This is a genomic window from Streptomyces sp. NPDC090445 (assembly GCF_044769385.1).
Taxonomy (GTDB): Bacteria; Actinomycetota; Actinomycetes; order Streptomycetales; family Streptomycetaceae; genus Streptomyces.
Map to the genome: position 1 here is coordinate 1 of NZ_JBIVXV010000019.1, position 56,450 is coordinate 56,450.

General features: G+C 70.2%; 49 protein-coding genes, 1 tRNA gene and 3 pseudogenes (1 of these 53 running past the window's edge). 26 read left to right on the plus strand and 27 right to left on the minus strand.

The features are described 5' to 3' along the window. Positions 1-81: 81 nt before the first annotated feature. A pseudogene (locus ACIQUT_RS28210) lies at positions 82-395 on the minus strand (IS110 family transposase); the annotation flags it as partial. A gap of 636 nt (positions 396-1,031) precedes the next feature. Between ACIQUT_RS28210 and ACIQUT_RS28215 the strand changes: the two are divergent. The 5 genes from ACIQUT_RS28215 to ACIQUT_RS28235 all read left to right on the plus strand — a co-directional run bounded on the left by ACIQUT_RS28215 (position 1,032) and on the right by ACIQUT_RS28235 (position 6,433). Then, entirely contained in the window at positions 1,032-1,187 is a 156-nt protein-coding gene (locus ACIQUT_RS28215) for a hypothetical protein (RefSeq protein ID WP_403566765.1), read from the plus strand. A gap of 345 nt (positions 1,188-1,532) precedes the next feature. Continuing rightward, positions 1,533-3,416, plus strand: a complete 1,884-nt coding sequence (locus ACIQUT_RS28220) for an alpha/beta fold hydrolase (protein WP_403566767.1) — start codon at positions 1,533-1,535, stop codon at positions 3,414-3,416. Next, a complete protein-coding gene (locus tag ACIQUT_RS28225; RefSeq protein WP_403566768.1) occupies positions 3,413-4,075 on the plus strand; it encodes a hypothetical protein in 663 nt (220 codons plus the stop codon). The genes ACIQUT_RS28220 and ACIQUT_RS28225 overlap by 4 nt, the downstream gene beginning before the upstream one ends. After that, positions 4,072-4,836 carry a class I SAM-dependent methyltransferase gene (locus tag ACIQUT_RS28230; RefSeq protein ID WP_403566770.1) on the plus strand — a complete coding sequence of 255 codons (765 nt, stop codon included), beginning with the start codon at positions 4,072-4,074 and terminating at the stop codon, positions 4,834-4,836. The genes ACIQUT_RS28225 and ACIQUT_RS28230 overlap by 4 nt, the downstream gene beginning before the upstream one ends. Positions 4,837-4,972: 136 nt before the next feature. Next, positions 4,973-6,433, plus strand: coding sequence for a phytoene desaturase family protein (locus tag ACIQUT_RS28235; protein WP_403566772.1), 1,461 nt, complete (start codon positions 4,973-4,975; stop codon positions 6,431-6,433). Positions 6,434-6,556: 123 nt separating this feature from the next. Here ACIQUT_RS28235 and hisG read toward each other — a convergent pair whose 3' ends face one another. The 7 genes from hisG to ACIQUT_RS28270 form a co-directional block, all read right to left on the minus strand. Further along, positions 6,557-7,456 (minus strand): ATP phosphoribosyltransferase, encoded by a 900-nt coding sequence (gene hisG, locus ACIQUT_RS28240; RefSeq protein ID WP_403566774.1) that lies wholly within the window; start codon positions 7,454-7,456, stop codon positions 6,557-6,559. Between the two features lie 9 nt (positions 7,457-7,465). Next, the gene (locus ACIQUT_RS28245; RefSeq protein ID WP_403566775.1) at positions 7,466-8,170 is read right to left on the minus strand and encodes an SDR family oxidoreductase; all 705 of its coding nucleotides are present in this window, start codon (positions 8,168-8,170) and stop codon (positions 7,466-7,468) included. Next, positions 8,157-8,900: a phosphoribosylaminoimidazolesuccinocarboxamide synthase gene (locus ACIQUT_RS28250; protein ID WP_403566776.1), complete on the minus strand. Its 744-nt coding sequence runs from the start codon at positions 8,898-8,900 to the stop codon at positions 8,157-8,159. The genes ACIQUT_RS28245 and ACIQUT_RS28250 overlap by 14 nt, the downstream gene beginning before the upstream one ends. Before the next feature lie 24 nt (positions 8,901-8,924). Further along, positions 8,925-10,079: an adenosylhomocysteinase gene (locus ACIQUT_RS28255; protein ID WP_403566777.1), complete on the minus strand. Its 1,155-nt coding sequence runs from the start codon at positions 10,077-10,079 to the stop codon at positions 8,925-8,927. Between the two features lie 77 nt (positions 10,080-10,156). Then, a complete protein-coding gene (locus tag ACIQUT_RS28260; RefSeq protein WP_403566779.1) occupies positions 10,157-11,362 on the minus strand; it encodes an MFS transporter in 1,206 nt (401 codons plus the stop codon). Beyond that, complete coding sequence (locus ACIQUT_RS28265; protein ID WP_403566780.1) at positions 11,359-12,435, minus strand: HD domain-containing protein; 1,077 nt, start codon at positions 12,433-12,435, stop codon at positions 11,359-11,361. Before ACIQUT_RS28265 ends, ACIQUT_RS28260 begins: the two co-directional genes overlap by 4 nt. After that, a complete protein-coding gene (locus ACIQUT_RS28270) occupies positions 12,429-13,583 on the minus strand; it encodes an NAD(P)-dependent oxidoreductase (protein ID WP_403566965.1) in 1,155 nt (384 codons plus the stop codon). Before ACIQUT_RS28270 ends, ACIQUT_RS28265 begins: the two co-directional genes overlap by 7 nt. A 266-nt stretch (positions 13,584-13,849) precedes the next feature. Between ACIQUT_RS28270 and ACIQUT_RS28275 the strand changes: the two genes are divergently transcribed. From ACIQUT_RS28275 to ACIQUT_RS28285, 3 genes and pseudogenes are all read left to right on the plus strand, one after another. Continuing rightward, entirely contained in the window at positions 13,850-14,929 is a 1,080-nt protein-coding gene (locus tag ACIQUT_RS28275) for a LacI family DNA-binding transcriptional regulator (RefSeq protein WP_403566782.1), read from the plus strand. A gap of 463 nt (positions 14,930-15,392) precedes the next feature. After that, positions 15,393-15,611: pseudogene (locus tag ACIQUT_RS28280) on the plus strand (IS110 family transposase); the annotation flags it as partial. Between the two features lie 22 nt (positions 15,612-15,633). Beyond that, positions 15,634-15,951: a ricin-type beta-trefoil lectin domain protein gene (locus ACIQUT_RS28285; protein ID WP_403566967.1), complete on the plus strand. Its 318-nt coding sequence runs from the start codon at positions 15,634-15,636 to the stop codon at positions 15,949-15,951. A gap of 637 nt (positions 15,952-16,588) precedes the next feature. Here the strand turns inward: ACIQUT_RS28285 and ACIQUT_RS28290 are convergent. Continuing rightward, the gene (locus tag ACIQUT_RS28290; RefSeq protein WP_403566783.1) at positions 16,589-16,912 is read right to left on the minus strand and encodes a helix-turn-helix domain-containing protein; all 324 of its coding nucleotides are present in this window, start codon (positions 16,910-16,912) and stop codon (positions 16,589-16,591) included. Positions 16,913-17,463: 551 nt separating this feature from the next. On the opposite strand from ACIQUT_RS28290, the gene ACIQUT_RS28295 reads away from it, so the two are divergent. The 5 genes from ACIQUT_RS28295 to ACIQUT_RS28315 all read left to right on the plus strand — a co-directional run bounded on the left by ACIQUT_RS28295 (position 17,464) and on the right by ACIQUT_RS28315 (position 21,845). Further along, positions 17,464-17,862 (plus strand): hypothetical protein, encoded by a 399-nt coding sequence (locus ACIQUT_RS28295; protein ID WP_403566785.1) that lies wholly within the window; start codon positions 17,464-17,466, stop codon positions 17,860-17,862. A 186-nt stretch (positions 17,863-18,048) separates the two neighbouring features. Further along, positions 18,049-18,807: a hypothetical protein gene (locus ACIQUT_RS28300; protein WP_403566786.1), complete on the plus strand. Its 759-nt coding sequence runs from the start codon at positions 18,049-18,051 to the stop codon at positions 18,805-18,807. A gap of 364 nt (positions 18,808-19,171) precedes the next feature. Next, entirely contained in the window at positions 19,172-20,110 is a 939-nt protein-coding gene (locus ACIQUT_RS28305) for a hypothetical protein (RefSeq protein WP_403566787.1), read from the plus strand. After that, a complete protein-coding gene (locus ACIQUT_RS28310) occupies positions 20,100-21,650 on the plus strand; it encodes a hypothetical protein (protein ID WP_403566789.1) in 1,551 nt (516 codons plus the stop codon). The genes ACIQUT_RS28305 and ACIQUT_RS28310 overlap by 11 nt, the downstream gene beginning before the upstream one ends. Positions 21,651-21,772: 122 nt before the next feature. Further along, positions 21,773-21,845 (plus strand) — tRNA-Arg (locus ACIQUT_RS28315). A gap of 95 nt (positions 21,846-21,940) precedes the next feature. On the opposite strand, the gene ACIQUT_RS28320 is transcribed toward ACIQUT_RS28315, so the two are convergent. The 5 genes from ACIQUT_RS28320 to ACIQUT_RS28340 form a co-directional block, all read right to left on the minus strand. After that, entirely contained in the window at positions 21,941-22,762 is an 822-nt protein-coding gene (locus ACIQUT_RS28320) for a hypothetical protein (protein ID WP_403566791.1), read from the minus strand. Between the two features lie 9 nt (positions 22,763-22,771). After that, positions 22,772-23,518 carry a hypothetical protein gene (locus tag ACIQUT_RS28325; protein ID WP_403566792.1) on the minus strand — a complete coding sequence of 249 codons (747 nt, stop codon included), beginning with the start codon at positions 23,516-23,518 and terminating at the stop codon, positions 22,772-22,774. A gap of 350 nt (positions 23,519-23,868) precedes the next feature. Continuing rightward, positions 23,869-24,060: a hypothetical protein gene (locus tag ACIQUT_RS28330; protein ID WP_403566794.1), complete on the minus strand. Its 192-nt coding sequence runs from the start codon at positions 24,058-24,060 to the stop codon at positions 23,869-23,871. Between the two features lie 136 nt (positions 24,061-24,196). Continuing rightward, positions 24,197-26,179 (minus strand): MFS transporter, encoded by a 1,983-nt coding sequence (locus ACIQUT_RS28335; protein WP_403566796.1) that lies wholly within the window; start codon positions 26,177-26,179, stop codon positions 24,197-24,199. A gap of 141 nt (positions 26,180-26,320) precedes the next feature. Next, positions 26,321-29,137 (minus strand): hypothetical protein, encoded by a 2,817-nt coding sequence (locus ACIQUT_RS28340; RefSeq protein ID WP_403566798.1) that lies wholly within the window; start codon positions 29,135-29,137, stop codon positions 26,321-26,323. Positions 29,138-29,373: 236 nt separating this feature from the next. Here ACIQUT_RS28340 and ACIQUT_RS28345 point away from each other — a divergent pair, with 236 nt between their 5' ends. From ACIQUT_RS28345 to ACIQUT_RS28355, 3 genes are all read left to right on the plus strand, one after another. Then, entirely contained in the window at positions 29,374-30,117 is a 744-nt protein-coding gene (locus ACIQUT_RS28345) for a GPP34 family phosphoprotein (RefSeq protein ID WP_403566800.1), read from the plus strand. 299 nt (positions 30,118-30,416) lie between these two features. Next, positions 30,417-31,301: a helix-turn-helix domain-containing protein gene (locus ACIQUT_RS28350; RefSeq protein WP_403566801.1), complete on the plus strand. Its 885-nt coding sequence runs from the start codon at positions 30,417-30,419 to the stop codon at positions 31,299-31,301. A gap of 219 nt (positions 31,302-31,520) precedes the next feature. After that, positions 31,521-31,733 carry a DUF397 domain-containing protein gene (locus ACIQUT_RS28355; protein WP_403566802.1) on the plus strand — a complete coding sequence of 71 codons (213 nt, stop codon included), beginning with the start codon at positions 31,521-31,523 and terminating at the stop codon, positions 31,731-31,733. Positions 31,734-31,928: 195 nt separating this feature from the next. Here the strand turns inward: ACIQUT_RS28355 and ACIQUT_RS28360 are convergent, their stop codons facing one another. Together ACIQUT_RS28360 and ACIQUT_RS28365 are read right to left on the minus strand one after the other, a co-directional pair. After that, positions 31,929-32,777: a hypothetical protein gene (locus tag ACIQUT_RS28360; RefSeq protein WP_403566804.1), complete on the minus strand. Its 849-nt coding sequence runs from the start codon at positions 32,775-32,777 to the stop codon at positions 31,929-31,931. Positions 32,778-32,871: 94 nt separating this feature from the next. Then, on the minus strand, positions 32,872-33,597 hold the full coding sequence (locus ACIQUT_RS28365) for a helix-turn-helix domain-containing protein (protein WP_403566805.1): 726 nt from the start codon (positions 33,595-33,597) through the stop codon (positions 32,872-32,874). A 227-nt stretch (positions 33,598-33,824) separates the two neighbouring features. Between ACIQUT_RS28365 and ACIQUT_RS28370 the strand changes: the two genes are divergently transcribed. Continuing rightward, positions 33,825-34,487: a DUF4097 family beta strand repeat-containing protein gene (locus ACIQUT_RS28370; RefSeq protein ID WP_403566807.1), complete on the plus strand. Its 663-nt coding sequence runs from the start codon at positions 33,825-33,827 to the stop codon at positions 34,485-34,487. 308 nt (positions 34,488-34,795) lie between these two features. On the opposite strand, the gene ACIQUT_RS28375 is transcribed toward ACIQUT_RS28370, so the two are convergent. Together ACIQUT_RS28375 and ACIQUT_RS28380 are read right to left on the minus strand one after the other, a co-directional pair. Next, complete coding sequence (locus tag ACIQUT_RS28375; RefSeq protein ID WP_403566808.1) at positions 34,796-35,437, minus strand: Uma2 family endonuclease; 642 nt, start codon at positions 35,435-35,437, stop codon at positions 34,796-34,798. Between the two features lie 49 nt (positions 35,438-35,486). Next, positions 35,487-36,143, minus strand: a complete 657-nt coding sequence (locus ACIQUT_RS28380; protein ID WP_403566810.1) for a helix-turn-helix domain-containing protein — start codon at positions 36,141-36,143, stop codon at positions 35,487-35,489. A 340-nt stretch (positions 36,144-36,483) separates the two neighbouring features. Here ACIQUT_RS28380 and ACIQUT_RS28385 point away from each other — a divergent pair, with 340 nt between their 5' ends. Continuing rightward, entirely contained in the window at positions 36,484-36,921 is a 438-nt protein-coding gene (locus ACIQUT_RS28385) for an NADAR family protein (RefSeq protein WP_403566812.1), read from the plus strand. Positions 36,922-36,929: 8 nt separating this feature from the next. Here the strand turns inward: ACIQUT_RS28385 and ACIQUT_RS28390 are convergent, their stop codons facing one another. Then, positions 36,930-37,313, minus strand: coding sequence for an ATP-binding protein (locus tag ACIQUT_RS28390; protein WP_403566813.1), 384 nt, complete (start codon positions 37,311-37,313; stop codon positions 36,930-36,932). Positions 37,314-37,469: 156 nt separating this feature from the next. Between ACIQUT_RS28390 and ACIQUT_RS28395 the strand changes: the two genes are divergently transcribed. Then, a complete protein-coding gene (locus tag ACIQUT_RS28395) occupies positions 37,470-38,327 on the plus strand; it encodes a helix-turn-helix transcriptional regulator (RefSeq protein ID WP_403566815.1) in 858 nt (285 codons plus the stop codon). Further along, positions 38,324-38,569 (plus strand): DUF397 domain-containing protein, encoded by a 246-nt coding sequence (locus ACIQUT_RS28400; RefSeq protein ID WP_403566817.1) that lies wholly within the window; start codon positions 38,324-38,326, stop codon positions 38,567-38,569. The genes ACIQUT_RS28395 and ACIQUT_RS28400 overlap by 4 nt, the downstream gene beginning before the upstream one ends. Before the next feature lie 326 nt (positions 38,570-38,895). On the opposite strand, the gene ACIQUT_RS28405 is transcribed toward ACIQUT_RS28400, so the two are convergent. The 3 genes and pseudogenes from ACIQUT_RS28405 to ACIQUT_RS28415 form a co-directional block, all read right to left on the minus strand. Further along, on the minus strand, positions 38,896-39,804 hold the full coding sequence (locus tag ACIQUT_RS28405; RefSeq protein WP_403566819.1) for a geranyl diphosphate 2-C-methyltransferase: 909 nt from the start codon (positions 39,802-39,804) through the stop codon (positions 38,896-38,898). 24 nt (positions 39,805-39,828) lie between these two features. Then, positions 39,829-41,122 (minus strand): annotated as a pseudogene (locus ACIQUT_RS28410) (family 2 encapsulin nanocompartment cargo protein terpene cyclase). Positions 41,123-41,501: 379 nt separating this feature from the next. Beyond that, entirely contained in the window at positions 41,502-42,914 is a 1,413-nt protein-coding gene (locus tag ACIQUT_RS28415) for a family 2B encapsulin nanocompartment shell protein (protein ID WP_403566821.1), read from the minus strand. A 459-nt stretch (positions 42,915-43,373) separates the two neighbouring features. Here ACIQUT_RS28415 and ACIQUT_RS28420 point away from each other — a divergent pair, with 459 nt between their 5' ends. The 5 genes from ACIQUT_RS28420 (at position 43,374) to ACIQUT_RS28440 (ending at position 49,750) form a co-directional block, all read left to right on the plus strand. After that, positions 43,374-44,156, plus strand: coding sequence for an SDR family oxidoreductase (locus ACIQUT_RS28420; RefSeq protein ID WP_403566823.1), 783 nt, complete (start codon positions 43,374-43,376; stop codon positions 44,154-44,156). A 49-nt stretch (positions 44,157-44,205) separates the two neighbouring features. Beyond that, complete coding sequence (locus ACIQUT_RS28425) at positions 44,206-46,782, plus strand: bifunctional FO biosynthesis protein CofGH (protein WP_403566826.1); 2,577 nt, start codon at positions 44,206-44,208, stop codon at positions 46,780-46,782. Between the two features lie 273 nt (positions 46,783-47,055). Further along, on the plus strand, positions 47,056-48,360 hold the full coding sequence (locus tag ACIQUT_RS28430) for an ADP-ribosylglycohydrolase family protein (RefSeq protein ID WP_403566828.1): 1,305 nt from the start codon (positions 47,056-47,058) through the stop codon (positions 48,358-48,360). Between the two features lie 80 nt (positions 48,361-48,440). Continuing rightward, positions 48,441-49,301, plus strand: coding sequence for an LLM class F420-dependent oxidoreductase (locus tag ACIQUT_RS28435; protein WP_403566830.1), 861 nt, complete (start codon positions 48,441-48,443; stop codon positions 49,299-49,301). Between the two features lie 50 nt (positions 49,302-49,351). Next, positions 49,352-49,750: a VOC family protein gene (locus tag ACIQUT_RS28440; RefSeq protein WP_403566832.1), complete on the plus strand. Its 399-nt coding sequence runs from the start codon at positions 49,352-49,354 to the stop codon at positions 49,748-49,750. A 67-nt stretch (positions 49,751-49,817) separates the two neighbouring features. On the opposite strand, the gene ACIQUT_RS28445 is transcribed toward ACIQUT_RS28440, so the two are convergent. From ACIQUT_RS28445 to ACIQUT_RS28460, 4 genes are all read right to left on the minus strand, one after another. Next, on the minus strand, positions 49,818-50,912 hold the full coding sequence (locus tag ACIQUT_RS28445) for an amidinotransferase (RefSeq protein ID WP_403566834.1): 1,095 nt from the start codon (positions 50,910-50,912) through the stop codon (positions 49,818-49,820). Between the two features lie 87 nt (positions 50,913-50,999). Continuing rightward, the gene (locus ACIQUT_RS28450; RefSeq protein ID WP_403566836.1) at positions 51,000-51,791 is read right to left on the minus strand and encodes a DUF4239 domain-containing protein; all 792 of its coding nucleotides are present in this window, start codon (positions 51,789-51,791) and stop codon (positions 51,000-51,002) included. 89 nt (positions 51,792-51,880) lie between these two features. Further along, positions 51,881-52,240 (minus strand): hypothetical protein, encoded by a 360-nt coding sequence (locus ACIQUT_RS28455; RefSeq protein ID WP_403566837.1) that lies wholly within the window; start codon positions 52,238-52,240, stop codon positions 51,881-51,883. A gap of 99 nt (positions 52,241-52,339) precedes the next feature. Then, positions 52,340-53,911, minus strand: coding sequence for an APC family permease (locus tag ACIQUT_RS28460; protein ID WP_403566838.1), 1,572 nt, complete (start codon positions 53,909-53,911; stop codon positions 52,340-52,342). Positions 53,912-54,222: 311 nt separating this feature from the next. Between ACIQUT_RS28460 and ACIQUT_RS28465 the strand changes: the two genes are divergently transcribed. Then, the gene (locus ACIQUT_RS28465; RefSeq protein ID WP_403566840.1) at positions 54,223-54,897 is read left to right on the plus strand and encodes a hypothetical protein; all 675 of its coding nucleotides are present in this window, start codon (positions 54,223-54,225) and stop codon (positions 54,895-54,897) included. Between the two features lie 95 nt (positions 54,898-54,992). Here ACIQUT_RS28465 and ACIQUT_RS28470 read toward each other — a convergent pair whose 3' ends face one another. Then, positions 54,993-56,450, minus strand: partial view of an aldehyde dehydrogenase family protein gene (locus tag ACIQUT_RS28470; protein ID WP_403566841.1) — the 3' portion only. It continues 102 nt past the right edge of the window; 1,458 of the gene's 1,560 nt are visible here — the last part of the coding sequence; the start codon falls outside the window, past its right edge; its stop codon occupies positions 54,993-54,995.

Sequence of the window (56,450 nt, forward strand, 5' to 3'; positions counted from 1 at the left end):
GAACACCCCGATCCCCAACGCGGAGATCACCTTTACCATCACCACAGCCACCGACCGAACACGACGATGGCGAACCTAAACTTCCCGGTATTGGGTCTTGCCCTCGCCGCGGTAGCCGTCGGAGGCCCGGTTCACGAGCCGGCCGGGCATGTAGAGGACTTCTTGGCCGTGGCCCACGAGCAGGGCCAGCAGCAGCGCGGGCTCCCCGCCGGTCATGTCGATGGCCCAGGTGACCTCGCGGCCGTCGGCCAGCTCCAGGACATCGCCGATCAGCTTCAGCAGCTCGGGCTCGTCGTTGGCTACCCGCCGCGACAGCAGCGCTTGCCCTCCGCGTCCAGGGCGAGGCCGTGATGGTGCCCCTTGCCGCTGTCGATCCCCGCCCATATCCGGCTCATCGCGCTCCTGACGTCCTTGTTCGTGATGCTCGTACCACGGACGACCTCGCCGGCATTGCTCTACGCAGCGACTTGTTCGCTCACTGAGGCCAAGCTCGCGGCCGAGGAAACATCGTGGCACCTGGGTCTGGCGCTGTGGGCCGGTGCAGCCGAAGGCGGCGACGGGCTGTCTTTCAGCGCTGGTCTTACTCCCCGGGTCCGTCGCCACCAGCACCTGCGCGGCGGCAGGTTCGAGCGCCGGATCCGCTGGGCCTGCACCCGCATCACCTCGCCACCGAGTTCCTCGCCCTCTCACCGAGGTCCCGGCCCGGCGGGGTGCGCAACCGGCCGGTCAGCAGCCACGATCCACAGCGCGGCACAGTCCTGGCTCTGACTGGCAGGGGTCAACAGCACTCCACGACCGTGCGCGTCGACAGCTGCGCAACAGTCGAACCACGGAGGTTCCGCCGCACCCCTCGATCCTCAACACGTCCTATGCAGGGGCGAATCGCACCGCCGGGCACGGACGGCGAGAATGGCTCGAAACGAATTGCCCAGCGGGGTGTTACGTATAACCATGATCCTCGGGCCGGTGCTGTCGACCGACGAACGGCAAAGCCGGCCATACATTTCATCCGACCATCCCGGAGGAAAAGCATGAACAACATCACCGCCTTCCTGAATGACGACCCGCGTCTCGACGAGATCTCGATCGAGCAGGCCGAGGGCACCGTGCTGGTGGAGCAGGGCGTCACCGTGCTGGCGACCCCGTGCCCGAACTCCTTCGGGTGGGTCACCATCTTCGGTGGCTGAAACGCCCCGACGCTCTAGCCTCCGTGAGGGGCGGCCCAGCGACTGATCTCAGCACGCAAGTGAGCAGGTCCGTCGCGTTGACGGAGATGTAGATCTTCGCCACGGAGAGCCGGATCCCCGCGAGCCCGACCCCGGTTCACGTGACTTGCTGCGCTACTAGGCGACATGTCGGTGTTCAGGCCGTGATCTGAACCTTCGAGGACGGCCAGAGCTGATCCAGGGGCGCTTCGGCGTCCGATGAAGCACAGAACTCTGCCGGGCCAGAGGCGATTTCTGGCCCGGCAGAGCGCCTAACCCCGTTCATGGAAGAAGACGTGCTCACCCGTGTGGGGTGGGGAGGCCCTCATGAAGCTGCCGAAGAAGATCCTATCCGCGCTGACCGGACCGATCCCTGTGACCCGGTCGCAGGCCATCGGGCTCTCGGAACGCGTGTCCGCCCTCACCTCACTGGCCTCTTCTCTGGAGTACCTGGCCCAGCGAAAGCAAACGCGGAGGGGCGGACTCCATCACTGGCCCACGTCCCGTGGTGTGCAGGGTCGGTCGACCCCCGTGACCCGCAAGTTCCTCGACGCCATCAGCGGAGAGACGACCACTGCTGCGCTGCACGTGGCCCGGATCGCGGTGAGCGGGGGAATGCTGCTGCCCGGCCAGGCGCGGTGGCGGGGGGTGGGCAACCTCTTTCTCGGTGTCACCGCCGCCGCTCTGTATCCGCGGCACCGATACGGCACCGACGGGTCCGACCAAGTGTCGATTCTGGTGCAGACGGCCACCGGCCTGGCACGTCTGTCCAGCCGCCCGCAGACCCAGGACGCCTTACTGTGGTACGTGGCACTGCAGGCCAATACCTCGTACCTCGTGTCAGGTTGGATGAAACTGCTGGGCAAGTCGTGGAGAGGCGCTACCGCACTCGGCGGCGTCATGCGGACCAGGACGTACGGCCACGAGCCCACCTTTGCGCTGACGAAGAAGTATCCGAAGGCCGCGAAGTACCTCACGTACGGTGTACTCGCCCTCGAGTGCCTCTTCCCGGTGGTCTACTTGGCCGACGGTCGGCTGGCCCGGCTCGTGATCACCAGTGCGGGGGTGTTCCATGTCGCAAACGGCCTGGTCATGGGGCTGGGTCGGTTCGTCACCGGATTCACTTCCATGCACCCGATGGTCGCCTACACCTCTACCCCCAGGACGTTTCCGTCCGCAGCCGGCCGTGACGACCGCATCCTGCTCGTCGGAGCGACGCTGCTGGCCGGGGCCGCATCGGTGGCCGGGGCAGTCGCGGTCCAGCGACGCATGCGCGCGCTCGAAGGCTGGTCGCACTCCGGCTACCTGACGTCTCGCCATGGAAGCGAACTTCAGTACGAGCAGAGTGAGGGTGACGACCCCACCCTCCCGGCCCTGGTCTTCGTCAACGGCATGGTCTCCACATCGGAGCACTTCGCGTGGATCACGGAGAAGATCGAGCAGGAGAGCGGATACGGCGTGGTCACCTATGCCCGTGCCGGCTATGCCGGCAGCAGGTACAGGAGCACCTCCCCCTATTGTCTGGCGGAGTCGGTCGACGACTTGGTGGACCTGGTCCGCGGCGTCGTCCCGGAAGCCCGCAAGGTCGCGCTGATCGGTCACTCGCTCGGCGGTGAACTGGCCCGCCGGGCTGCCGCGGAGCTAGGAGACCGACTGCAAGCCATCGTCTATCTGGACTCCTCTCACCCCGCCGAGCTGAACCGGTCGAGCCAGCAGAACAAGGCTGCCGAAAGCCTTGCCGTCCTGATGAACACGATGACACGGTCCCTCAATGCCGGCCTCGGCATTCTCATGGCGCGGCCGGCCTGGCTGGAAGCACTGCCCGCCAACTGCCGCAACCGGGCTTTCGCCCAGTACGCCGACGCGCGCATGTGGGAGGCCGGCCGCCGTGAGTGGGACGCCGTCGAGCGGGAGTTCCGCGCCTTCGCCGGGAATCTGCCCGTCATCGGGACGCATGCCCTGGTGATCTCGGCTCAGCACACCGTCGACCGCGACCCGGAGCAGTTGTTGATGCACAACGAAATCGCCGAGTCGCACCGGGGCGAGGGGCGCCGGGTGGAGAGCTGCGTGCTGAATGGCGCCGACCACGACTCGCTGCTGACCGGTGCCCGGTTTGCCACCGAGGCGAGCCGCCGGATCATCACATTCCTCGACGGGACCCTGGCGGCTGACGCAGAGCAGGTGCGCGGCACGGAGGAGACGGGGCAGTGAAGCAGCTGACGAAGAAGGCCTTTACCGGCCCCGGTGCGGCCGCGCGGATCGTGGGCGCCGCCCTGCTGGTCGGCACGCTCGCCGCACAGCACCCAAACCCGACCTTCAACCGGCTTCAGCGTAAGGACACCTTCGCGCTGTTGCCGAACTGGCGGTTCTTCGCACCGGAACCGGCAGTACACGATTACCACTTCTTCTACCGCACACTGAACACTGCGGGTGAGACATCGTCTTGGCAGCCGGTCGACCTGATAGCCGGACGGAGGCTTCACCAGATCCTCTGGTTCCCCGGCCGACGAGCCGAGAAGGCCGTGTACGACATCTGCAGTGAGATACTGCAGATCCTCGACAAGGGCTTCTCCACGATCGTCCGCACTCCCGGATACAGGGTGATCACCGGGTTCCTACGGGAGTGGATAGACGCCGAAGCGTCGGGTGGTGACATCAAGGGGTTCCAGTTCGCTCTGGCACGGGCCACCGGATACGACACCTCCACCCCTCCGGAGATGATCTTCGTCTCGCCGTACACGCTCATGGACCCGGCCTCCACCCCCGTCCGGCTCCGAAGCCGCCAGCGGGGCGGCCGTGCCTCCTCACCCATGCCTCTTGGCGCCCCACGACTGGCCGACACGCCTACGAGGAAGCGACAGACCAGATGACACGCATCGACGACATCGGCTACGGCCGACAGTTCCACGGGTGGTACGACCGATTGTTTCCCAAGGACGGCATGGCCGACCTCACGGCGAAGAAGCTGGCGTCCCTGCACCCGGACCGCAGACTCGGCACCCTTGAGCTGGGAGCGGGAACCGGCCGCATCGCCATCCCGCTCTCCCGCGAGACCGGCCGGGTCGTAGGGGTGGACTCCTCGCTGGAGATGCTCTCGGCGCTGGAGAAAGACGCGGCGGCCACGAGCGCCGACGTCGCAGGGGTGCACGGTGACATCCGCACCTACACCGACGACCATCAGTACGGGCTGGTCTACTGCGTGTGCGGCACTCTGTCCATGCTGCTCGATCCCGCCGATCAGCAGCGGGCGGTCAGCCGGGCGGCTGACCGCCTCACGCCCGGAGGCATCCTGGTCGTCGAGACGCACAACAAGCCCGGCATCCTCGCTCTCCACGAAGGGCAGCGACGGACGACCTACTTCGTGCCCTACCCTGAGCCCGGCACGGGCCTGCAGACCCACTCGACGCTGATCCCCGAACGCGACCTGTGGCACTGCTCGCACATCTGGTTCGAGGCTGATGGCACCTCGCGGGTGGGCACGGAGATGAGCCGTCTCACCTCGCCGGAAGAGGTCGACGCCTACGCTGCTGCGGCCGGGCTCACACCTGAAGGCCGCTACGGCGACTGGAACTCAGCTCTCTACACACCGCAGGGTGCGATGTTCGTCAGTGTCTACCGCAAGGATGCTTGAACGGCACCCCATCGCACACCAGCCGAGGAAAGAGGCCAGTGGTGACAACGCGGCCCGCGGCACGGTTCGGCTTGCGCCATCGAGATCCAGCTCGGGCACGGTCCCTCTGGAAGAACGTCCACTCGGGAGGTACGGCATGACCGATGCCGCAGTCGTGGGCACTGGGCCGAATGGACTGGCCGCCGCCGTCACTCTCGCCCGGGCGGGGCTCAGGGTCTCATTGCACGAGAAGGCCGACACCGTCGGCGGCGGACTGCGCACCACGGCCCTGTTCGACAGCGAGATCCGGCACGACATGTGCTCTGCCGTCCACCCGATGGCCGCTGCCTCGGCGTTCTTCCGCCGCTTCGACCTGCCGGCCCGTGGGGTACAGCTCCTGCAGCCGGAGGTTCCCTACGCCCACCCCCTGCCGGGCGGCCGGGCCACGGCCGCCTGGCGAAGCATCGCCCACACCGCCGAGCATCTCGGAGTGGACGGGCCCCGGTGGGAACGCCTCATGCAGCCCCTGGTATCCCGCTCCACCGCCGTGGTCGACCTGGTCCTCGCAAGCCAGCGGGCCTTGCCCCGCGAGCCGGTCACCCCATTGGTGCTGGCCTCACGGGTGCTGGCCCACGCCACACGTCGCAGCCCGTTCACGACTCCGGAGGCCAGAGCCTTGCTGGCCGGCGTCGCCGCGCACGCTGTCGGCAAGCTCCCCTCCCTGGCCTCGGCGGTCGTGGCACTGCTACTGGCGCACACGGCGCACAGCACCGGCTGGCCGTTGCCCGAGGGCGGCAGCGATCGCATCGCCGAGGCGATGGTTGCAGACATCACCTCGCATGGCGGCACGGTGCACACCGGGCACCACGTCCGTGACCTGGCGGAGCTGGGGACCGTCCCGCTCGTCCTGCTGGACGTCGGCCCCAAGGAGTTCCTCGCCCTTGCCGGGGAACGGCTGCCCGCCCGCTACCGGCGAGCCTTGGGCCGCTACCGATACGGCCCCGGAGCAGCCAAGGCGGACTTCCTCGTCAGCAGCCCCATCCCCTGGGCCAACCCGCTCGTGGGACAGGCCGGAACCGTGCACCTCGGCGGTACCCGTGCGGACATCATCCGGCAAGAGACCGCGACCGCCGCCGGGGAGCGCGTCCCCGACCCCTTCATGCTCGTCGTCGACCCCGCCGTGACCGACCCGTCCCGGGCCGCGGCAGGCAAACGGCCCGTGTGGGCCTATGCCCATGTGCCCCACGGCGACACTCGTGACCCCGTTCGGCTGATCCGCGAACGGATCGAGGCTTACGCACCCGGGTTCACCGACACGGTCATCGCTGCCCAAGGCCGATCGGCCGCCCGGTTCGAGGAGTACAACCCAAACTACGTCGGAGGCGACATCGCCGCCGGCGCACTGTCCCTGCGCCAGTCTCTGGCTCGCCCGACGTTCCGCTGGGATTCGTATTCCACACCACTGCCCGGCGTGTACCTGTGCTCGGCCGCCACACCGCCCGGGCCGTCGGTCCACGGCATGTGCGGCCATCTCGCGGCCCTGTCCGCACTTCGCCGCCACCACGGCATCCGTACGGCACCGGACCTGTCTCCGCAACCCGGCCGCGCTCAGGGGTGACTGGTGCCGGTCCAGCCCTCCCCTGCGGGTCTCGGCAGGGTCGCGGGGCTTGCCGCATCACCGCCGCGCGCAACAAGGCCGGCCGAGCACCTGCACCGGCCCGGGTGCCCGGGTCCACGGCTCTCAGAACGATGTCGGCAGGAGCGCCGCCGTGGTCATTCCGCCGTCCGTCTGGGTGACATCGAGCGCACCTGCTTCCAGCAGGTGGTCGATGATGTCGGGCAGCCCGGCGCGCTGTGCCAGTCCTTGGACAACGACCAGGTCGGTGTCATGCAGGCCGACCCCGACGCGCCAGGAACGCTCGGGCATGGAGCGGGCTACCCGGTGCAGACAGTGCGCCGGCACGCGTACGGTCAGCAGCGCGTTGGCGGAACGTGCTTGAGCGGCGTCCAGCAGCCGGGCCATCCCCTGGATTCTTCGTTGCCGGTCGACGTCGCGCCACGCCTGAGGACTGGCAATGAGCCATGGGGTGCAGGTGCGGATCGTCGTGATGATCCGCAGCCCGTTGTGGTCGAGTGAGGAGCCCGTATCGACGACGTCCACGATGGCATCGGCCAGCTCTGGGATCTTCGCCTCGGTGGCGCCGTACGAATGGACCACATCCGCGCGGATTCCCGCGTCCTGAAGGAACCGACGGGTGATAGAGGGGTACTCGGTGGCGATGCGTGTGCCGTGGCCGAGATCCTGCACGGTCTGCGCCGCGTGTTGGTCCGGAACCGCTAGCACCACCCGCCAGGGGGCGTCCGTGGCCTTGGAGTAGGTGAAGGACACCACGCTCTCGACCTTGGCCCCGGTTTCCTCGATCCAGTCGGCGCCGGTCAGCCCGGCGTCGAACGTCCCGGCCGCAACGACCAGGGGGATTTCTCGCGGCTTGAAGAAGGCGATCCGTACGGGGCCGCCGTAGGCAATGGTGCCCCGATATGCGCCTTCGGACGGCCTGGTCACGTCCAGGCCGGCCGCCGCGAACAGGTCCAGGGTCCGCCGCTCGAGGGAAGACCCCTTGGGCAGGGCGAGGGAGAGCATGCGGTCCTCCTAGACGTGCAACAGCCGGTCAATTCCGGTGACAGGGGGTTCGGGTAGCGATGCCGGCCTGATCTCGATCTCACCCACCAGCATGTCCTTGGGGAAATCGTCGATAATCGAGGCGACGCCCTTGGCGACCGCGTGCGTCGTCATCTTGTGAGGATCCGCGTCCCCGTCCAGGTTGGCGATGGCGCCCGGCGAAATGAGACACGCGCGCACACCGTTGTTCCGTTCTTCCAACAGGAGTGTCTCCGCGAAGGCCGCCAGAGCGGCCTTTGCGGCGCTGTAGGTGGCACCGCCTTCGAAATACCGGGTGGCGGCGTGGCTTCCCATGAAGACGATCAGCCCGTGGCCGGATCGCAGTGCCGGCAGGATAGCCTGGGTCAGATGGAAGTTCGCGCTGAGATTCACCGCCAAGGACCTGTCCCAGTCCGCCTGGCGGATATCGGCTATCGGGTCCAGGACGCGGTCGACCGCGTTGGAAACGCAGACGTCGAGCCGGCCCGTCGCCGCAAGCACCCGGGCGACAGAGTCCCTGATCTGCTGGGGGTCCGCGAGGTCGCATCGCTCTTCATGGAGCCAGTCCTCGCCGACCAGCGTGCGATTGAGGGAGAAGATGCGGTATCCCCGCTTCCGCAGCTCCCAGGCGATGCTTCTTCCGCTGCCGCGGTTCGTGCCCGTGAGCAGTGCCACCGGGCGGTCAGCCGAGGTCATCGAACAGCCTCCGCCATTGCGAAGTGATCGCTGCCTGGGACGCTCCTGCTCGGAAGAGGTCCTTGTCCAACGGGGATCCGTCGGGATGGCGCAGGCGCATACAGTCCTGCGACACTTCGGATATCAGCACGGGCTCGCGGTCGTCCGTGAAGCCGAAGATCAGGCAGAAGTCCCACAGCTCGACGGGGTGGAGCCAATCGCGCAGCGTCGTGTTGACCGCCAGCGCCTGGCGGCGCAGTTCCTCGACCGGAAGGCCCAACGCGCGCAGGTAGTCCTCACCGATCGGCTGGTCTTCAGGGTCGACCCGGTAGTCGAATTTCACCACCGGCGCGGGCAGCGGCTGGTTCTCTTTGAACAGCCCCGGATACTTCACCAGTGTGGAGCCGACCGCACGGTTTTTGACGATGACCTCGAACGGCGGTGCCGGATGGTACTCAGCCACGTAACAAGTGGCTGAGAGGCGGTGGGAGAAGGCGGTGCGGATGCCCGCACCGGCCAGTTTCACGGCAGCCCGTTCATAGAAGTCCAGCCGCAACGGTCCGGTGTCCTGAACCAGTTCGTCTCGGTCGTAGGTGAAGCTGCGCAACGAGGGAATGATCTCGACTAGGCACAGGCCGTCGGGGAGCAGCCACAGTTTCTTGCTGCGGCCCTCAATGTCCGCAGGTCTTCCCCGCTTCCAGGCGAGAAGGTCCCCCACGGGGGAGTTGCCTGTCGCCACAGGGTGCTTCACTACTACTCCTATGTGCGGTAGGTATTACTGGGCCTTCTCGCCGACCAGGGCCACGTACGCCTGCGCCACTTGGGCGTCGATCTCAGGCGGGACCGGGACGACGCATTGGTCGGCAGGCACACGGCCGGACGCGATGGCTTCCAGGCAGCGGGCCTGCAGGGTGAATCCGAGGTCCATGGACTCGACGGAGTTCCCCAGGGGTCGGGGGCCGTTCAGATTCACCATGTGGCCCTCGGTGAGGATGTTGATGCGTTCGCCGCTGCGCAGCGTCAGGGTTTGCACTCCGTCTGCCGGCTTGGTGCACGTGAGGACGTCGGGGTGCGCGAGCAGTCCGGGTACGTCGATCTCCCACGGAAGGTGGCCCGCGTTGGCCAAGACCACATCGTCGGACAGGAGGGGGAGGTCATCCGCGGTGACGATTCCCGGGTTTCCCGTGGAGGTCACGATGATGTCGGCCGACGCGAGTGCCTCCGGCCGGCCGGGGACCGCGTATCCGTCGAGCATGGCCTCCAGGCGGCGGACGGGGTCGGCCTCCCACACGGCCACACGGGCGTGAGCGTTGGCGAAGTTCTTGGCGATGCCACGCCCACAGGCTCCATAGCCGACGACGGTGACCCGCCGTCCGTTGGTGGCTCGGTTGGTGATGCGCAGGAACGACTCCAGCACGCTCTGCCCAACCGCGTGGGTGTTCTCCGCGAACTGCTTGATCGGACTGTCGTTGATCACCAGTACCGGGCGCTGGAGCCGGTCACGAACCGGCACCAGCTGTGCCCGCCCCGAGGTGGTTTCCTCCGTTCCTCCCAGCAGCCCCGCGTAGGGGTCGTCGAGGTAGCGGAGGAACAGGTCGCCGCCGTTGTCCAGAAGCAGGTCGGGCCGGGTCGCCAGGATCCGGCGCACACACGCGTCCTGGGTCTGGGGGTCGCGCGTGCGATCGCCGATGACCGTGACTCCCTGCTCTCTCAGGAAGGTCACGGTGGAGCCCTGTGTGGTCCCGAGGTTTCCCGTCGCGACGACGTCCGCCCCACCCCGCGCCAGCACCAGGAGCAAGGTTGCCGTCTTGGGTTCGAGATGGATCGCCGCGCCGATCCTCAACCCGGCGAAGGGCCGGTCCCGCTCAAAATCGGCCGCTGTCGAGGCCAGCAGGCGACAGCTGCTGGCTACCCATTCCATGGTCGGCATCCGGACCATCCCCTATCACTGTCAACCTACTTCCGAGATCACGGTCGGGCGACCGTGGCTGCGGGCCACGGTTCAGGTCACACCGTGGAAACAGCCGACGCCCCGCCAGCCGCACGCTGGTCCGCGGCCAGCCGGGACTGCCCGGCCAGGAGGATGAGGACGCTGGAGGCGAGCCCCAGCACGCCGCACGCCGCTGCCCAGGTCGGACCGCTCTGCTCCAGAACCCACCCGGCGACGGCGGACCCCAGCGCCGAACCCGAAGTCATCAGCGTGACGAGCCAGGCGAACGCCTCGGTGACGGTGCCCGTCGGGGCGAGCTCTCCGACCATGACGAAGGAGACCGTCAGCACCGGTGCGAGGAACAGCCCGGTCAGCAGCATCAAACAGGACATCAACGGAGGCACGGGCAACAGGCACAGGAGTGCATAGCCGAGCGTCAGGCCGCCCGTCAGCAGCAGAGTCCGCCGCGCAGGTGGCACCGGCCAGCGCCGTACGGCACCGTAGACCAGTCCACCGACCAGGGCACCGAGGGCGTTCAGGGCCAGAAGCGTCGGGGCACCTCCGGGGAGCCGGTGTTCCTCCGCGTACGCCACGACGACGACGTTGAGAGTGCCGATGCCAACGCCCACGCCGGTGAGGCTGATCAGCAGGACGACGAGACCGTGGCTGCGCATCGGGCCGAGCCAGTCGGCCTGACGGGCCGGGGCCCGCCAGGCTCGGGTGGGAGCCGCAGTAGCAACGACGAGGACCCCCACGACCCCCAGCAACGCGGCGGCCCACAGGGCGCCCACGGGTGAGGCGAGGGCGACGCAGCCGGCAACGATCAACGGCCCGCCCACGAAGATCAGTTGTTGGGAGGCGGAATCCAGGGCGTAGGCCGACTCCAGTTTCCCGGCGTCGACGACCTCCGGCCACAGTGCCCGCAGGCAGGGCTCCAGCGGCGGGGTCGCCGCTCCTGCCAGGATCGCGCCGCCCACGACGGCAGCCTGTCGGTCGGGGGCCGCCGCGATCACGAGGAACCCGCAGCCCGCCAACACGGCTGTCCACAGCAGTACCAAGGGCTGACCGACACGATCCACGAGGCGGCCGAGCAGGGGCCCTGCCACGGCCGCGGCAATGGCGAACGCCCCCACGGCAAGCCCGACGAACCCGTACGATGCGCCGGCGTTGCGCAGTGCCAGGGGGATCGCGACGGCAGCCATCGCGCTCGGCAGCCGCCCGACGAGGGTGCCCACCAGCAGCCGGGTCGCGTAGCGACTTCGCAGCAGGCTCACATAGCTCATGGGGCGCCCTCGCCGCCGACGGAAACCGGGGCGTCCTCGATCAGGTGCAACTGCAGCGCGGCCAGTCGGCCGTCACGCAGCTGTACCTCGATGTCGCCGACGGCGGTGAGGCGACGGTGGACGGAGGCTTCGCGGATGCTGATCCATACGACATCGGCCTCCGCGTCCAGCAGCCACTCCCCTCCCTCGTGCGCGATCCATGTCCGTGGGCGCTGCGCCTGAGGTACACAGTGCGTGAGCGCCTCCGGCGCACCCGACAGGTCCACTTCCACAGGCTGCCCCTGATCGTCGAGGGCCACCGTGACGCGCGTCCGGAAGCCGATGCGCGTCATGGTGATGTCGTTGGGCCCTGGCTGTGCCACGCTCAGGAAGCGGGTGAGCGGGTCCCAGTGGACGCGGGTGCCACCGGGGTGGGAGAGGGTGTTCTCCTTCCCCCATTGTGAGCGGAACTCGGCGGCGAACCTGTGCAGTTGGAAGGTGCGCTCGGCGGCCAGGCGCTGGGCCGGATCCGTCAGCATGTCCTTCTCGAGCTGAACCAGCTTCTCGTACAGATGGGCCAGGACCGACGACGTCTCTCCTTCCTCGTACAGCTCCTTCAGCCGGGCGCCGGGGTCCCACAGCGGCTCCCCTAGCAATCCGCCGAACGCGAAGGCGCGTCCGATGCCGACGGCGCCCATCGCGTCGAGGTTGTCCGCGTCATGCACGGCGGCAGCGATCAGGTCCTCGCCGTCGAGGGCGTCGCCTCCGAAGCGGTAGCGCCCTGTCTGCTCGACCGCGTGCAGGATCGTTTCGTGCAGCTCCTGCGGGACCTCGCACCGTACGAGGACGTCCAGAATGGCGGTACGAGCCTCCTCGGGGCGGATAGGCCGCCGTCCCTGCCTGGCCTCCTCCACCCGGTGGTAGTCGTGGACGTACGCGGCTACTTGGGCGGTCAGCGGATCGGCGTTCAGACGTGCCGCGATGTCCCCAGCCAGGGTCGCGACCCGGTCGAGGTGATGGATGTCGTGTGCTGAGTCGGCCGAGGCGAAGTCCGCCAGGACATGGGCGCGGACCCGGTCGAGAAGTGTCACCATTGCCGCCCGTATTCCTCGCGCCATGCTTGGGCCAGTTCCTGCTGCACTCGGGGGTCGAGGCGGTGCATTCCCGGGCTCCAGGCTCGGCTGGCCAGCTCACGCGTGCACAGGTACAGCTCCGTGTAGACCAGGTCGAGTACGGAACCGAGGATGCTCTGCTCCAGGAAGTTCACCGGCTTGCCCTGGTTGAGCAAGTACACCGTGCGGTTGGCGACCTGCAGCTCCATGACTTCGTCCGCTTCGACGAGCGTGTCGGCGCTGCGGCATATTCCTTCGACATCGAACTCGACCTGCTTGGAGCTGCCGCTGGCCAGGACGACGCCGTCACGCAGCAGGGACAGGTCATCGACGGTGAGTGCGCGGTGTCCCGAAACGCCGATGATCGCCTCCGCCCAGCCCAGCAGGTCCTCCCGCGCCCCGACCCGGAAGCCGTGCACCACGGCGGCTGACATCCGCACCTCGTCGGGGTCGTAGACCGCGACCTGGGCACCGGTCCGTCGCAGGTGTTCGGCCAGGGCCGTACCGATGCCGCCGTAGCCGAGCACCAGTACCCGCCGCTCGCTGAGCAGCCGGTAGAAGCGTCGGCGCAGCAGTCGCTCAACACTGTAGGCCACCGAGCGCCCCACCTGGACGTCCTCCAGCGCCTTGAGCGGGCTGTCCGCGATGGTGAACACGGGCAGTGGTAGCGGCATGTTCCGCTCGTATCGCCACTGCCCCTGCTTGGTGTCCTCCACTATGCCCCGCACGTTGGGGTGCTGGGCGAGCTCGTCAACCGCGTCGGCACAGTATCCGCCCACCTCCTGCACGACCACGGGGAGCTTGCTCTCGCGGGCCGCACGCGCCGCGTCGCTCACGGCGATCGCTCCGACCTCCCCGATCGATTCGGGCAGGGTTACCGGAAGGTCATCGAGCAGGGCAAGTGCCTCGGGCTGCGCGCTGTAGGGGACGGGCACCACGCTCACCAGGTCCATGCTGCGTTCGAATAACCGCACAAAGGGCACAGCCGTGTCGAGGAGGTGCGTGACGAGTACGAGACGAGCGGGCGGCATGGGCCAGCGAGTCTGGGCGTCCTGCAGCACCGGCAGGTCACCGGCGCGCGCAGCATGGCCGGCGCCCGAGGGTGCAATGGGGACGGCGGGGCTGAGCATGTTCGTCACTAAACGCTCCTGTCAGTAGAAGGCGACAGATGAGGTACTGGCCGTGGTGCGAGCGACCGACATCAAGTTATACGTAACACTGTTATACGTAACACCCGCTGGGCAAGCCGTTTCTGGCCAACCTCGCCAGCGGCCACACCGCGCCTTGGATGACGCGCATCAGGCGGTAGCCTCTACTCGCGGCGTGCCCCGCACGTCCCCGACTACAGCAAGCCCTGCAGCAGGTGCGCAGCGGCTTCCCCCAGGGAAGGTGGTCCATGGTCTCCGGTTCCCGTCGCGAGGGCGCGTCCGACAGAGACCACCCGGACTCCGGGGCAGTCACACCGTCCGGTGCGGGCAGCGCATCAACACCCCGACGGCCCACCTCTCACGACGTCGCGCGCCTTGCGGGGGTCTCCCAAGCCAGCGTGTCCCTGGTGTTCTCGGGCAAGGGCAGCAAACGCATCTCCGCGGCGACGGAGAAACGGGTGCGGGACGCCGGTGAGCGGCTCGGCTACCGACCTCAGGCAGCAGCCCGGCAACTCCGCATGGGGCGTACGGGGTTAGTACTTCTGGCCGTTCCCAACATCCGCGGGCCCTTGTTCGCCCAGGTGCTGGCTGGCGCCCATGACGCAGCCGAGGCCCATGGCCTGACGGTCGTGGCAAGTTCCAGTTGGAACAGCCGGACACTGACACGTGTGCTCTCTGCGAACCAGTTCGACGGCTTGGTGATCTGCTCGCCGAACGACCGGCAGATCGACGAACTGCCGCCCTTCGTGCCCACCGTCCTCATCGACTCCGACCCGGCTCTGTCCGGGCAGAACCGACCGGTCGTCGATCTCGACGTCGCGGGTGGAATGCGCACGGCCGTCGGGCACCTGGTGGACCTCGGGCACCACTCGATCGGCCACCTGCGCTACCAGCGGGCCTCGTACAGTTTCCGGTCCCGGCAGGCTGGTTTCGAGGTCGCCACCCGGGATCTGCGGGTCACCGAGCTCTCCATACCTCTCGAAGAGACGCTCGACCCGGCACTGGAAGCGGCACTCAAACTGCTGAGCGATCGCACACCGCCCCGCGCGGTGGTGTGTGACGACGACGTTGCCGCCACCGCCGTCTACCGCGCCGCCGCAGCGCTCGGCATGCGGGTGCCCGATGACGTATCCGTCGTGGGCATCGACAACGCAAACATCGCGGGCTTATTGCTCCCTGGCTTGACGACGGTCGATCTGCACGGCGAGGAGCTGGGCAATCTAGGGGTCGACACCATGGCAGCGATGTTGCGCGAGGAAACCGTGGAGCCGTTGAAGCAGGTGCGCACGGACCTGGTGATACGGAAGTCCACCTGCCCCGCAAGATGAGGGTCGCCTGCACGCCGGACCGGGCGCTGTCGGTCCGGTTGGCGCGCCGAAGCCAGGAATTGCTTCGGTTTGTCGGGCATCCGAAACCTGGCCTCACGCCGGGGGAGGGATGTCCGTGATAGAGAGCATTCCCAAGGAAGGAGCCGCAGCCGCGGTGACAGTGCACGGCCGATTTCAAGGCCGAGGCCCTCCCCGGGCCGCGGCCCGCTGAGCGTGCAGATCCCCGACCCGCCCGGGATCGGAGGCACTCAGCCCTAGGCGATCACCACCGAGGTGAGGTCGTGCGAATGCTGCGCCACAGCCACCGCACACCACAACAGCCCTCAGCAGCCGACCACCACCGCCTCAGCTCCGAGCAGCGCCGCCGCTTCCGCCTAGCCGTCACCGCCTTCGTCGACGACCTGCGCGCCGGACAGTTCCGCGCCGTACTCCACCATTCAAGGGCGTCCGGTCCGCTCCCGGTGTCTACGAAGCACTCGGCAAGCAAATGCTCGCCCTCCTTGTTCAGCTGGAGGCCACCTGCATCGCCTCCGACAACCTTGCCAAGGCAGTGGAGGAGCCTTTCCCTGAGCATCCGGACGCCGAGATCCTGCTGAGCTTCCCCGGGCTGGGCATTCGGCTCGCCGCCCGGTCCTGTCTGAGATGGGGGACAACCGCACGCGCTCGACAACAGCGGAGGCACAGCCGACGGAAACCGCATCCAGATCTGGGACTGCAACGGCGGCGACCCCCAGAGGTTCGAGATTCGCGAGAACGGCGAGATCCGCATCCTTGGCAAGTGCGTGGACGCCGCCAACAACGGCACCCTGGTCCAGCTGTGGACCTGCGGCGGCACCGGCCCCCAGCAGTGGCTGCCGCAGGCCGACGGCAGCCTCTACAACCCGATGAACAACCGTTGCATGGACCTGCCCCAGGGCCGCACGGACAACGGCATCCAGCTCCAGCTGTGGCAGTGCAACGGCTCCAACGCCCAGTGCTGGCCCGCCGCCGGCCTCGCCTCACCCCTGGGCGCCACCGCCTGACCCAGCCCCTTCTCCACCGGCTCGCCTCCTCCGGCAACCCCGGGGAGGTGGGCCCTTGCGCGCCCCCCTCACCGCTTGCTGCTTCTGGACCACTGTCAGCACAGTGTGATCCAGCCGTCCGGGATCCAGCCGCTCACGTACCCGTCGAGGAAGACATCCAGGTCTGGGATACCTAAATCCCCTACGGATCTGGCGACTTGGGCGTACTCAACCCAGCACACCCTCTCCCCTCCCGCTCCGGGATACATGGCGGAGGCCGAGCCCAGATGCGCGGTGAAGACCCGAGTCGCCCTTCGGCGCCGGCATGCGGCCCTGGCGAACGGATCCGCTTCAACTCTGCCGGTCAGAGAGCCCCATCGGATCGAACCTGGCGGCGCGAGCGCGGCCGCGAGGCGCCGGGCCACCCTCGCATACGACTCAGCCTGACACCTTCGCATCCCCGGCAGAGTCCAGGTTCCGTGGACATTGCGAGGCTCGGGCCTGACCAGCGCCACGCGATGGAGCGGATCAAAGCACACCAGGAACACGTCACGCGGCACGGTCGGTGCATACATGCACATAATCGTGAGCCTAAAGTCACCGCGCGGCGCCTCGCACGCCCGGCGGGCCAAGCGGGGGTCTGCCTATCGGACGACGGTCACTCGGCGGAGCGCACAGCGGGCAGAGCGGCGAGGCCGGGCCAGATCTGGAATCCCAGCGCAACCTCCAGACGTGCCAGCGTTCCGACGTCGGGCAGCACCTTGCCGCCCAGGACCCGGCCGATCGTGGTGTGGTTGACGCCGGTGGCTTCGGCCAGGGTCCGCAGGCTCTGCCCGCTGGAATTCAGAGCGCGTTCGAGGTTGCGGGCCAGGGCCTGCGCGTAGTGGGCGCTGACCGGGGCGTCGGCGGAGAGAGCGGCGTATGGCCAGGTGCCGTCGGCGACATACGCGTACGGCACCTTGTCGTTACTGCTCCGGGGCATGCCGGGATCATCCCATGCACCCATCGACGCCCTCCTCTCCACCCTGCGATCCCGATCAGCGATCGGTGCATACATGCAGCAAGCAGTTACAGGTTCCCACGTCCCGACGCTCCACGCCGAGCAACGCGCAGGGGCAAGCGATTGACGTCTCGGCCCGAGACGCAGGGGCACGAACGAGTGCCGCCCCCCTTTTCGCTCCCGTGCGCCCCCGCCTTGCGTGGGCTTGCCGCACTGACTCTGGGTAGCTGAGGGCTTGAGAAGAATTCGCAGGCCAGAATGGGGGGCGCTTTTATGAAACATCGCAATCTAGCGAAGCCCAGGCCACAACTTCGAGGCCGCGTTCGATTAATTCCCGCACGGCCGACCGTGGCCTCACGTGAGGGAATTACACAGATTGCCTACCGCAGAGATGGGGCAGTCGATACGCTCGACGGAAATTCTGGCTGGGTGAGGGAATTTTGGGGAGGTGCTTCATGCGTACACGTCGGGCACAAGGGGTCCTTGACCAGCTGAGGCGCCTGGCCGCCGATGACGAATCCCGCCTCGCTGACGTGAAGGAGCGTCTGGCGCGGGCGGAGCAGGAGGTGGCGGCAGCCCGGTCGGCCTTCGAGTCGGTCAGTACGCGCGCCGAGGTCTCGCGGCGGGTGGCCCTTGCTGCCGAGAGCCTCCTGCCGCACAGCAGCGATCAGCGGGGGCAGACAGGCGCATCCGGCGCGCTGGCCTCGGAGGGCGAGGTCAGGACGCTCAGGGAGGAGCTTCTCACTCTCGCGCGCGCCCACCCTCGGATCACACGGACCGAGATCGTCGGGTATCTGGGCCGTGCACGGCCGGACATCAAGATCACTGGCCTGGGGCCCGAGCTCACCAAGCTGGTGAAAGCAGGGGTCCTGGTCCGCGTCGGCCATGCCACATACGCGCTCCCGACCGTTGCCCGGGAAGGTGATGCGTAGAGGAATGCGCGCGGATTCGAATAAGGCCATACATGCGCGAGTGCCGCCGAGGCGTCGGAACCTATCGGCGGCACGTGGACGCGCGTTCTTCTGGGCTCACGCATCGCCGCCATTCTAGGCGCGAATAACCGAGGAAGCGAGAGCCCTGCGTAAATTCGGCCCTGAGCGGCCGGGATAGGGCTCACCATGTCTATTTTTTCCCATGCCGATTCCAGTACGAGCTGGACCCCTCCTGGCGGGAAACCACATGCCGGCAAAGCCGGCGACGACTACCGAACGCCGCCACGGCGCACCCTGCCGAGCGGCCGGACGAGTCCCGCCCAGCAGATCCAGCTGCTCATCGCACTCGCCGAGCTGGGCGCGGACGGCAGGGAGGTCGGGCGGGCAGCGGTGGCGGCTCGCACCGGCAAGAGCAAGGACACGGTCAGCGAGTGCATGGGCTTCCTGGCCGAGGTCGGGCTCGCCGAGCCGGGCCGCGGCCGGTATGCGCTCACCGAACAGGGACGGGCATTCGCCGAAGCCTGGTTGCGGGACTCCGCCCGGGCCCGGCTGCTTTTGCGCCCGCTCATGCAGGCCCACTGGTCCGGCGCAGCCGTCGCCAGGCACCTTGCAGGCGGGCCGCTGCCTCAGGAGGAACTGGCCCGGCTCCTGCGCACCGGCCTGCGCGGTCTGGCCATGCGCGGCATCTACCTCGTCGAGTGGCTGGTGGTCGGCCTCGCCGTGGAGCGCGACGACCGCCTCTACATCCACCTTCCCGGCCAGATCCCCCGCACCAGCACGCCCCCTCCATCGCAGGCGGAACCCGAGACGGAGGAGGAACCCGACCCCGCGTTCCTGCTCGGCCTGACCCTGCGCGAGATCCAGGAGCTGCCCGACGCCCGCTACGTCGCCTTCCTCGAAGGCGTTCTGCAGACCCTGCGCGGCGCCCTCGCCCCCGCCGCCTGAACGGAGCGCCGGACCGGCACCAGGCCGGTCCGGCGCCGCCAGGGTGGCGGCTGGTGTCCGCGTCTGGACTCTGGACCCCTACGCGGAGGGTTCGATCCCCTCGCCATCCACCCCTTACCGACCAGCATGACATCTCGCCCACGAAAGGAACCAGTACGCATGCGCACCACGCCAGCCTGGCCAGCCGCCTGACCGCACATCAGCTCCTCAGCCGCACGGTCGAAGCAGTCACCCGTGCGCCTCCCTCCCGTTGCGGACCCGTCCGGCCTTCCACACGGTGGTGCATGTTCGCACCAATCGTGTGGAGGTCGCCCTGTGCCCGTCATCCCTCTTGCATGCCTCCCGGCCTCACCGACTGCGATCCATGGCCGGTGAGGTATCGCTCCACGACGGCCTCGCCCGCGTTCGGGACGCCTGGCAGCACCTGGTCTCTCTCGGCGAGATGTCGGAGCAGACCTTCCACCGGTTCAGTCAACTGCTCCAGCGGTTCGAGCGCTTCACCACTGCCCGAGGCGTCCTGGACTTCGACGCGATCGGTGAGGCCATGGCGGCCTCGTTCATCGACGCCCACGGCCGAACCCGGCACGGACACATCGCGCCGGCCGCGTCCGCCACCCGCTATCTACGGCGCAGCGTCCTGCGGATGTGCTTCACCACCGCCCGTGAGCTCCAGCTCGTCGACGCGGATCCGACCTGGGGCATCGCTCTGCCCCCAAGGGTCAAGGGATCCACCCGCCCCCTGAACGACGACGAGGTCATCGCCCTGCGCCGGGCGGCTGACTACGTCGAGCGCCCCACCCGCCACGCCGCCGCGGCCGCTCTCGCCCTGGCCGGCGGGTTCAGTGGCGAGATCGGCCATATCCGCACCTCCGACCTCGATCTCACCGGCCACCGCGTGTGGATGCACGGCTCGACCAAGACCACGCCGCGCTGGTGTCCCTTGGACACCTGGAGCCTGCGCGTACTGGGCACCCGCGCCGAGTACATCCAGAACGCGCCCGCCACAGCCGTGCGGACCCCGCTCGCGGTCTCTGCCCGGGCCGGCTCTGACGAGCAGGTGCAGGCGAGGGTGTGCGTCGCGCTGAGGGACCTCCTCAAGCGGATCGGGCTCGCTGCCGACCGGAGCGTGCGACCCGCCTCCGTCACCGCGTACGCAGGCTGGGAGACCTTCACCCGTACCGGGCGCATCGAAGCCGCCGCCCGCCACCTCGGCATGGGATCTCTGGACAGCACCGCCGCCCTCATCGGGCACCACTGGCAGACCTCGACCACGGAAAGGAAGGAGCGCCGCAATGCCCGATGACCTCTTCGGCGACCCCGTCCCGCGCACCATCCGCAAGAAGGCCGCACGCCGGGCCCTGGAATCCGACATCCGCACCGTATCCCGCCGGGTCAAGGACATCGCCTGGTTCGAGGACATCTACCGGCTCACCAGCGCCCTCGACAGCGCCGGAGGCCGTCGTGTGGGCCGCCCCGCCGCCTACCCGCCCTACGTCTACCTCCTCTTCCTCGCCCTGCGCGGCATCCACGGCTCTGCCCGCTACTGCGCCGCAGAGCTGCGCGACCAGGACGTCTGGGACGAGATCCGCAAAGGCATCGCCCACCACCTCGGCAAGGACGAAGCCCGCTCCCTGCCCGAGACCGGCCCCACTCGCCACCAGTGGCAGCACGCCCAGAGCACCCTCCTGATCCCCCAACTGGAAGAACTCGGCGAGACGTTCGCCGAGCTCGCCCTGGCGCAAGCCCTGCGTCAAGGGCTCCTCCCTCCCGAAGCACGCCGCTCCTGGAGCAATCCGGGCCGCCACCAGCTCATCGCCGGCGACGGCACGGTCGCCAAGTCCCCCACCCTCTCCACTGTCCCCTTCAGCGTCGATGAGGACGGAGTACGCCGCCGCCACCGCGTCGACCCGGCCTCCTCCTGGCAGAAGGAAGGCGGCGGGAACAGGGACGAGGGAGACGAAGACGACACAGCCGCCATGGCTGACGCCAAGGGACCGGCAACCACCAAGGACGCCGAAAAGATAGTGCTGGGCAGCAAGTTCGTCGTGTTCTCCACCCGACACCGCGGCTACTTCCGGCGCGTCTTCCTCCGCTACAGCCACGTCCCGCACGACCAGGAGGGCGGCGAAGCCGCAGTCGCCCTCAAACTCGCCTGCGCCATCCTCGACGCCGCAGAAGGATGCATGGGCGTCCTCTACGACGGAGCCTTCCGCGGCATGCACCGTGACGTCATCGCCCGCCGCGGCAAGCTCCTCATCAACAAGCAGCACAAGGGAGCCAAGCCCCGCTACCTGCGCACCCTCGACTACGGGCACTGCCGCCACGAACTGTGGTCCAAGAAAGGACGCGCCCACGAACGCGTCTTCCTCGACACCGGCACCACCGCTCTCCTGCCCCTACCCATCCGAAAGCTCGAACGCCGCACCAGCCCCAACACCCACCGCTGGTACCACCTCCTCGCCGTCCCGTGCGTACGCGGCGCCCACGAACACCGCGAGCCCGTCGGCATCACCACCACCCCCGGCGAACGCGACGACGGACAGAGCGATACCGAGACCGGCTTCCACCGCGCCGAGCACCTCCTCCAGATCCCCGACGCCACCGCCACACACCAGACCCTCTACGGCGGCCGCGAAGACACCGAAGCCGGCTTCTCCCAGCTCGACCGCTCTCTCTGGAACCGCCGCATGATCGCCTTCGGCGCCGATGCGCAGAGCCTGGTCATCCTCGGCTTCCTCCTCGCCCAGAACGCCACCAGCGCAGCCCGCTACCAGGAAGACCCCGCCTACACCGACGCGGACGCCGAAACCGCAGAAAGCAGCACCCGCTCCACCAAGAACTGAGGCGCAACGCCCCACCCTGATCCGCTACGCTGTCCTGGGCTGCCCTCGTGGCGGCCCAGGACCTTGCCGAACGCGGGCAGAATCTCACACAGAGTATTCAGCCACGTTGTACGCAAGGCCCCGCCTTCGTAGCTCAGGGGATAGAGCACCGCTCTCCTAAAGCGGGTGTCGCAGGTTCGAATCCTGCCGGGGGCACTGCCGAGACGGCCCCGGACTTCCCGTCCGGGGCCGTTCGCGTACTCCTCGTGCCGGAGCCTGCTCCCGCGAGTCGGGCGGCGGGCCGGACGGGCCTATCGGGAGCCGCCGAGGTGCTTCGTCGCGGCCTCGATGAAGGCTGCGGCCTCGATGTCGGCGATGCGGACGCAGTCGGTGCCACCGTGCTCGTGGCCGGAAGGCCTCAGCTGCGCGGTGGGCTCCCACCGCAGGTTGCGGGTGAAGGCCTCGTCGTACGTGCGGTCCTCGTCGGTGCGCCGCCGCAGGATGCCGCCCGGGTTCTCCCGGCTGTGCCCGTCGCCGGCCTCGGCGTAGTAGGCGGTCTCCCCCTCGGCGTCCATCGCGTCGAGGGTGGCGGGTGCGAGCGTCAGGAACGGCGCCGCGGCGGCGTTGCCCGCCACGTCTCCCAGCGGGATCATCGTCCCGTTGAGGTCGACGTACTCCTCCAGGTAGTACCCGCCGCCGCGCTCGTACATCAGCAGCAGCGGCTCGTACGGGTCCGGCAGGCCGCCGGCCGGCTCCTGCCCGGCGTCCCGTACGGCCGCCCAGCGCACGGCGGCGCGGCACGTGGTCCGCAGCGAGGCCGGGGCGAGCCCGTTCAGGAGGTCCTCCAGTTCCGCCGCGACGTCGGGCGGCGTCCGGGCCGCCCCCGCGTCGAGGTGCTCGGCGACGTCGAAGAACGGCCACGCCGCCTCGGCCCCGCAGGCCTGGGCCCACAGGGCGGAACGGCGCAGGTACTCGCGCATGAGGAGGGCGCGCGACGCCGCGTGCTCCCAGGCTGCCGCCCCGCCCGCCTCACCCGCCCCGCCCGTCTCGTCCTTCCAGTCGATGGCGCGCAGCCGCTCCAGCACGGCACGCGGCCCGTGGCCTGTCGCTTCCGCTCCCACGTCGGCTCGCACGCTGTCGGCCTACCGGCCCGCTGCGGCCAGAGTTGCCGCGATCAGGTCGGCCGCCTCCATCTCGTCCAGCCGGACGAGCCCGCTCTCCGCGGCTTGGTCCGGCGACGCCGGCAGCGGGGCCGCCGGCTCCCAGCGCAGGCTTTCCCGGCCGAACGCCTCGTCGTGCGTCTCGGCGCGGAGCACGCGCCTGCGCAGCAGGGGACCCTGGCGGTCGTCGGCCGCGGCGCAGCAGGCGTAGTAGGTGATGCGTCCGGCCGCGTCCACGGCATCGAGCACCGCACGGTCGAGGGAGCGCGGCGCCAGGGCGCCGACGTGACCCCGCAGGGTTCCGGGCCGCATCTGCACACCGGTCAGGTCGATGAAGCCGACGTTGTCCTCCAGGAACTCGCCGCCCCGCTCGCAGAAGAGGATCAACGGCTCGTAGAGGTCGGGCAGGTCCGCGAAGGCATCGGGATGCCGGGCCCGGTACTCCGCCAGCCGGACCGCACCGGCACAGATGCGCTTGACGGCATGGCTTCCGGTCATTCCGGCCAGGTGCTCCTGGAGCTCTGCGGCATTCTCCGGAGAGAGCCTGAACTCGGGGTCCGCGTATGCGATCGCGTCGAAGAAGGGCCACGCGCCCTCGGCCGAGCAGGCCTGCGCCCACAGGCCCGCCCGCCGCAGGTATTCGCGCATCAGCAGTCGGCGCGACATGACCCGCGCGAAGGCGTCGTCCCAGTCTCCGATCCAATCCACCGCCCGAAGGCGCTGCAGCATGGCGGACGCCGCCTGGTCGCGCTCAACCGCAGACCGCCACGCCATCCTCAGTCCCCCGCACGGCCGAACAGTTCGGGCCATCAATCCGCTTGCATGTACGCCTTCTTCTATCAACACGCGCCGCATCCGCAGTGCCCGGCACGGCAGTTGTGACTTACTCACGACAAACCGCCGGACGCCGGCGGCCCGGGCGGCACGGGCCACCATCCGCAATCGCCCGTTCACCGAATGTGCGCGGGCCGCCCGGACCGCCGCCCGGACCGTGTTCGGGCATGCGAAAGCCCTCCCGGCCCTGGGCCGGGAGGGCTGGTCGCGGCGGATCGCGGCGGATCGCGACAGATCTCGACGGGTCAGCTCAGGCCTTTGCTGCGTTCACCGATGCGGTCACCCTGGGGAGTGCCGGCCCGCTTGAGGCTGGCCTTCGTGTGCAGACCGCCCTTCACCTTGCTCCGCACCGGCCCTTCGAACCCGTGCCCCGTCGAATGCGGCGCCCGGCCCGGCTCCGGCGTCTCGAGAATCCGCTTCTGGCGCTCGTTGGTCATCCCGTCGTCAACTCCCTCGGGAAGCGTCCAATCGGTCTACTACAGATTATTGGGATCGTATGCACATATGCCGCGAGATGCATCCGGGGCGAGCGTCATCCGGCCCGCCCCGGCCCGCCCCGGCCCGCGCCCCCGGTCACGGGCGCGGCGGGACCGGCCGCTGCACCGGATCCGGCTCCGGCACCGGCTCCCGCTCCGGCACCGTCTGCAGGAGCTCCTCCGGGCAGGGCGTCCCCCGCGGCAGCTGGTATTTCGCCGCCACCCGGTATTCCCCCGGCGCCGGGGCCAGCAGCTCCGTCCACACGTCCCCGTCCGCGTCCGGGGACGGGGACGCCTCGGACAGGCACCCGGCGGTGTTCGCGTACTCCCTCGGCAGGGCTCCCGCGCCCGCGCCCGTACGCCCGCTCCCGGTGCCCCGCGCCCGCGACGCGGGCGTCTCCTGCGGCGGCGGCACCGCCTTGCCCGCGGAGTCCACCAGCCCCAGCCACGGCGAGTACGGGATCCGCACCAGCACCCGGCCGGGCGCCTTCACGTCCACGACCAGCTGGTCGGCCCCGGCCCGGACCACCGTGGCCGGCCCCGACACCAGGTCGGTCGGCCGGTCGACCTCGAACAGCTGCCAGTTCGGGTCGCCCCACACCAGCCGCAGGTACGGCAGCCCCTGGCGCAGCAGCTTCGCCTCCGCCTCGCCGCCCGAGTCGGGTTTGTCGGCGGGCAGCACCACGTAGTGCACGGCCCAGCGCTCCAGCCAGGCGCGGTAGCTCTCGGCGGTGAGGGTGTCGTCGTAGAAGAGCGGGTTCCGCTCCAGGTCGGCCTGCCGGTTCCAGCCGCGCGCGAGGTTCACGTACGCCGGGAAGGCCGAGGATTCGCGGTGGCTGCTGGCCGGCACCACCTCGACCCGGCCCCGGTCGGCGCCCGCCTTGCGCAGCTGGTCGACCAGCGGGGCCAGCTCCCGGTTCCAGGCGGCCACCGGGGTGGTGCGGACGATGTCGGTGATGCTGTTGCTGGTGATCCACATCGTGACCCCGGTGAACGCGGCCACCACCGCGTACCAGTGCCGCGAGCGCCGCGCCGAGTACGGCACCGCCGCCAGCAGCACGCCCCCGCCGAACAGCATGACCATCCGGGTGACGTTCGACCCGACCTGCGAGTCGATCACCCAGGTCAGGAACACGCCGAGGAGGTAGACCGCCGAGGCCAGCCGCACCGTCTTCCACCGCTTCGGCACGAGGAGCAGGATCGCCAGCGCGCTGAGGAACGGCGGCACGGCCGAGCCCAGCTTCATCGGCTGCGTCCCGGAGAACGGGAACAGCCAGGCCGACAGCCCCACCACCGCCACCGGGGCCAGCCCCAGGGCGTACGCCCCCGGCCGCCGCCCGCCCAGGAACAGCGCGGCCGCGACCACCCCGAGGAACAGGCCCGCGACGGGGCTGGCGGCGGTCGCGAGCCCGGCGAGCGGGACCGCCACCGCGGCCTTGGCCCAGCGCCGCCGGGCCCACTTGCGCGGCCAGCAGAACACGGCGGCGACGGCGCCGAGCGCGAACATCGCGCCGAGCCCGAAGGTGACCCGGCCGGAGAGGGCGTTGCAGAACAGCCCGTACACCCCGGCGAGGGCCGGCCACAGCGGCTCGCGCACGGCGCCGCGGCAGCGGGTCAGGATCAGCGCGAACAGGCCGGCCGAGACCGTGCCGGCGATCATCATCGTGGTCCGGACACCGAGCATGTACATCACATACGGCGAGACCACGCTGTACGAGACGGGGTGCATGCCCCCGAACCAGGCGAGGTTGTACGCCGAGTCCGGATGGCGGCCGACGAACTCGGCCCAGGCGTCCTGGGCGGCGAGGTCGCCGCCGCTGTTGGCGAAGCAGTAGAACCAGACGACGTGCAGGACGGCGGCGAGGACGGTGGCGACGGCCACCGGATGCCGCCGGGCCCAGTCGAGCGGACCGCCGGGCCCGACGAGGGCAACGGGAGCGGCGGACGAGACGGGAGCGACGGACCCGACGGGCGCGACGGACCCGGTGGACGCGACGACAGGGGCTTCGGGGCCTTCGGGCACGCCGATGGCCTCCAGTCCGTCCGGTCCGCTCCGGCCCTGCTGCTCAGCGGTGGTCACTGGTCTGCCCTGCTCCCCGCTCGGTGCCGTCCATTCGTTTCATTCCGTCCCGTCGCGGTTCCGGTTCCGGCTCCTAGACGCGCACCGGCGCCCCGGGGTTGCCCGGGGCGCCGGTTCTGGGTTCACCGGAGTCGGCGGTGATCAGCCGATACGGGTCAGCTTGCTGCCGATGCCCGGCGCGGCCAGGTCGCTCTTCAGCGCCACCGGCACCTTCACCTGGCTGGCCCCCTCGCCGACGGTCAGCATGCCGACCTCGGTGCCCGCCGTCGCGGTCTGCGGGAGCTTGCTGTCACCGCTGCCCATCTTGATCTTGACGGTGAGCGACGGCCAGCCGACCGCCTGCACGTCCGCCGTGGCCACGACCGGGGTCCGGCCGCCGAGCCCGTCGTCCACGTACCCGACGACGTCGCCCTTCTTCACCACGGCGGCGCTGGTCAGCGACTTCTGCGTGGCCACCATGAGGTTCTTGCTGTGGTTGATGGCGGTGCCGAGGATCGGCACGCCGTACTGGGCGAGAACCGCGCCGACGATCAGCTGGTTGGTGTTGCCGACCTTCTTCTCGGCGGCGAAGAGCAGGTTGCCGCCCGCCTTGGTGGTGGAGCCGGTCTTGATGCCGATCGCGCCGTTGCCCGGTGCGATGAGGTCGTTCCAGTTGCGCCACCACTTGCCGTACTGGTCCGTGTAGCCGTTCAGCTTGGTGATGGCGATGAGCTCCGGCATCTCGACCACCTTCAGGCCCAGCTTGACCTGGTCCTCGGCGGTGCTGACCGTGCTCGCCTCCAGACCCGAGGGGTCCGTGTACGTCGTGTTGGTCATGCCGAGTTCCTTGGCGGCGTCGTTCATCTTCTTGACGAACGCCTCCTGGTCGCCGCCGGCGTCCCAGCGGGCGAGCAGCCGCGCGACGTTGTTCGCCGACGGGATCATGAGCGCGGCGAGGGCGTCGTACTGCGAGATCTTGTCGCCCTCCTTCAGCGTGTTGACGGTCGACTCGCCTTCGGACTCCTTCTTGCCGTCCTCCACCGCGGCCTTGTCAATGTCGATCATCTGACCCTTCTCACCCTTCTTCATCGGGTGGTTCTTCAGGATCACGTAGGCCGTCATCGTCTTGGCGACGCTGCCGATGGGAACGGGCTTCTGCTCGCCGAAGCTGCCGAGGGTGCCGAGGCCGGACGCCGCCATGTACGCCTGGCCCTCCTTGGGCCAGGGCATGGCCGGGGCGGCACCGTCGAAGGTGAAGGTGCTCTTCGCGGTCATCGTGAGCTTCGGCTCGGGCAGCGGGCGCACCAGCTGCACGACGGCCAGGACGACCAGGAGCAGGATGGCGATCGGCGTGTAGATCTTCAGCCGCCGGACGGCCGTCCGCATCGGGCTCGGCGGCGGAGGCGGGTTGTTCGTGAGCTCCGCGAGCAGGTCGAGCGGCGGCCGCGGCGGCAGCGGCTGCTGCGTGGTCCGCTCGGTCCGCTCCGGAACGGCGGTCGAGGCGGCGCCCGCGGCCGAACCCGGGGGCCGGGGCGGGGTGGCGGTACGGGGCGGGGTGGCGGTACGGGCCTGAGCCGGCGCGGCGGGCGCGGCACCGGCCCCGGCGGGCTTCGGCGCCGACGCGGAACCGGAACCACCGCGCGTGGGCCCTTCGTCCGTGCGCAGCGGCACGAACGTGCTCGGCTTCCCCGCGCCGGCCGGCTTCGGCGGCGCGGGCCGGGAGGCGGTCGGCCTGTCGGCCGCAGGCTTGTCGGCGGCCGGCTTGTCGGCGGTCGGCTTGTCGGCGGTCGGCGGCTTCACGGCACGGAAGACGGTGGTGCGCTCGCTGTCCGAGTCCTCGGCCGACGGCTTGGCGGGAGCCGCCGGGCCGGAACCGGCGCCGAGCTTGGGCGCACGGAACACGGCGGTGCGCTCGCTGTCGGAGTCACCCGCGGCGGACGGCTTCGCCGCCCCTGCGTCACCGGACTTGGCCGGAGCCGAACCGGAACCGGAACCGGAACCAGCGCCCGGGGCGGAACCCGAGCCGGAGCCCGGCTTCACGGCACGGAAGACGGTGGTGCGCTCATTGTCGTCCGCCGCACCCGGCTTGTCCGCTTCGTCCGTCGACGGCTTGGCGGAGGCGGCGGCACCGGCACCGGTCTTGGCCCACGACGGCGCACGGTCGCCAGTCCGAGCCGGCGCCTTGGCGGCATCGGTCTTACGGGGGTCCGACTTGGCGGCATCCGCCTTGTCGGAATCCGCCTTGGCGGTGTCGGCCTTGGCGGTGTCGGCCTTGGCGGTGTCGGCCTTGGCGTCCGGCTTCACGGCACGGATGACGGCGGTGCGCTCGACGGTGAGTTCGCTGTCGAACTTCTCCGCCTCCGGCTCGGCCGACGCCTCGCCGGCAGCGGTCCGGCCCGAAGCGGAATCAGCCTCCGCGTCCGCGTCGGCGTCGGCGCCCTTGGCCTGGCCCTTGCCCGCATCCGAGTCGGAGCGGGACTCCGGCACCCGACCGGCGTCCTTGCCGGAGCCCGAGGCAGAGCCGGAACGGGACTCCGACGCCTGCTCGGCGTCCCCGTCGTCCGCCTTGGCGGGAGCCGCAGCGGCAGCCGAAGACGCGTCGTCACCCTCGGCGTCGTCAGCGGCGCCCTCGCCGTCGCCCGCGCCCTTGCTCTCGCCCTCGCCCCGCGCGGAAGCGGAAGCAGAATCCGCGTCCGAGTCCGAGTCCCCGTCCGCGTCCGCCTTGGGCGCGCGGAACACCGCCGTGCGCTCGTTGTCGACGGACGCGTCGGCCTCCGCCTCCGCAGAAGAGTCCGCAGCAGAGTCCGCGGCCCGGTCCTCGGAATCCCGCGGCCCCGCGTCCCGTACGCCGCTGCCGGAATCCCCGGCGCGAGTGGTGGAACCGTCGCCCGCGGCTTCGGCGTCCCCCTTGCCGGATTCGGGTTCCCGCGGACGGAACACCGACAGCCTCGGGTCACGTTCCGCGGAGGACCTCGCCACCCCCGGCGTTCCTTCATCAACCGACTTGTCGGGGGACTCGCCCGCCACCAGTTCCTCCTCGATCGCCGCCGCGTGCCCGGCCGTCCGAATGTCTAACAGTGTCCCGCGTCGGGGGCATCGCCCAGGTGCTAGACGAGAACGACATAGCGCTGGTTCCCCCACAAAGCGACCAGGCACTCTCGACAGATGAATGTGAGAGGCGTCACCCTGTCACTCATCCACGCGGGGAGGCATGGATGGGCAGGAGCCGCAGAACAATTCCGGAGGAGCTTCTGCTGCTCGCTTTGGACCCGACCACGGGTACCACGGCGCAGCCGCAGTCGCTCGACCTCGGCCTGGCCGGGGCACAGCTAGTGGAGCTGGCTCTGGCAGGACGGATAGCCCCTGACGGGGATCGTATCGCCGTGGTGATGCCACGGCCGACAGGAGATCCGACTCTGGACTCCGCACTGGAACTGCTGCGCAGGCGCGGCAGCCCGGTTCGGGCCGTCCACTGGATCGGCGGACCCCGGCTGGGGCTCCGCCAGGTGTACCTCGCTCACCTGGAGCGCTGCGGCATGGTCCATGCCGTCGCGGGCCAGATGTGCGGTGTGCTGCCGACGACTCGCTACCAGGCGACGGACACCGCCATCAGCCGGGAGATCCGTGCCCGGCTCGACAGTGCGATCCGCACCGGCGTTCCGCCGGACCCGCGGACCGCGGCGCTCGCCGCGCTGGCCCACGCGGTCGGTCTCGGCAAGCACCTGTACCCCGGCAACGAGGGGCGGTCGTCGAGGTCCCGGCTGCGGGACCTGATCCGGCACGACCCCATGGGCGGTCTCGTGGCGCACGCCGTCATGGACGTCCAGAACGGCGTGGCCGCACAGCCGCGCCGGGACCGCGCTTCGGCGACGCCGCCGCCGGCGGCCCGGGCCACGGCGAACGGCGTTCCGCTGCAGGCACGCCGCACGGGAGCGATGGCACGCGCCGCCGCGCACTGAAAGCCGCACCGCTCCACCACCGGCACGACGGCACCACCAGCGCCGACGGCACCACCAGCACCGCCGCCACCACCGGCACCATGCGCGCGCAGAAGATCCGCAGATCCACCACAGGTCCCACAGCTCCACCGCAACGCATCCACAACGCGGGGTGACGAGGCCGGTTCCGCCGGGCCCCGTCACCTCGCGCACCTGTGTTTCCGGGCCGTTTACCGGCGCCGCCCCGCCCTTCGGTGGCAGTCTGCTCACCAGTAGACACGCAGAGAGACGCGATCAAAGAAGGCGGAGGTGCCGTTCACGTGGCGTCCAATGTCAATCCCACCGTCCGACGCCGCCGACTGGGCATGGAGTTGCGCAAGCTCCGCGAGGACAAGGGCATGACGGCCGAGCAGGTCGCCGAGCGCCTGCTCGTATCCCAGTCGAAGATCAGCAGGCTGGAGAACGGCCGCCGGTCCATCAGCCAGCGCGATGTCCGCGACCTGTGCGACGTGTACGAGGTCGAGGACCGCAGACTCGTCGAGTCCCTCATGCAGATGGCCAAGGACTCCCGCCAGCAGGGCTGGTGGCACGCCTTCGGCGACATCCCGTACAGCGTCTACATCGGGCTGGAGACCGACGCCTCCAGCCTGCGCACGTACGAGCCCCAGATGGTGCCCGGCCTGCTGCAGACCCCGGAGTACGCGCACGCCCTCATCCGCGGCGCCGCGCCCGAAACCGGACCGGCGGACGTGGAGAAGCGGGTCCAGGTGCGGATGCACCGGCAGAAGCGGCTGTCGGAGACGGACAACAACAACCCCGAGATCGGGCCGCTGCGGCTGTGGGCGGTCATCGACGAGGCGGCGCTGCGCCGGCACGTGGGCGACGCCCAGATGATGATCGACCAGCTCGAGTACCTGATACAGCAGTCGGAGCAGCCGTACATCACGGTGCAGGTGATGCCGTTCTCGATGGGTGCCCACCCGGGCATGAACGGCCAGTACGCGATCCTGGAATTCCCGGACGCCACCGACTCCACGGTCGTCTACATCGAGGGCGTGACGAGCGACCTGTACCTGGAGAAGGCCAACGACGTTCAGAGGTACAGCGTGATGTACGAGCACCTGCGCGCGCAGGCCCTCAACGTGGACCAGACGCGGCAGTTCATTTCGGACATCATCGCCGAGTATGCGGGCAAGGGTAAGTAAAAGGGGAGCAAACCGGGCAGGTGGCGAGGGGGGCCGGTTACGGTACACCGTCACTCCCCAGCCACAGAAGTCCTGAATGGAATATGCCACCCGGTCGGGTGAATCACCTCATCGCCCGTCGGAAGGTGCCGGTAGCGTCGATCACGTCGGCCCGGGGAGATCCGGATGGCCGACAACCACCCCCACCCACCGGCACTTTCTGCTGCATCGGAGAGAAACATGGCTATTCGTCAGGGCGCCACGGACAACTGGACCAAGTCCTCCTACTCCGGCGGAAACGGCGCTTGCGTCGAGGTCAAGTCCCCCGTCATGGAGACCATCGCGGTCCGCGACTCCAAGGTGCAGGACGGCCCGTCCCTCGCCTTCGCCCCCGGCTCCTGGACCTCGTTCGTGACCGGCGTCACCGAGGGCCGACTGGGCCGCCTCGCCTGACCTCCGGCCGCAACGCCAACACCAACACCCCCATATCGCCCGCACACCCGTACTCCCGTGTGCGGGATCGCCTGAAGCCCTCTCGACTGGCCCGCCGTCCCGGCCGAGGGGGCTCGGTCGTGTCCGGGGGCGGTGCGCATGCCCCGGGGGGGCGGACCGCATGCCCGGGGGCGGTACGCCGCCAACCGGCGCCGCCTACCGCAGCTGGTCGACGTACCGATCGGTCCCGGGCACGGTCGGAACGAACGGCGCCACCAGCTCCACCCGCCCCACCCCCGCCTCCGCGACCTCGGTGTCGAGCCCCCGGAACAACCCGTCCCAGCAGGTCCGCGGATCGGCCTCCAGGAACCACAGCAGCGTCAGCCGGGTGTCGACCCCTTCGACCTGCTTGACGTACGTCATCCGGTCGCCGGGCAGCGGCGTCGGCCGGAACACCGTCACCATCGCCGCCGGTGATCCCGCCAGCCGCCGCGGCAGGGCCCGCGACCGCAGCCACTCCAGCAGCTCCGCCCGGCCGCCCGGCCGGTCGGCGTCGACGACCTCCAGGACGAGCCCGGCGTACGGGTGGTCGAGGGCGTGGAAGTCGCGCGGGCCGGCGGCGCCGTCGCGGTAGACGGTGGCCTCGTGGTCCTGGAAGGCCGTGAAGACGTGCGTCCGGTCCCGGTAGACCCGGGCGTCCCGGTTCAGCCGCTTGTTGATGCCGACGGTCCACTTCATGTGCTCGCCGTAGCGGCCCTCGGTCACCCAGTACGTCGACAGGTAGCAGCCGGCGGTGACCGGCTGGGCCACGGCCGACTTCTCCGGGTAGCGCAGCTCCTGGAGGTCCCGCGTGGCCACCCAGCGGCGGCCGGCGTACATCCAGGGCATGGCCATGGCGCCGGCGTAGTAGTGGTCGTCCTCGTACCAGCGGTTGTACGCGTACTCGTGGCCCGGGTGCGGCTCGACCATGGTGATCAGCGCATGGCCGGGCCGGACCCCGTACGGGCCCACGGCGGCAAGCGCGGCGTAATCGTCGACTCCCGGCTGCTGCTCTGCATTCGACATGCCCTGGGAAATACCTGACAACCCGTCAAACGGCCAGCCCCTGTGCACGCTCAACCACCGCAGAACCAGATGCCGACTACACCCTCCCGGTCAGTCAGGGGGCCTCCTCTTCGCGTTCGGTGTGGAGGACTTCGCGGGCCTGCTCGGCAGCGCGGAGGATGCTCTCGCCGATGAAGTCGAGGAAGCGCGCGATGTTCTCCAGCCGGGCGGCGGCAGCGGTGTCGCGGCCGAGGACGGCGACACCCTGGCGCGCCGTTTGCACGAGCTGCTCGTTGGCCCGGGCGGCGGCGATCGTCGACTGGTAGAAGAGTTCGTCGTCGACGATGTAGCGATCGCGGCGGCGTTCGTCGCGCTCTCGGCGGACGAGGCTCTGGCTCTCCAGGAAGGCGATCGCCTTGGAGATGGACGCCGGGCTGACCTGGAGCCGCCGGGCGAGCTCGGACGCGGTGACGCTGCCCGCATCCGTGGTGAACAGACAGGTCAGCACCCGGGCCGTCATCTTGGGCAGACCCTGACCCATGAGGACGGTGGTGAGCGTCTCCTCGTACTCGGCCACCGCCTCGGCGTCGCGCCCGTGCGGCAGGGGGGCCGCCTCCGGCCCGCGGGAGGCGGCGGGCTTGCGCCGGTGGGCGCGGCGTTCGGTGGCGCGCTGGGCCAGATCGGCACGGTAGCCGGTGGGGCCGCCGTTGCGCATCACCTCACGCGTGACCGTCGAGGTCGGACGGTCGAGGCGGCGGGCGATCTCGGCGTAGGGGAGACTGTCGGCCAGCCCCAGCGCGATCTGCTGGCGTTCCTGCTGAGTGAGCCTGCCTCCAGGCATTGCAATCCCCTCGCTGATCCTTGCACGGTGAGCCCATCATAGCGTTCACCCTCCATCCATTGCAATGATCCACCCCATCCGTTGCATTAAAAAGTCGCCGGTTGCAACGATTCACCTGCCTCCACCTGCGCAAACTCAAATCTGACGCAACGAGCTTGTTGCCACTCACTGGAAAGCAACGTAGCTTTTCCATCGTCAGAAACGGCAACCGAGCACCGGAGAGCATGATGCAGAAGTTCGACACCCCCGCCACGATCTCCGCCGTCCTGGAGTTCCCCGCGGGACGCGTCCAGTTCATCGCCGCCAACCGCACCGACACCACCGTCGAGGTACTGCCCGCCAACCCCTCCAAGAGCCGCGACGTCCAGGCCGCCGAGCAGACCACCGTCACCTACGCCGACGGCGTCCTGCGCATCCACGCCCCCGAGCCCAAGAACCGGCTCACCGGCTCCGGATCCCTTGAGGTCACCGTCCAACTGCCCGCCGGCTCGCACATCGAGGCCAAGACCGCCGCCTCCGAACTCCGCGCCGTCGGCCGCCTGGGCGACGTCGCCTTCGACGGCGCGTACCGCCAGATCAAGATCGACGAGGCCGCAAGCCTCCGCCTCACCGCGACCGACGGCGACGTCGAGGTCGGCCGTCTCAACGGGCCCGCCGAGATCAGCACCCAGCGGGGTGACATCCGGATCGCCGAGGCCGTGAGCGGCACGGTCGTGCTCCACACCCAGTCCGGCAACATCGCGATCGCCGCCGCCCCCGGGGCCTCGGCCACTCTGGACGCCGGCACCGGCTACGGCCGCATCGACAACGGCCTCAAGAACGACGGCTCCGCCGAACTCGCCATCCGCGCCACCACCACCCACGGCGACATCACCGCCCGCAGCCTCTGACGGGCGGCCGTACGCGAGTCACCGCCCCGCCGAGGGGGGTGCCGAAGAGGGGGCCAACGGACCGACGACGACCACACGTCGGTCCCCAGCCCTTCCTCCGGTGGAAATACGCTGCTGCTCGTCATTCACTGACGTCAGGCGATCGCCCGGCATCCGGCATCCGGCATCCGGCGTCCGGCATCTGGCGTCAACCGGCCGCCGTATGTGGCGGCCTGATGCGCAGGACTGACGGGCAGCCCCCGGTCACTCCTCTGACGCCGGGTGGGGGGATTCCGTCTCTTGGCTCCCGGCCGGCATGGAGCACCGCACTACTCGCTCCCGCCGCGCCGCTGCCTCGTACCCGCCCCCAACTCTCCGGGGTGGTCCGCGTAGCGGGGCAGGCCATCGGTGGAGACGGTCCACTCGGCGATGGTCACGTCCTCGCCGTAGACGAAGTCCTTGCGGGAGGCATAGCGGGGGCCGTCCGCGGTCACGTGGATGTCGGACATGACGGCACCCGTACCGTCGCGCGGATCGAAGATCACGTAGATGGGAATTCCCATGAGTGGGTAGTCACGCATCTTGCCGACCCAGTCGTTGTCGGGGTTCGAGCGGGAGACGACCTCGACGGCGGCGATGAGAGTGCGCGGGTCGAAGGAGCCCTCGCCTTCCATGTCGGCGAATGCGATCAACATGACATCGGGGTGCCGCATGATGCCCTCGGGCTCGTCCTCGACGTCCGGCTCCCCGGTATACGCCCAGATCCCCTCGGGCATCGCCTTCTCCAGGCGGCGGCTGACCAGCCCCGCGGTGACCTCGTGCGGACGCCCCGGCGACATCATGTCGTGGACGATCCCTTCCTTGGTGATCTCGAATTTTCCGGGGATGGTGTCGTCCAGCGAATGCAGGAGCCCGCGCATCGCCGTATACGGGGTCGAGCTCTGTCGCGACTCGTCCGGTGCGATGGTCATCGTGCTGGCTCCTCGTCTGTGCCCTGGGGCCCGAGTCATCACCAACATGCTAGGCAGCATCCTTCTCCTCGCGCTTGCACGGATTGCACAGGCCAGGCTCCGGGGCGCGGAAGGAAATGCTGTCGCAGCGCACGCACACCTGGAGGGGGTGGGGGCGGGGCCGGTCCCCGGGCAGGTCCGGGCGCGGGCCGGAAGCCGGGCCCCCGGGCGGGGTCGGGGCCGATTCCGGGACCGGGGCGGGCAGGAGCTCGCGGAGGCGGTACGCGACCAGGCCCGCGGGGTGGCGGAGGTCCCGCGGAATGTCGTCGGACAGGGCGAGGGTGATCGCGAAGGGGAGGACCCCGCGCGCCAGCCAGAGGGATACGGCCGGGGTCAGGATCTGGCCCGACGGCAGCCGTGCCCGTAAGCGGGCGAGGTAGCCGTGCTCCTCCAGCTCCCGCAGGGCCTTCGCGATGCGGTACTCGCCCTCGTTCAGCTGCCAGGCCAGCGCCTTGATGCTGATCGGCGCGCCTTCTGGAAGGGATTGGATGTAGACGGCCAGCCCGCGTGCCGTCAGCGACAGTTTGCGGTGCTGTGCGAGGTCATTGCCGACCACGACGAAGTGACTGTCGTGGGGGACGTTGACGTGGATGACACCGGATCGGGGGGACCCGGCCGGAATGCGCGACTGGGCGTGCCCGCCCGCGCTAGGGTGCTGGTAAGCCATCGGGAAGATCGATTCTCTTCCTCGTGGTCAGGCCCTCGTCGGGATGGCCGTCCCGGCGGGGGCTGACTTGTGTCTGGGGTTGTCGCGGCGAGCATATGCCTGCAACCGGTGCGCATTTCCAGCTCAGTCCGCACAGTTCACCCATGTGAGCGACGGACGCCCGGGGGTGGTGACGTGGCGGGTTGGTTGGTTGGTTGGTTGGTTCTTTTCCCCGTTTCTTTAGAAGGGTAGGCGTCCCCACGCACCGCGGCGCGTGCCGACCGTGTCGCGGTTACCGCGATGCGGTCGCCGGCAAATCCGTTGCGACGGCCAGGAGGCGGCTGGCAGCGTGCGGGCTGGGATGACGATCTACTTCTACGGCGCCGATGAGGTGCCCTACGGCTGCTTCTCCAACTTCTCCGCACACGGTGTCGAGCTTGACGGGCACTGGTGGCCGACGACCGAGCACTACTTCCAGGCGCAGAAGTTCCTCGGCACGCCCCATGTGCACGTGATCCGCCAGGCCTCCACTCCGCTGCGGGCGGCGGAACGGGGCCGCGACCGGTCCAAGCCGCTGCGGCGCGACTGGGAGCGGGTGAAGGACGACGTCATGCGTCGCGCCGTGGACGCCAAGTTCCGGACGCATGCGGACATCCGCGAGATCCTGCTGGCCACCGGGGACGAGGAGATCGTCGAGGACACGGCCTCCGACCACTACTGGGGGCGGGGAAGGACCGGCACGGGCAAGAACATGCTCGGCCGGATCCTGATGCGCACCCGCACCCGGCTGCGGGCTTGATCCTGCCGTCACCGACCGCCGGCGTCGAGTTCCGCCCAAACCGTCTTCCAGGGCGCCGGGCCGAGCTCGACTCCCCACCGGTCGGCCAGTTCTGCGACGACCGCCAGGCCCTTCCCGCCCGCCTGCGGATCGGGCAGCCGGTCCGCCCGGGTGTCGGTCAGCTCGATACGGAGCGTGCCGATGTCGTTGACGGACAGGCCGAGCCGGAAGTCCCGGCCGGGGATGCGACCGTGGGTGACGGCGTTGGCGATCAGCTCGGTCAGCACCTGCTCCGCCTTGTCGAACCTGACTCCCCAGGACCGGAGTTGCTCGACGGCGAGCAGTCGGCCGAGGCGGGCCCCGCGCGGGGTGGCGGAGAGCTGAAGAACGCATGCAGGAAGTTGTGGAATCACGTCACCCAGCGTGGCCGCACCTGCCTACGCTGAACAGCGACGACGCCTGTGCGTACCGCGACTGTCCGGCCGTTGTCCGGTCTTGTCCTGCCTGTCCGCGAGCGCTTTGGGGGTACGAGGCGTTGAGTACGTCGGGCACGTCGGAAGTGGGGGCGCATGAGCGTGGACAGCGACGCAACGGAAGAGCCGGGCTGGGAGGTCGACCCGGAGGACGAACAGGGCGCTGCAGTCGTCGCCGCCGTCGGCCGCCAACTGAAGGTCTGGCGCGAGACAGCTGGGTTGCGGGTCTCTGACTTTGCCACCCAGATGGGGTACGGGCAGGACCTGGTCCGCAAGGTCGAGTCCGGCACGCGCATTCCCCGCCCGGAGTACCTGGACAAGGCGGACGAGGTCCTGCGCGCCGAGGGCCGCATCGCGTCCATGAAGAAGGACATGGAGCAGGCCCGCTATCCCAAGCGAGTACGCGACCTGGCAAAGATGGAGGAACGGGCCGTCGAGATCGGCTCCTACAGCATCCACACCGTGCACGGCCTTCTTCAGACTGAGGAGCACGCCCGCGCACTCTTTGAGATGCGGCAACCGCCCTACTCTCACGCTGAGGTCGACAGGTACTTGTCGGCGCGCATGGCTCGGAAGTCGGTGTACAACCGCGATCCGGCCCCCTCCATCACCCTCGTCCAAGAAGAGGCCACCCTGCGGCGGCCCATCGGGGGCAAACTGGTATGGCGGCGGCAGCTTGAACACATCGCGGAGGTAGCCGAGATGCGCAACATCGCCTTTCAGATCATGCCGCTTGAGGTCGAGAGCCATGCTGGCATGCACGGCGGGATCGAGATCCTCAAGTTTCCTGACGGCTCGGCTGTCGGTAAGTCGGAGGGAGCGTTCGGCGGAAGGCCAGTCTCCAGCCCGCGCGACATCCGGATCTTGGAACTGCGGTATGGGATGATCCGGGCCCAGGCTCTCACGCCTCGGGAGTCGCTGGCCTTCATCGAGCACGCGCTGGGAGAGACATGATCCACGAACCCAAGTTGGAGTGGTTCAAGAGCAGCTACAGCAGCGGCCCCGAGGGAGACTCCTGCATCGAAGTCGCATGGGCGAAGAGCAGCTATAGCGATGGCAGCGAAGGAGACTCCTGCGTCGAAGTAGGGCGCACCCCCGCCGCCGTCCTGGTCCGGGACTCCAAGGACACCACCATCCCGCACCTCGCATTCTCCCCCACCGCCTGGGCCGGCCTCATCGCTCTGGCCCAGCAGTAGCAGGTCGCCGGAGCGAGGGCCGTAAGGGCGGGACGTGGCCGCATGTGAGTCCGTCCCCCCAGGCCGTCCCTCCCCCGGGGGCCGCCCGACAGTCCTTGTCGTTCCGGGTCGGGCGTCGGGGTCAAGGGTGGCCGGAGGCCATCGCGCAGCGACGCGACCGGAGGGAGCGCCCTTGACGCCGGCGGCCGACCCGGGATGACACTGGGACTGACGGGCAGCCCCCGGACACCTCACCGACCCCGCCCGAGCGGGCTCCCGCCCGCACACAGGGCCGGGCCCGCGGCGCAGCGCCACGGGCCCGGTTCAGCTACCCATCTCCAGCAACGTCAGACGCGGTCCGCCGCAATGAGCACGTACTGGAAAGAGCCGTCCTCGTAGGACTTGATGAACGCCTCCTCGATGCCCGTCACCAGGGAAGACGTGGCACGCAGCTTCCAGTACGGGAGGGTCTCCGGCGTCAGGTCGATGATCGCCTGGGGGACGAGGCGGTTGTCGGCCATGGCGCGGAGGTACTCCCTCCGGGAGTGGATGTTGCATTCGAAGTGGGCGTTGATCTGCGAGACCCACTTCGACGGCTGGCCGTAGCGCGGGTTCCAGCAGCCGGTGATGGTCACGTAGCGGCCGCCGACGGCGAGGATGCGGGAGTGCTCGGCCATGAGGTCGTGCAGGTCGACGTACATGCTGGACTCGTTGTTCCACGAGGCGGCGGCCTGGCCGGTCTCGAAGGGCATGTCGAGCATGTTGCAGACGCGGGCGTGGACGGAGTCCGCGATGCCCAGTTCGCGGGCGCGGTTGTTGCCGAAGTCGGCCTGCTTGGCCGACAGCGTCACGCCCTCGACCTTGCAGCCGAACCGCTGGTGGGCCATGACCATGGAGCCGCCGCGGCCGCAGCCGGCGTCGACGAGGAGGTCGTCGCGGCCGATGGCGCCGAGGTTGTCCAGGAGGATGTCGGTCTGGGCGGATTCCAGGCGGTGGAGTTCGGCGATCAGCTTCTTCTCGTACGCGCTGTCGGCCGGGTCCCCGAGGGACTCGTGGTCGATGGCGCCGATTCCGTAGTGGTGGTGGTAAAGGCCGTCGACGTCGCCGAGGCGCAGGTTCACGGGCCTGGCCTCTTCGTTCCAGTAGCGGGCGATGTCGCTCTGGTAGGGGGTCGCCGGGGCGGGGATGAACGCGGCGGCGGCGGTGGCGACGGCGGTGTCGGAGTCGGTACCGGCGGGGATGTCGATGCTCGTCATCGGTAAATCCATTCTGCTTACCAATTACCAAAAATCGGGCAGGGTGTAGCGGTAGGTGTTGGTCATGTGCCAGTAGTGGTTGCCGTCGACCCACACGGCCACGCCACGCAGGAAACGCACGACGCGCGGGTCGGGGCAGGCGGCGGCCAGTTCGGCGGAGGCGGCCTCGAACTCGTGCATGAGCTCGTTGTGGACCTCGACGGCCTTCAGGTAGGCGTCCTTGTCGGAGAGTCCCTCGCGTTCGGCGATCACCACCGGCAGGTTCAGGTGCTTGCCGCGGGCACTGAGTTCCTTGGTGTACGAGTACAGGTCGTTGGAGATGGTGGTGGCGTTCCCCGCGAGCGCGATCACCCGCTGCATGGCGGGCAGGGCGTGCAGGTCCGCGGGGAGTTCGTAGCCGCCGATCGTGTCGGTGATGGTGGGGCACGGCCGGAAGTTGTTGAACTGCCTCATCGCCAGGTACTCGGCGACCTCCGGGACGTAGTCCGTCTCGGCCCAGGCGGCCTCCGCCAGGTAGCCCATGTGGAGGCGGGCCATGTCGTGGCGGAACCGGTCGGCCTGGGACGGGGTGGCCGCCCCGACGAAGTACTCCATGGCGGAGCGGTAGGAGCGCCTCGGGGCGTCCGACAGGAGCGATTCCGCCCACGCCGGCGCGTACTCCTTGGTGGTGTGGACGGGGTCGAGGGCGGTGTGGGCGAGCAGGAGCCTGCCGCCGAGGCCGACCGGCGAGCCGCCGTGGTCCTCGCAGTAGATGTCGTCGACGACGTTCTCGGCGACCATCAGCCGTGTGGCGATCATCAGGTGGTCGACGGTCGGCGCGTCCGGGTGGCAGGCGACCATGTAGCGGCTCACGGAGAAGCCGTCGAACTGGTCCTCCCACTCCGGGGGGTACGCCTGGACCTCGTCCACCGCCCAGCGCTTGATCCGGTGGCTGACCTCCGCGACGCGGGCGGGGTCGGGCTCCGGGACGGGGTGGTAGTAGAGGCCCGGGATCGGCCGGCCCCCCTCCGCCGGGGCCGTCGGGTCCGGCAGGGCGGGCAGGCCCGGCCGTTCCGACAGCACGGCCAGTGCCAGCGGGAGGGACCGCGGGAGCGACATGGACGGGTTGGACGGGTTGGACGGCGCCGACGGGACGACCGGCTCGGACGGCACCGACAGGTGGGGCGGCCCCGGCTGCTCGGGCAGTGTCGGCAGCTCAGGCGGAGCGGCCAGGTCCGGCGGAGCGGCCAGGTCCGCCAGGCGCCCGACGTGGAGGCTCGCCGTGCCCAGGCCGCTGGGGCCGGACAGGACCCGCGCCAGCGCCGAGCTCGGCTCCGATACCGGGCCGGGCACCGGCACCACGTCCGGAACCGGCACCGCGTCTGGTGTCGGCATCGCGTCCGGCACCGTCGGCGTACGGCCGAATGGAAGCGAGGGCGGCCCGGAAGGCAGCCCGGTCCGGCCCGCGGCCGCGCCGCGGCCGAGGCCGTGGGCCGCGGCGGCGGGCGGGCTCGACTGCAGAGGGGAAGGCCCAGGGTCGGGCATCCGTGTCTCCTTGGTGGGGTAGTGGGACCGTCCCGGATCCCCGGCGGGCCCGGCCGCCGGCCCGGAAGGGTCCGGCCGACCGGTGCCGCCGAGGGCCGGTACGGGCACGGGCGCGGCCACGGGCGCGGGCGCAGGCCCGGCCACGGGCGCGGGCGCGGGCGCGGGCTGCGGCCCTAGCCCTGCCTGCGGGCGATCTGTACGTTCTCCAGCACGCCGAGGGCATCCGGCACCAGGACGGCGGCGGAGTAGTAGGCCGTGACCAGGTAGGAGATGATCGACTTCTCGTCGATGCCCATGAACCGCACCGACAGGCCCGGCTGGTACTCCTCCGGGAGGCCGGTCTGGTGGAGGCCGATGACGCCCTGGTTCTCCTCGCCGGTACGCATGGCGATGATGGAGCTGGTGTTCTCCTTGCTGATCGGGATCTTGTTGCAAGGGAGGATCGGGACGCCGCGCCAGGCCGGGACGGACTGGCCGCCCAGGTCGACGTGGTCCGGGTAGAGCCCGCGGGCGTTGAACTCGCGGCCGATCGCCGCGATCGTCTTCGGGTGGGCCAGGATGAGCTTGGTGCCGCGGCGGCGGCAGAGCAGCTCGTCGAGGTCGTCGGGGGTGGGCGGGCCGGAGTGGGTCTGGATCCGCTGCTTGAAGTCGGCGTTGTGGAGGAGGCCGAACTCGCGGTTGTTGATCAGCTCGTGCTCCTGGCGCTCGCGCAGCGCCTCGATGGTGAGCCTGAGCTGCTCCTCCGTCTGGTTCATCGGCCCGTTGTAGAGGTCGGCGACCCTCGTGTGGACGCGCAGCACGGTCTGCGCGATGGAGAGCTCGTACTCGCGCGGGTGGAGCTCGTAGTCGACGAAGGTGCCGGGCAGTTCGGGCTCGCCGGTGTGGCCGGACGACATCGCGATCTCGGCCTCGCCGTGGCGGTTCTGCCGCTGGTGCGGGAGCGCGGTGAACTGCTCGATGTGGCTGCGCAGGGCCGGCGCCGAGGACATGACGGCCTCGAAGTCGGAGCGGGAGAGGGTGAGCAGGGTGCCGGAGGTCTCGGCGGTGGCGGTGTAGTCCCAGGTGCCCTGGCCGTCGAGCAGGGTGTGCTCGCCGAACCGGTCGCCGTCGGCGAGGACGGAGACGGCGACCTCGTCGCCGTACTTGCCTTCGCCGGTCTGGCTGACGCGGCCGTGGGCGATCAGGTGGATGCCGCCGGCGGGGGTGCCGCGCTCCACCAGGACCTCGCCGGCGCGGAAGTCGCGCTGGACGCACCGGCCGGCAATCGCGTTCAGCACGTCCATGTCGTCGAAGCCGCGCAGCATGGCGAGCTCGTTGAGCTCTCGGGGGATCACCCGGACCGTGGCGCCGTCCTGGACGAACTCGATCTGCCCGTCTCCGACCGTGTAGCTGAGCCGGCGGTTCACCCGGTAGGCGCCGCCCTTGGTCTCGACCCAGGGGAGCGTCTTGAGCAGCCAGCGGGAGGTGATCTCCTGCATCTGCGGGGCGGACTTGGTGGTGGTGGCGAGGTTGCGGGCAGCTGCCGTGCCCAGGCTGGACTGCTGCGGGGGTTCCAGCTGAGTCTCGGGGCTGCTGTCAACGGTCATCGACGAGCTCTCCTTCGCAAGGGGCGGTGACCGGCGCGTACCCGCACGTCACCGGTGAAAGAGGAGGAAAGGGGGCGTATATCCGGGAATCCGGCCAGATCCGGGGGAACAGTAACGGGCCCCCATACCCGCTGAGCCCTTCGGCGTGGCAAGAGTCCCCCGATGCGGTGATCTTGACCGGCTCGACGTTTACCGATCGATGGCGATTCGGCCGCCGGGAGGCCTGATCACGCTCCTGCGGCGGTGGCCCTGAGGCCAGGCAGCGCGTGCGGGGCGGACGGTGCGCGAGGTGCGCGCTGGGTGCACGAGGTGCGCGAAGTCCGCGAAGTGCGCACCTCGTGCACGGCGTACGAGATGCCTGCCGCGCACAGGTCCCCCGCCCCTTCCCTCCGCGACGACCCGGCCCTAACCTGACGCCTCGTCAGTTACGGACGGCCCGGTGCCGGGAGGCGATCGCGCATGCTGCTGCAAGGGAAGACCGTCATCGTCTCCGGCGTCGGGGCCGGGCTCGGCCACCAGGTCGCCGCAGCCGTCGTACGGGACGGCGGGCAGGCCGTGCTCGGCGCGCGGACCGAGGCGAATCTGGCCAAATCCGCCGCCGAGATCGACCCCGACGGCACCCACACCGCCCACCGGGCCACCGACATCACCGACGAGCGCCAGTGCGAGGCCCTGGCCGCCCTCGCCGTCGAACGGTTCGGCGGCATCGACGCCGTCGTCCACGTCGCCGCCTGGGACTCGTACTTCGGCGGGCTCGCGGACGCCGACTTCGGCACCTGGGCCCGGGTCCTCGACGTCAACCTGCTCGGCACCCTCCGCATGACCCGCGCCTGCCTGCCCGCCCTCAAGCAGCGCGGCGGCTCCGTCGTCCTCATCGGCACGCAGTCCGCCGTCGCCGCACCCAACGAGGTGCAGCAGGCCGCGTACGCCGCCTCCAAGGGCGCCCTCACCTCCGCCATGTACTCCATGGCCCGCGAACTCGGCCCGCACCGCATCCGCGTCAACACCGTGCTGCCCGGCTGGATGTGGGGGCCGCCCGTGCAGGCCTTCGTCACCTTCACCGCGCACTCCGAGGGCGTCCCCGAAGCCGAGGTCCGCGCCCGGCTCGCCGCCCGCATGGCGCTGCCCGACCTCGCCACCGACGGGGACGTCGCGGACGCCGCCGTGTTCCTCGCCTCCGACCGGGCGCGGTCGATAACCGGCCAATCCCTGCTGGTCAACGCCGGTGAGCTGATGCGATGAGCGCCGGTCGGCGCCCCGCCGGAGGGCTGCCGGATCGTATGCTCACCGCATGACCCCTCCGAGTGACGCCCCGACCCAGAACGCGATGCGCCGCGCGCTCCGGCGCGCCCGTGACGGCGTCGCGCTCGACGCGACCGAGGCAGCCGTACTGCTCCAGGCGCGCGGCGAGGACCTGGAGGACCTCGCCGCCTCCGCCGCGCGGGTCCGCGACGCCGGGCTCGCGGCGGCCGGCCGCCCGGGCGTGATCACTTACTCGAAGAGCGTGTTCATCCCCCTCACGCGGCTCTGCCGCGACAAATGCCACTACTGCACCTTCGTCACCGTCCCCGGGAAGCTGCGCCGCGCCGGCCACGGGATGTACATGTCCCCGGACGAGGTCCTCGACATCGCCCGCCGCGGCGCCGCCCTCGGCTGCAAGGAAGCCCTCATCACCCTCGGCGACAAGCCCGAGGACCGCTGGCCCGAGGCCCGCGAATGGCTGGAAGCGCACGGCTACGACGACACCATCTCCTACGTCCGGGCCATCTCCATCCGGATCCTGGAGGAGACCGGCCTGCTCCCGCACCTCAACCCGGGCGTCATGAGCTGGGCGGACTTCCAGCGGCTCAAGCCGGTCGCCCCGTCCATGGGCATGATGCTGGAGACCACCGCGACCCGCCTGTGGTCCGAGCCCGGCGGCCCCCACCACGGTTCCCCCGACAAGGAGCCCGCCGTCCGGCTGCGGGTCCTGGAGGACGCCGGACGCTCCTCCGTCCCCTTCACCTCCGGCCTGCTGATCGGCATCGGGGAGACCTACGAGGAGCGCGCCGAGTCGCTGTTCGCGCTCCGGCGCACGGCCCGCGCGTACCACGGCATCCAGGAGCTGATCATCCAGAACTTCCGCGCCAAGCCGGACACGGCGATGCGCGGAATGCCCGACGCCGACCTCGACGACCTCGTCGCCACCATCGCCGTGGCCCGGCACATCATGGGCCCCTCGGCCTGCCTCCAGGCCCCGCCGAACCTCGTCGACGGAGAGTACGCCCGCATCGTCGGCGCCGGCATCGACGACTGGGGCGGGGTCTCCCCGCTGACCATCGACCACGTCAACCCCGAGCGGCCCTGGCCCCAGATCGAGCGGCTCGCCGAGCAGTCCGCGGCCGCCGGCTTCGAGCTGCGGGAACGGCTCTGCGTCTACCCGGAGTTCGTCCGCCGCGGCGAGCCGTGGCTCGACCCGCGCCTACTGCCGCACGTCCAGGCCCTCGCCGACCCGGAGACCGGCCTCGCCCGGCCCGACGCCGAGGTCGTCGGACGGCCCTGGCAGGAACCCGAGGAGGCGTTCACCGCCAGCGGGCGCACCGACCTGCACACCGCCATCGACACCGAGGGCCGCACCGGCGACCGCCGCGAGGACTTCGACCACGTCTACGGCGACTGGGAGGCCCTGCGCGAGGCCGCCGCACCCGGCATGGCCCCCGAGCGCATCGACACCGACGTACGGGCCGCCCTCGCGCAGGCCGCCGACGACCCCGAGAAGCTCACCGACGCCCAGGCGCTGGCCCTGCTGCACGCGGACGGGCCCGCGCTCGACGCGCTGTGCCGGATCGCGGACGAGCTGCGCAGGTCGGTGGTCGGCGAGGACGTCACGTACATCGTCACGCGCAACATCAACTTCACCAACGTCTGCTACACCGGCTGCCGTTTCTGCGCGTTCGCGCAGCGCCGCACCGACGCCGACGCGTACACGCTGTCGCTGGAGCAGGTCGCCGACCGGGCCGCGCAGGCCTGGGACGTGGGCGCGGTCGAGGTGTGCATGCAGGGCGGCATCCACCCGGACCTGCCGGGGACGGCGTACTTCGACATCGCGCGGGCGGTGAAGGAGCGGGTGCCGGGCATGCATGTACACGCCTTCTCCCCGATGGAGGTCGTCAACGGCGCCACCCGTACCGGCATGTCCGTGCGGGACTGGCTGGCCGCCGCCAAGGAGGCCGGGCTGGACTCCATCCCGGGCACGGCCGCGGAGATCCTCGACGACGAGGTCCGCTGGGTCCTCACCAAGGGCAAGCTGCCCACGGCCGACTGGATCGACGTCGTCACCACCGCCCACGAGCTCGGCATCCGGTCCTCCTCGACCATGATGTACGGGCACGTGGACCAGCCCCGGCACTGGCTCGGGCACCTGCGCACCCTGGCCCGCATCCAGCAGCAGACGGGCGGGTTCACCGAGTTCGTGACGCTGCCGTTCATCCACACCAACGCGCCCGTCTACCTGGCGGGCATCGCCCGGCCCGGCCCGACGGTCCGCGACAACCGGGCGGTGACGGCGATGGCCCGGCTGCTGCTCCACCCGCACATCACCAACATCCAGACCAGCTGGGTGAAGCTGGGCGCGGAGGGCGCGGCGGAGATGCTCCGCTCCGGCGCCAACGACCTCGGCGGGACGCTGATGGAGGAGACCATCTCCCGTATGGCGGGGTCGGGTTACGGCTCGTACAAGTCCGTCAAGGACCTGGTGGCGATCGCCGAGGCCGCGGGCCGCCCGGCCCGGCCCCGTACGACGCTGTACGGGGAGGTGCCGCAGGAGCGGCAGCGCGCGGCGGCCGCCTCGGACGGGCACCTGCCGGAGCTGCTGCCCGTCCTGGACTGAGGCGGGCCGCCGCGGCTCGGGGCGGGCGGGGAACGGTGCACGAACGGGGCATGGCCGAAAACGACCGCCCCGAAAGCGAGCGGCACAACGCGCCACCAGCGCATCACCGCACCTCGGGCGCCACCCCGCACCGACCCCCCGCACCCGCCACAGGAAACGATCCGGCCTTTCTCCCCTCACTTACGGGTCTCTTGATCGCCTTCCTCCGGTTCTGATCCGGCATGTCCACTACAGTGCGCGCCAGAACACGCGGGGCAGTCGGGGGGCAGCACGATGGACACGGCAACCAACACCGGGACGGACACCACCACCGCGGCGGCATCCGGCACACCGGCATCCGGCACACCGACCACGGCGGCCACCCCCGCCACGGCACGGGCCACCCCGACCACGGCACCGGCCGGCAGCACCCTCGGCGGCCGCTCCCCCCTCACCACCGGCCTCTGGGGCCGCACCGAACAGCAGGACTTCCGCAGCCGCGTCCGCGGCACCCTCCTCGGCTCCGCCATCGGCGACGCCCTCGGCGCCCCCGTCGCCGCCCTCTCCCTCGACGGCATCCGCGACGCCCACGGCCCCGCCGGCCTCACCGAACCCGTGCCCGCCCCCTCACTCTCACTCTCACCCTCACCCGCCGCCGACGGCCGCCGCGGCACCGTCACCTCCTGCACCCAGCTCACCCTCTTCACCGTCGACGGCCTCATCCGCGCCCACGTACGCCGCGACACCGGCGCCTGGCACCCGCCCACCGACGTCCACCGCGCCTACCTCCGCTGGGCGGCCACCCAGCACGACTGGGGTCCCGACGAACGCCGCGAGGACGACGGCTGGCTCGCCCGCCAGGAATGGCTCTACGCCCGCCGCAGCCCCGGCCGCGCCTGCATGGCCGGCTTCGCCGACACCACCCGCGGCACCCTCGACCACCCCAAGAACCCCACCGCCCGCGACGCCGCCGCCACCACCCGCTCGGCCCCCTTCGGACTCCTCGTCGGCTGGGAACCCGCCCTCGTCCTCCAACTCGCCGTCGAATGCGCCGTCCAGAGCCACGGCCACCCCGCCGCCTACCTCTCCGCAGCCGCCCTCGCCGCCATCGTCCACGGCCTCACCCGCGGCGACACCCTCGACACCGCCGCCCAGCGCACCCTCGGCCTCCTGGGCAGCCGCTCCGGCCACCAGCCCGTCACCGACGCCCTCCAACGCGCCCTCACCGCCGCCACTTCCACCACCACCCCCTCCGCCACAACCGTCGCCTCCCTCGCCCCCGGCGAAAGCGGCGACGCCGAGGACGCCCTGGCCGTCGCCGTCTACTGCGCCCTCGTCGCCGAGGACATCCCCCACGGGCTGCGCCTCGCTGTCAACCACGGCGGCGACTCCTCCGCCACCGGCGCACTGTGCGGCGCCCTCCTCGGCGCCCTCCACGGCGAAACCGCCCTCCCCGCCGCCTGGCTCGCCGACCTCGAAGGCCGCGCCACCCTCCTGGAACTCGCCGACGACTTCGCCCTGGAGATGACCCAGGGCCCCACCCTCCACGGCCCCGGCGTCTCCGCCCCCGCCTGGCTGGCCCGCTACCCGCGCGCCTGACCCGGCCCGGCCCGGCCCTCTGCCGCCGCCCGGCAGATCCCCGTACCGTGGCCTCACCCGTCACGGAGGTGCCCTCGCCCATGCGGATCGCCACGACCGTCTTCCTGACCGACCGGACCGTCACCCCCGTCCGCCTCGCCCGCAGCCTGGAGGAACGCGGCTTCGCCGGCCTCTACCTGCCCGAGCACACCCACATCCCCGTCTCCCGGGACACCGCCGCCCCCATGGGCGGCGACCTCCCCGAGATGTACGGGCGCACCCTCGACCCCTTCGTGGCCCTCGCCCAGGCCGCCGCCGTCACCGAACGGCTCCGCCTCGGCACCGGCATCACCCTCGTCGCCCAGCACGACCCGATCGTCCTCGCCAAGCAGATCGCCACCCTGGACCACCTCTCCGGCGGCCGCCTCACCCTCGGCGTCGGCTACGGCTGGAACGTCGAGGAGGCCGCCGACCACGGCGTCGACTGGCGCATCCGCCGCGAACTCGTCCGCGACCGCATGGCGTTGATGCGCACCCTGTGGGCGCCCGAGCCCGCCGCGTACGTCGGCCAGTACTCCTCCGTCCAGGCCAGCCAGGCCCACCCCAAGCCCGCCCAACCCCCGCGCGAACTCGGCCCCGGCCAGCCCCTCCACGGCCCGCGCACCCTCCTCGGCGGCGCCGCGGGCCCCAAACTGTTCGCGGCCATCGCCGACCACGCCGACGGCTGGCTCCCGATCGGCGGAGGCGGCCTGACCGAATCCCTGCCGGTCCTGCGCCAGCTCTGGGAGGCCGCGGGCCGCGACCCGAAGACCCTCCACGTCGTCCCGTACGCGGTCCACCCCAACCCGGGCAAGCTCGCGCACTACCGGGACCTGGGCATCGAGGAGGTGGTCCTCCAACTCCCCTCGACGGACGAACCCGAGATCCTCCGCGCCCTGGACACGTACGCGCAGTACCTCTGACCCACCGACAGGGCCTGCCCGTCAGCCGCAGGCCCCCGTACGCTGCTCCCATGATCACTTCGCGCACCCATGTCCGTATCGCCCGCCCCAGCCTCGACCTCGGGGCTGCAGAGCGGTTCTACGTCGACGGGCTCGGGCTGACCGTGCTGTGGCGGAACAGCGAGCCCGAGCCCGGGAAGCACGAGCTGCTCATGGTCGGACCGGCCGACGGGGGCTGGCACTTCGAGCTCACCCGTGACCCCCGCAACCCGCTCGCGCCCTCCCCCACCGTTGACGACCTCTTCGTCGTCTACCTCGGCGAGCCGCCCGACGCGGCACTCGTCGAGCGGCTCCTCGCCCGCGGCGGCACCCGGGTCACCGCCCACAACCCGTACTGGGAGGAGTACGGCGTCACCGTCGCCGACCCGGACGGCTACCGTCTCGTCCTCTCCTCCCGCTCCTGGGGCTGACCGGCCGCCCGCTCCACACGAGGATCGGCCCGTCGCCCGGCCGGCCCTCACGGGAGAGCGGGCGCCCTCACGGGAAATACGATGCGCACTCCCCGCGGCGCCGCACATCGAGCGTCGCGCAGTGGAACGAGCCGGCGAACGGCGCGTAGTGCAGGAGGTCGCACGGGATCGGCTCGAACCCCCACCGTTCCAGCGCGCGCAGCATGCCGGTGTGGTGGCGCTCCGCGATCACCCGTTTCTCGTCGACCATGAGGACGTTCATGCTCAGCCACTTGCCGCACAGCGAGGTGACCTTGAGCAGGCGCCCGTCGGGCGGTGTGGGCTCCGGGGCGATCAGGACGTCCCACGAGCGCAGGACCTCGGGCAGGCGGTCGACGTCGACGTATTCGGGGTTGACCAGTACCTTTCCGGGTGCGAGCGGGATGAACGTCGTGTCGATGTGCATGGGCGTGCGGCAGCGGCTCTCGATCTCGTGGATGCGGTACGCCGGTTCGAGGTGGCGGCGCAGCCACTCGATGCCCATGCCGTTGGTGACGTTGCTGCGGGTGACGAACAGGTCGCGACCCGCCCGTACGAAATCCGCAGCATCGAACACCGGCTCGAACTCGGTGAGGATGTACCGCATGGGCTCGTCGGGCCCGGGGACCCGGAAATCCGTCTCGAACAGTGCATCGGTGAGCTGTGGTCTGGGTGCCGCCGTCCAGCGCGCGCCACGCCGGAAGTAGTCCTTGAGGATCGTGCGGTAGGGGTGGGTCTCGAAGTACCGGCACGGCCATGCCATCGGGGTCTCGATGATCTCGTCGCCGATCACGAGCATGCTGTCCCGCGGACAGCTGCTGCCGAAGCCGCGTGACGACCAGTCGGGCGTGCCGAAGCGGCGGCCGTGGTGGACCTCGTCCGGTCGCCTGACCGTGATGTCGAGGGACTGGAGGAGCGCGACGAACTGTTCGAGCTCCTCTTGCGCCGGTTCGACCAGCATGCGCGGGTACTGGAGGCCGGCGGCGAGCTTCTGCAAGCGCGCCGCCCACGGCGGAATGTTGCAGGACACCACGGGGTGGTCGGAAGGGATCGTCATGCCCTCCAGCCGCCCGACGATGACCTCCTCCAGGGGATCCCATTCGTTGTGGGAGTTGACCGGGGAGGTCGGGCGTTCCGCACCCATCACACCACTCCCTCACGCTATCGGCGGCGGGCCCCACGGCGCTGCGAAAAGCATCCGGTCCCGACGTCTACCCCGCAACCGCCACCGCTACCGTGCCCAGAACTGGACCAGGGCCCCCTCCTTGTACGGGGCCGGGCTCACGCTCAGCTCCCCCGCGAACGGCCGGTCCAGGACCATCACCAGCAACAGGCTGAAGCCGATCAGCCCGGCCACCGCCGAGACGAACAGCAGCTGCATCTTCAGGCTGCGCAATCCGAAGAGGAAGGTGAGCGGGAGGATCACCAGCGCGCCCCCGTACACCAGGAGCTGGAGCAGCATCGGCAGGGAGGTCTCGGCCATGTCGATGCGGGCCCGGCGCTGGGCGGCGACGTCGCTGAGGCGGTCGGCGGCCTGCTCGTAGAAGGTGGTCCTGCGGGCGCCGGTGGGCTCGTACGCCTGGAGCGCCTGGTACAGGCCGTGGGTCTGTTGCACGGTGGCGTCGTAGCTGGGCCGGCCCTCGCGCATCAGCGGCCACTGCACTTCGACGACGGCATGCACGTACTGGCCGACCGCCCGCTCGACGCGGGCGCGCTCCTCCGGCGGGAAGGCTTCGGCGCTGCGGACGATCAGGGCCAGGTCGGTGGCCTCGGCGGAGACGATGCCCTGGGCGTTTTCGAGCTGGGTCCAGAGGGTCACGACCACGAACGCGAGGATGATGCCGTAGATCGCGCCGAACATCCCGAGGGCGACGCCGACCATCTCGTTGTGCTCGCCACCCGCCAGATGGGGGAAGCGGCGGCGGGCGGCGAGGCTGCCGGCCACGGCGAGGCCCGTGAAGCCGCCCACCAGGAGGAGGCCGAGGGTGAGGGTGGAGAAGGAGTTGAGCAACCACAGGATCATGTGTTGATCAACGACCGACCGCCTGGCCGGCTACTCGCCCGGCGCTTGACCGGCCACGCACCCGGCTACGCACCCGTCCACACACCCGGCTACTTCACCGACGGCGCCTGCGGGCCCGTCTGCAGGGCGCTGCCGGCGCCCGCGAGCGAGGTTTCGGTGGACTTGGCTGCGGCGCCGGCCACGGTGCCGGTGACTTCCAGGGCGGTCTTGGTGTCCTGTACGGCCTGGCCAGGGTGGTCGACGATGTCGCCGACGCGCTTGGCGAGCGGGGCGGCCGCCTGGAGGGTGGCGTTGTCGGCGTGGGCGGCACCGGCGGCGAGGCCGAGGGCTCCGGAGGAGAGGGCGAGGGCGGCGAGGCCGCGCCGCACGGCGCTCCCCGCACCCGTTGCGGGCTTGGCGGGCTTGGCGTGCTTCGCGTGCCTGGCGTTCTTCGTGTTCTTGGCATCCATGCCCCGTCAAACGACCCGCCGGGCCCGGGGGTCACCCCCGGGCCCGGCGGTCGCGATGTGCAGTGGCGCGTAGCGGTGTGCGCGGCGCGCCCCCTCGGCTCAGTCCTCGACCACCAGCGACGGCGTCGACTTCGTCAGGACCTCGCCGCGGAAGAAGGCCGGGCTGCGGCGTTCGGTGACCGCCATGACGACGAGGCCGAGGCCCAGCAGGCCGACGCCGATGACGAAGACGCTGCCGACGCCGAGGACGGTGGAGCCGGAGCCGTACGCCGGGTCCCACATGTCGATCAGGGTCTTGAAGAAGACGGCGGCGAGCAGCAGTCCGCCGAGGACCGGGAAAACGCCCTTGAGGAACAGGTCGCGGGTGCTGCGGCGCAGCTCTCGGCGGAAGTACCAGGTGCAGGCGAAGGCGGTCAGGGAGTAGTAGAAGCAGATCATCAGGCCGAGCGCGAAGATCGTGTCGGTGAGGACGTTCTCGCTGACCAGGGTCATGACGGTGTAGAACGCGCCGGTCGCGACGCCCGCCATGACGGTGGCGCGGCCGGGGGTCTTGAAGCGCGGGTGGACCTTGGCGTAGGCGGGCGGCAGGGCCTCGTACGTGGACATGGCGAGGACCGTGCGGGCGACCGGGATGAAGGTGGTCTGGAGGGAGGCGGCGGCCGAGGCGAGGACGGCGACGAAGAGGAGGACGCCGAGGACGGGGCCCATGACGGGGCCGGCGAGGGCTGCGAAGACGTTGCCGGAGGTGTCGGGGTTGGCGAGGCCGAGGCCGGTGGCGCCGGAGCCGACGGCCATCTGGGCGGCGATGCCGGTGGCCAGGTACGAGCCGACGAGGACGACCATGGCGATGAGCGAGGCCCGGCCGGGGGTCTTGTCGGAGCCGGTGGTCTCCTCGTTGGTGGCCAGGCAGGCGTCCCAGCCCCAGTACATGAAGATCGAGAGGGAGAGGCCGGCGGTGAAGGCGGCCATGGAGTCGACCGCGAAGGGGTTCATCCACTGCCAGGAGAAGTCCAGGCCGGTGTCGAAGGCGCCGGTGGAGCCTGCGCCGCCCGTGGTGGCCTTCTGGAAGGCCATGACGACGAACACGGCGAGGACGGCGAGCTGGAGGCCGACCAGTGCGTACTGGACGCCCTTGGTGGCGGTCATGCCGCGGTAGCTGATGGCGGTGGCGACGGCGACGAGGGTGAGGCAGGTCGCGATGTGGACGAGCTTGTTGTCGTCGAGGGCGGCGACCGATTCGCTGCCGGTGATCTCGCCAGCCAGCAGCCAGAAGTAGGAGGTGGCGACGCCGGCGAGGTTGGAGAGCACGATGATCGTGGCGATCACCAGGCCCCAGCCGCACATCCAGCCGATCCGCGGGCCGAAGGCCTTCACGGTCCAGGTGAAGGAGGTGCCGCAGTCGGGCATGGCCTTGTTGAGCTCGCGGTAGGCGAAGGCCACCAGGAGCATCGGCAGGAAGCCGGCCAGGAAGACGGCGGGCATCTGGACGCCGACTTCGCCGGCGGTGGAGCCGAGGGTCGAGGTCAGACAGTAGACGGGGGCGACGGTGGAGATGCCGATGACGGCGCTGCCCACCAGTCCCACGGACCCCTTGCCGAGGCCCTTGCCGCGTACGTCGGCGACGTCGCGTGCCGTGTCTTCGGCTCCGGGCCGAACGTCCAGCTGAGTCATGGCACAGGACGGTAGATCCTGCGGTTTCCATATCCGGAGGACTGAGATCCGGAACTCGGAACGGTGAATCCCCTTGGAATCCAGAGCCTTCAGCCGTTGGCGAATCGGCAATGAAAGGTTCACACGCCGGTGTTACCCCCGGTTCAGAGGGGCCCGGAACCGGGTTCCGATATACGGAAACCGCAGCCATGCCCGTTTTGCCCGTTCCCAAACTTTCCCGTGCCAGTTTTCGGCCGCGACGTTTGGCGCGGACATGCCGGTCGACCTAGGCTCCCGACGATCAAGGTCATCGACACGGGGGACATACGGTCATGAGCTCCAGGACAGCCGCCAGGACAGCCACCAGGACGGCAGCCGGCGCCACGGCCCTCGCCGCGCTCCTCACCCTCACCGCCTGCGAAGGCGGTGACGACGCCGCCGTCGGCTCCGGCATCGCCGCGATCGGCGGCCTCGAAGGCGGCAGCGGGAACGGCGGCGACGGCGGGAACGCGAAGAAGGGCAACGGCCTCGGCTTCAAGGGGCTGACCAAGGCCGGCTCGATGGCGGAGGCCGCCCGCATCATCAACGGCTACACCAAGTGCGACCGGATCAGCTCCACCAAGAGCGACTCGTCGAGCTCCGACAGCGACCCGGACGCCAAGTACGACAGCAAGACGTACTCCGTCACCGAGCGCGGCTACTGCGGACGCCGCAACGTCACCACCATCTTCATGATCAAGGACCCCAAGGTCTTCCAGGCCGCCTTCAAGGCCGAGGTCGAGAAGGACCACGCCAACGGCAAGGGCGGCAACATCAACAGCGGCCCGATCATCGGCCAGGACTTCGCCATGGGATCCGAGAGCTCGGACGCGATGGCCGCCCTCCTCGCCCCCGGGAGCGGCATGCTGCTCCTCAACTGCCACCCCGGCTTCAACCCGCCGAGCGGATTCCGCAAGGAGCCGTCCCTGGTGAAGGGCTGCATCCTCACCGACTACTACAAGGACTGAGCCCCCCACCCCCACCACCACACACAGGCACGAGACGGACGGCACGGCAGCGGGCCGGGGTGGAGGACCCCGGCCCGGCGCCCCTCCCCCGGCTTTCAGCCCGCCCAGACGATCGACTGCATCTCGCTGTACGCGTGCAGCGCGTACGAGCCCACGTCGCGGCCGACCCCGGAGCGCTTGAAGCCGCCGAACGGCGCCTCCATGTTCCGGCCGATCGTGTTGACCCCGACCCCGCCCGCCCGCAGCCGGCGCGCCACCCGGAACGCGCGCGCCGCGTCCCCGGACCACACGTAGTCCAGCAGCCCGTAGTCGCTGTCGTTGGCCAGGGCGACGGCCTCGTCCTCCCCGCTGTCCTTCCCGCCCCCGAACGGCACGACCACCACGACCGGCCCGAAGATCTCCTCCCGGACCACCCGCATGTCGCTCGTGCAGTCCACCAGCAGCGTGGGCGCGACGTAGAACCCGCGGCCCGGGGCACGGCCCCCACCGCCCCCGCCGCCCCCGCCGCCGGCCACCACCGGGCGCGTCCCGCCGTACGCGAGGCGCGCGCCCTCCTTGCGGCCCAGCTCGACGTACGCCTCCACCCGGTCCCGGTGCGCGGCCGAGATCACCGGGCCGACGACCGTGCCCTTCGCCGCCGGGTCGCCGACCTTCATGAAGCCCAGGTGGGCGGTCAGCTTCTCGACCAGCTGCGCGTACACCGCCCGGTGCACGATCACCCTGGTCGGGGCGGTGCAGATCTGGCCGCTGTAGAAGGAGAAGGTGGTGCCGATCCCGGCCACCGCCGCGTCCAGGTCGGCGTCCTCGAAGACGACCGCCGCGCCCTTGCCGCCGAGTTCCATCAGCTGCCGCTTCATGGAACGGCCGCAGACCTCCGCAATGCGCTGCCCGACCGCCGTGGAGCCGGTGAAGGACACCATGTCCACGTGCGGGGAGGCGACCGCCGCCTCGCCGACCTCCACCGACTGCCCGCCGACGACGTTGACCACGCCCCGCGGCACCCCGGCCTCCGCCAGCGCCTCCGCCATCCGGAACACCGACAGCGGGTCCTGCGGGGCCGGCTTGACCACCACCGTGTTGCCCATGGCCAGGGCCGGGGCCACCTTGCCCGCCGGGTTCGCCCACGGGTTGTTGTACGAGGTGATGCAGGTGACCACGCCGACCGGCTGGCGCACCTCCAGCGCCCCCAGCACGGCCGCCCTCCCCATCGGGCCGGCCTCGGTGACCTGCGGCGGGAGTCCCCGCTCGACCGGCTCCAGGGCGCCCTTCGCGTACCGCCGGAAGCGGGCCACCCCCACCCCGACCTGCAGGCCGCGCGCGATGCCCGTCGGGGCGCCCGTCTCCGCCCGGGCCAGCTCCGCCCACGGCTCGAACTCCCGCTGGATGATGTCCGCGGCCCGGTCCAGGATCGCCGCCCGCTGCTCCGGCCGCGTCCGCGACCAGCCCTCGAAGGCCTCGGCCGCCGCCGCGGCCGCCTCCAGGACCTGCCCGGGCGAGGCCTCCGGCGCGAGGCCGACGACCGACTCGTCCGCCGGGTTGACCACCTCGTAGTG

Bases quoted from the DNA above. Each gene is read 5' to 3' on its own strand.
- ACIQUT_RS28215 (WP_403566765.1), top strand. From the start codon at position 1,032: ATGAACAACATCACCGCCTTCCTGAATGACGACCCGCGTCTCGACGAG.
- ACIQUT_RS28220 (WP_403566767.1), top strand. From the start codon at position 1,533: ATGAAGCTGCCGAAGAAGATCCTATCCGCGCTGACCGGACCGATCCCT.
- ACIQUT_RS28230 (WP_403566770.1), top strand. From the start codon at position 4,072: ATGACACGCATCGACGACATCGGCTACGGCCGACAGTTCCACGGGTGG.
- ACIQUT_RS28235 (WP_403566772.1), top strand. From the start codon at position 4,973: ATGACCGATGCCGCAGTCGTGGGCACTGGGCCGAATGGACTGGCCGCC.
- hisG (WP_403566774.1), bottom strand. From the start codon at position 7,456: ATGCTCTCCCTCGCCCTGCCCAAGGGGTCTTCCCTCGAGCGGCGGACC.
- ACIQUT_RS28245 (WP_403566775.1), bottom strand. From the start codon at position 8,170: ATGACCTCGGCTGACCGCCCGGTGGCACTGCTCACGGGCACGAACCGC.
- ACIQUT_RS28255 (WP_403566777.1), bottom strand. From the start codon at position 10,079: ATGCCGACCATGGAATGGGTAGCCAGCAGCTGTCGCCTGCTGGCCTCG.
- ACIQUT_RS28260 (WP_403566779.1), bottom strand. From the start codon at position 11,362: ATGAGCTATGTGAGCCTGCTGCGAAGTCGCTACGCGACCCGGCTGCTG.
- ACIQUT_RS28265 (WP_403566780.1), bottom strand. From the start codon at position 12,435: ATGGTGACACTTCTCGACCGGGTCCGCGCCCATGTCCTGGCGGACTTC.
- ACIQUT_RS28270 (WP_403566965.1), bottom strand. From the start codon at position 13,583: ATGCTCAGCCCCGCCGTCCCCATTGCACCCTCGGGCGCCGGCCATGCT.
- ACIQUT_RS28275 (WP_403566782.1), top strand. From the start codon at position 13,850: ATGGTCTCCGGTTCCCGTCGCGAGGGCGCGTCCGACAGAGACCACCCG.
- ACIQUT_RS28290 (WP_403566783.1), bottom strand. From the start codon at position 16,912: ATGCCCCGGAGCAGTAACGACAAGGTGCCGTACGCGTATGTCGCCGAC.
- ACIQUT_RS28300 (WP_403566786.1), top strand. From the start codon at position 18,049: ATGTCTATTTTTTCCCATGCCGATTCCAGTACGAGCTGGACCCCTCCT.
- ACIQUT_RS28305 (WP_403566787.1), top strand. From the start codon at position 19,172: ATGGCCGGTGAGGTATCGCTCCACGACGGCCTCGCCCGCGTTCGGGAC.
- ACIQUT_RS28310 (WP_403566789.1), top strand. From the start codon at position 20,100: ATGCCCGATGACCTCTTCGGCGACCCCGTCCCGCGCACCATCCGCAAG.
- ACIQUT_RS28325 (WP_403566792.1), bottom strand. From the start codon at position 23,518: ATGCTGCAGCGCCTTCGGGCGGTGGATTGGATCGGAGACTGGGACGAC.
- ACIQUT_RS28330 (WP_403566794.1), bottom strand. From the start codon at position 24,060: ATGACCAACGAGCGCCAGAAGCGGATTCTCGAGACGCCGGAGCCGGGC.
- ACIQUT_RS28345 (WP_403566800.1), top strand. From the start codon at position 29,374: ATGGGCAGGAGCCGCAGAACAATTCCGGAGGAGCTTCTGCTGCTCGCT.
- ACIQUT_RS28355 (WP_403566802.1), top strand. From the start codon at position 31,521: ATGGCTATTCGTCAGGGCGCCACGGACAACTGGACCAAGTCCTCCTAC.
- ACIQUT_RS28360 (WP_403566804.1), bottom strand. From the start codon at position 32,777: ATGTCGAATGCAGAGCAGCAGCCGGGAGTCGACGATTACGCCGCGCTT.
- ACIQUT_RS28365 (WP_403566805.1), bottom strand. From the start codon at position 33,597: ATGCCTGGAGGCAGGCTCACTCAGCAGGAACGCCAGCAGATCGCGCTG.
- ACIQUT_RS28370 (WP_403566807.1), top strand. From the start codon at position 33,825: ATGCAGAAGTTCGACACCCCCGCCACGATCTCCGCCGTCCTGGAGTTC.
- ACIQUT_RS28375 (WP_403566808.1), bottom strand. From the start codon at position 35,437: ATGACCATCGCACCGGACGAGTCGCGACAGAGCTCGACCCCGTATACG.
- ACIQUT_RS28380 (WP_403566810.1), bottom strand. From the start codon at position 36,143: ATGGCTTACCAGCACCCTAGCGCGGGCGGGCACGCCCAGTCGCGCATT.
- ACIQUT_RS28385 (WP_403566812.1), top strand. From the start codon at position 36,484: ATGACGATCTACTTCTACGGCGCCGATGAGGTGCCCTACGGCTGCTTC.
- ACIQUT_RS28395 (WP_403566815.1), top strand. From the start codon at position 37,470: ATGAGCGTGGACAGCGACGCAACGGAAGAGCCGGGCTGGGAGGTCGAC.
- ACIQUT_RS28400 (WP_403566817.1), top strand. From the start codon at position 38,324: ATGATCCACGAACCCAAGTTGGAGTGGTTCAAGAGCAGCTACAGCAGC.
- ACIQUT_RS28405 (WP_403566819.1), bottom strand. From the start codon at position 39,804: ATGACGAGCATCGACATCCCCGCCGGTACCGACTCCGACACCGCCGTC.
- ACIQUT_RS28415 (WP_403566821.1), bottom strand. From the start codon at position 42,914: ATGACCGTTGACAGCAGCCCCGAGACTCAGCTGGAACCCCCGCAGCAG.
- ACIQUT_RS28420 (WP_403566823.1), top strand. From the start codon at position 43,374: ATGCTGCTGCAAGGGAAGACCGTCATCGTCTCCGGCGTCGGGGCCGGG.
- ACIQUT_RS28425 (WP_403566826.1), top strand. From the start codon at position 44,206: ATGACCCCTCCGAGTGACGCCCCGACCCAGAACGCGATGCGCCGCGCG.
- ACIQUT_RS28430 (WP_403566828.1), top strand. From the start codon at position 47,056: ATGGACACGGCAACCAACACCGGGACGGACACCACCACCGCGGCGGCA.
- ACIQUT_RS28435 (WP_403566830.1), top strand. From the start codon at position 48,441: ATGCGGATCGCCACGACCGTCTTCCTGACCGACCGGACCGTCACCCCC.
- ACIQUT_RS28440 (WP_403566832.1), top strand. From the start codon at position 49,352: ATGATCACTTCGCGCACCCATGTCCGTATCGCCCGCCCCAGCCTCGAC.
- ACIQUT_RS28445 (WP_403566834.1), bottom strand. From the start codon at position 50,912: ATGGGTGCGGAACGCCCGACCTCCCCGGTCAACTCCCACAACGAATGG.
- ACIQUT_RS28450 (WP_403566836.1), bottom strand. From the start codon at position 51,791: ATGATCCTGTGGTTGCTCAACTCCTTCTCCACCCTCACCCTCGGCCTC.
- ACIQUT_RS28455 (WP_403566837.1), bottom strand. From the start codon at position 52,240: ATGGATGCCAAGAACACGAAGAACGCCAGGCACGCGAAGCACGCCAAG.
- ACIQUT_RS28460 (WP_403566838.1), bottom strand. From the start codon at position 53,911: ATGACTCAGCTGGACGTTCGGCCCGGAGCCGAAGACACGGCACGCGAC.
- ACIQUT_RS28465 (WP_403566840.1), top strand. From the start codon at position 54,223: ATGAGCTCCAGGACAGCCGCCAGGACAGCCACCAGGACGGCAGCCGGC.